The sequence below is a fragment of the Massilia sp. TSP1-1-2 genome (assembly GCF_049896185.1).
Taxonomy (GTDB): domain Bacteria; phylum Pseudomonadota; class Gammaproteobacteria; order Burkholderiales; family Burkholderiaceae_D; genus Telluria_A.
The window spans coordinates 110,709-168,379 of the sequence record NZ_JAFCTU010000003.1 but is presented as its reverse complement, the minus strand read 5'-3'; the positions used below and the strand labels follow the sequence as shown (position 1 = coordinate 168,379).

47 protein-coding genes and 1 riboswitch (2 of these 48 cut by a window edge) are annotated in these 57,671 nt (G+C 63.2%); of the genes, 26 read left to right on the top strand and 21 right to left on the bottom strand.

Annotated features, from left to right (window positions below; translation table 11 throughout):
• The 5 genes in view from gspD to ACP7BV_RS03890 are tightly spaced (at most 33 nt apart) and all read left to right on the top strand, a layout consistent with a single transcriptional unit that may run on beyond the window.
• Positions 1 to 1,505, top strand: partial view of a type II secretion system secretin GspD gene (gene gspD / locus ACP7BV_RS03910; protein WP_426101699.1) — the 3' portion only. 769 nt of this gene lie to the left of the window's left edge; only the last 1,505 of its 2,274 coding nucleotides appear in the window; its start codon lies off the left edge, out of view; it ends in the stop codon at positions 1,503 to 1,505.
• A gap of 10 nt (positions 1,506 to 1,515) precedes the next feature.
• Positions 1,516 to 2,937: a type II secretion system ATPase GspE gene (gene gspE, locus ACP7BV_RS03905; protein ID WP_426101697.1), complete on the top strand. Its 1,422-nt coding sequence runs from the start codon at positions 1,516 to 1,518 to the stop codon at positions 2,935 to 2,937.
• Between the two features lie 10 nt (positions 2,938 to 2,947).
• Entirely contained in the window at positions 2,948 to 4,168 is a 1,221-nt protein-coding gene (gene gspF / locus ACP7BV_RS03900; RefSeq protein ID WP_426101695.1) for a type II secretion system inner membrane protein GspF, read from the top strand.
• 33 nt (positions 4,169 to 4,201) lie between these two features.
• The gene (locus tag ACP7BV_RS03895; RefSeq protein ID WP_426101693.1) at positions 4,202 to 4,861 is read left to right on the top strand and encodes a type II secretion system protein N; all 660 of its coding nucleotides are present in this window, start codon (positions 4,202 to 4,204) and stop codon (positions 4,859 to 4,861) included.
• Positions 4,862 to 4,864: 3 nt separating this feature from the next.
• Positions 4,865 to 7,114, top strand: coding sequence for a patatin-like phospholipase family protein (locus ACP7BV_RS03890; protein WP_426101691.1), 2,250 nt, complete (start codon positions 4,865 to 4,867; stop codon positions 7,112 to 7,114).
• 222 nt (positions 7,115 to 7,336) lie between these two features.
• Here the strand turns inward: ACP7BV_RS03890 and ACP7BV_RS03885 are convergent, their stop codons facing one another.
• The 6 genes from ACP7BV_RS03885 to dksA form a co-directional block, all read right to left on the bottom strand.
• The gene (locus ACP7BV_RS03885) at positions 7,337 to 8,071 is read right to left on the bottom strand and encodes a helix-turn-helix domain-containing protein (protein ID WP_426101689.1); all 735 of its coding nucleotides are present in this window, start codon (positions 8,069 to 8,071) and stop codon (positions 7,337 to 7,339) included.
• Positions 8,072 to 8,507: 436 nt separating this feature from the next.
• On the bottom strand, positions 8,508 to 8,693 hold the full coding sequence (locus ACP7BV_RS03880) for a hypothetical protein (RefSeq protein ID WP_426101687.1): 186 nt from the start codon (positions 8,691 to 8,693) through the stop codon (positions 8,508 to 8,510).
• Positions 8,694 to 8,703: 10 nt separating this feature from the next.
• Positions 8,704 to 10,053 (bottom strand): ATP-dependent protease ATPase subunit HslU, encoded by a 1,350-nt coding sequence (hslU, locus tag ACP7BV_RS03875; RefSeq protein ID WP_426101891.1) that lies wholly within the window; start codon positions 10,051 to 10,053, stop codon positions 8,704 to 8,706.
• A 14-nt stretch (positions 10,054 to 10,067) separates the two neighbouring features.
• Entirely contained in the window at positions 10,068 to 10,613 is a 546-nt protein-coding gene (hslV, locus tag ACP7BV_RS03870) for an ATP-dependent protease subunit HslV (protein WP_426101686.1), read from the bottom strand.
• Positions 10,614 to 10,713: 100 nt separating this feature from the next.
• On the bottom strand, positions 10,714 to 12,033 hold the full coding sequence (locus ACP7BV_RS03865) for an STAS domain-containing protein (protein WP_426101684.1): 1,320 nt from the start codon (positions 12,031 to 12,033) through the stop codon (positions 10,714 to 10,716).
• Between the two features lie 241 nt (positions 12,034 to 12,274).
• Positions 12,275 to 12,727 (bottom strand): RNA polymerase-binding protein DksA, encoded by a 453-nt coding sequence (gene dksA / locus ACP7BV_RS03860; RefSeq protein ID WP_426101682.1) that lies wholly within the window; start codon positions 12,725 to 12,727, stop codon positions 12,275 to 12,277.
• Between dksA and ACP7BV_RS03855 the strand changes: the two genes are divergently transcribed.
• Positions 12,726 to 13,421, top strand: coding sequence for a hypothetical protein (locus ACP7BV_RS03855; protein WP_426101680.1), 696 nt, complete (start codon positions 12,726 to 12,728; stop codon positions 13,419 to 13,421). The two genes, dksA and ACP7BV_RS03855, sit on opposite strands and share 2 nt — an antisense overlap.
• A gap of 1 nt (position 13,422) precedes the next feature.
• On the opposite strand, the gene ACP7BV_RS03850 is transcribed toward ACP7BV_RS03855, so the two are convergent.
• The 5 genes from ACP7BV_RS03850 to ACP7BV_RS03830 form a co-directional block, all read right to left on the bottom strand.
• Positions 13,423 to 14,508 carry a CobW family GTP-binding protein gene (locus ACP7BV_RS03850; protein WP_426101678.1) on the bottom strand — a complete coding sequence of 362 codons (1,086 nt, stop codon included), beginning with the start codon at positions 14,506 to 14,508 and terminating at the stop codon, positions 13,423 to 13,425.
• Positions 14,509 to 14,674: 166 nt separating this feature from the next.
• Complete coding sequence (gene xerC / locus ACP7BV_RS03845; RefSeq protein WP_426101676.1) at positions 14,675 to 15,673, bottom strand: tyrosine recombinase XerC; 999 nt, start codon at positions 15,671 to 15,673, stop codon at positions 14,675 to 14,677.
• A gap of 5 nt (positions 15,674 to 15,678) precedes the next feature.
• Positions 15,679 to 16,341 (bottom strand): DUF484 family protein, encoded by a 663-nt coding sequence (locus tag ACP7BV_RS03840; protein ID WP_426101674.1) that lies wholly within the window; start codon positions 16,339 to 16,341, stop codon positions 15,679 to 15,681.
• 110 nt (positions 16,342 to 16,451) lie between these two features.
• On the bottom strand, positions 16,452 to 17,729 hold the full coding sequence (locus ACP7BV_RS03835) for a porin (RefSeq protein ID WP_426101672.1): 1,278 nt from the start codon (positions 17,727 to 17,729) through the stop codon (positions 16,452 to 16,454).
• Between the two features lie 248 nt (positions 17,730 to 17,977).
• Positions 17,978 to 19,039, bottom strand: coding sequence for a porin (locus ACP7BV_RS03830; RefSeq protein ID WP_426101670.1), 1,062 nt, complete (start codon positions 19,037 to 19,039; stop codon positions 17,978 to 17,980).
• A 446-nt stretch (positions 19,040 to 19,485) separates the two neighbouring features.
• Between ACP7BV_RS03830 and ACP7BV_RS03825 the strand changes: the two genes are divergently transcribed.
• The 4 genes from ACP7BV_RS03825 (at position 19,486) to ACP7BV_RS03810 (ending at position 27,586) form a co-directional block, all read left to right on the top strand.
• Entirely contained in the window at positions 19,486 to 21,069 is a 1,584-nt protein-coding gene (locus tag ACP7BV_RS03825; RefSeq protein ID WP_426101668.1) for a hypothetical protein, read from the top strand.
• 345 nt (positions 21,070 to 21,414) lie between these two features.
• A complete protein-coding gene (locus ACP7BV_RS03820) occupies positions 21,415 to 22,383 on the top strand; it encodes a hypothetical protein (protein ID WP_426101666.1) in 969 nt (322 codons plus the stop codon).
• 1,073 nt (positions 22,384 to 23,456) lie between these two features.
• Positions 23,457 to 27,053 (top strand): type VI secretion system Vgr family protein, encoded by a 3,597-nt coding sequence (locus tag ACP7BV_RS03815; protein WP_426101664.1) that lies wholly within the window; start codon positions 23,457 to 23,459, stop codon positions 27,051 to 27,053.
• A 2-nt stretch (positions 27,054 to 27,055) separates the two neighbouring features.
• Positions 27,056 to 27,586: a hypothetical protein gene (locus tag ACP7BV_RS03810; protein WP_426101662.1), complete on the top strand. Its 531-nt coding sequence runs from the start codon at positions 27,056 to 27,058 to the stop codon at positions 27,584 to 27,586.
• Between the two features lie 90 nt (positions 27,587 to 27,676).
• Here ACP7BV_RS03810 and dapF read toward each other — a convergent pair whose 3' ends face one another.
• The 3 genes from dapF to ACP7BV_RS03795 are packed head-to-tail and all read right to left on the bottom strand — an operon-like array spanning position 27,677 to position 30,277.
• A complete protein-coding gene (gene dapF, locus ACP7BV_RS03805) occupies positions 27,677 to 28,531 on the bottom strand; it encodes a diaminopimelate epimerase (RefSeq protein ID WP_426101660.1) in 855 nt (284 codons plus the stop codon).
• A 19-nt stretch (positions 28,532 to 28,550) separates the two neighbouring features.
• Positions 28,551 to 29,423 (bottom strand): lipid A biosynthesis acyltransferase, encoded by an 873-nt coding sequence (locus ACP7BV_RS03800; protein ID WP_426101658.1) that lies wholly within the window; start codon positions 29,421 to 29,423, stop codon positions 28,551 to 28,553.
• Positions 29,420 to 30,277 carry a lysophospholipid acyltransferase family protein gene (locus ACP7BV_RS03795; RefSeq protein WP_426101656.1) on the bottom strand — a complete coding sequence of 286 codons (858 nt, stop codon included), beginning with the start codon at positions 30,275 to 30,277 and terminating at the stop codon, positions 29,420 to 29,422. The genes ACP7BV_RS03800 and ACP7BV_RS03795 overlap by 4 nt, the downstream gene beginning before the upstream one ends.
• A gap of 218 nt (positions 30,278 to 30,495) precedes the next feature.
• Here ACP7BV_RS03795 and metK point away from each other — a divergent pair, with 218 nt between their 5' ends.
• The 4 genes from metK to metF all read left to right on the top strand — a co-directional run bounded on the left by metK (position 30,496) and on the right by metF (position 34,556).
• Complete coding sequence (gene metK / locus ACP7BV_RS03790) at positions 30,496 to 31,662, top strand: methionine adenosyltransferase (protein ID WP_426101654.1); 1,167 nt, start codon at positions 30,496 to 30,498, stop codon at positions 31,660 to 31,662.
• A gap of 108 nt (positions 31,663 to 31,770) precedes the next feature.
• Positions 31,771 to 31,847, top strand: a riboswitch (S-adenosyl-L-homocysteine riboswitch).
• A 26-nt stretch (positions 31,848 to 31,873) separates the two neighbouring features.
• Positions 31,874 to 33,298, top strand: coding sequence for an adenosylhomocysteinase (gene ahcY, locus ACP7BV_RS03785; RefSeq protein WP_426101652.1), 1,425 nt, complete (start codon positions 31,874 to 31,876; stop codon positions 33,296 to 33,298).
• Positions 33,299 to 33,375: 77 nt separating this feature from the next.
• A complete protein-coding gene (locus ACP7BV_RS03780) occupies positions 33,376 to 33,720 on the top strand; it encodes a phage holin family protein (protein WP_426101650.1) in 345 nt (114 codons plus the stop codon).
• A 2-nt stretch (positions 33,721 to 33,722) separates the two neighbouring features.
• Positions 33,723 to 34,556 (top strand): methylenetetrahydrofolate reductase [NAD(P)H], encoded by an 834-nt coding sequence (gene metF / locus ACP7BV_RS03775; protein ID WP_426101648.1) that lies wholly within the window; start codon positions 33,723 to 33,725, stop codon positions 34,554 to 34,556.
• Between the two features lie 219 nt (positions 34,557 to 34,775).
• Here the strand turns inward: metF and ACP7BV_RS03770 are convergent, their stop codons facing one another.
• On the bottom strand, positions 34,776 to 35,330 hold the full coding sequence (locus ACP7BV_RS03770) for a 5-formyltetrahydrofolate cyclo-ligase (RefSeq protein WP_426101646.1): 555 nt from the start codon (positions 35,328 to 35,330) through the stop codon (positions 34,776 to 34,778).
• A gap of 105 nt (positions 35,331 to 35,435) precedes the next feature.
• Here ACP7BV_RS03770 and ACP7BV_RS03765 point away from each other — a divergent pair, with 105 nt between their 5' ends.
• From ACP7BV_RS03765 to ACP7BV_RS03735, 7 genes are all read left to right on the top strand, one after another.
• A complete protein-coding gene (locus ACP7BV_RS03765) occupies positions 35,436 to 37,625 on the top strand; it encodes a transglycosylase SLT domain-containing protein (RefSeq protein WP_426101644.1) in 2,190 nt (729 codons plus the stop codon).
• Between the two features lie 43 nt (positions 37,626 to 37,668).
• Positions 37,669 to 38,631: a complex I NDUFA9 subunit family protein gene (locus ACP7BV_RS03760; protein ID WP_426101642.1), complete on the top strand. Its 963-nt coding sequence runs from the start codon at positions 37,669 to 37,671 to the stop codon at positions 38,629 to 38,631.
• A gap of 78 nt (positions 38,632 to 38,709) precedes the next feature.
• Positions 38,710 to 39,432 carry a glutathione S-transferase family protein gene (locus tag ACP7BV_RS03755; RefSeq protein ID WP_426101640.1) on the top strand — a complete coding sequence of 241 codons (723 nt, stop codon included), beginning with the start codon at positions 38,710 to 38,712 and terminating at the stop codon, positions 39,430 to 39,432.
• 35 nt (positions 39,433 to 39,467) lie between these two features.
• On the top strand, positions 39,468 to 40,712 hold the full coding sequence (locus ACP7BV_RS03750) for a multifunctional CCA addition/repair protein (protein WP_426101889.1): 1,245 nt from the start codon (positions 39,468 to 39,470) through the stop codon (positions 40,710 to 40,712).
• A gap of 133 nt (positions 40,713 to 40,845) precedes the next feature.
• The gene (locus tag ACP7BV_RS03745; protein WP_426101638.1) at positions 40,846 to 41,826 is read left to right on the top strand and encodes a cytochrome-c peroxidase; all 981 of its coding nucleotides are present in this window, start codon (positions 40,846 to 40,848) and stop codon (positions 41,824 to 41,826) included.
• Complete coding sequence (locus ACP7BV_RS03740; protein WP_426101636.1) at positions 41,823 to 43,343, top strand: DAHL domain-containing protein; 1,521 nt, start codon at positions 41,823 to 41,825, stop codon at positions 43,341 to 43,343. The genes ACP7BV_RS03745 and ACP7BV_RS03740 overlap by 4 nt, the downstream gene beginning before the upstream one ends.
• Before the next feature lie 125 nt (positions 43,344 to 43,468).
• Positions 43,469 to 44,104: a GNAT family N-acetyltransferase gene (locus tag ACP7BV_RS03735; protein WP_426101887.1), complete on the top strand. Its 636-nt coding sequence runs from the start codon at positions 43,469 to 43,471 to the stop codon at positions 44,102 to 44,104.
• A gap of 197 nt (positions 44,105 to 44,301) precedes the next feature.
• On the opposite strand, the gene ACP7BV_RS03730 is transcribed toward ACP7BV_RS03735, so the two are convergent.
• Positions 44,302 to 44,811: an Lrp/AsnC family transcriptional regulator gene (locus ACP7BV_RS03730; RefSeq protein ID WP_426101885.1), complete on the bottom strand. Its 510-nt coding sequence runs from the start codon at positions 44,809 to 44,811 to the stop codon at positions 44,302 to 44,304.
• 126 nt (positions 44,812 to 44,937) lie between these two features.
• Between ACP7BV_RS03730 and hppD the strand changes: the two genes are divergently transcribed.
• The 3 genes from hppD to ACP7BV_RS03715 all read left to right on the top strand — a co-directional run bounded on the left by hppD (position 44,938) and on the right by ACP7BV_RS03715 (position 50,160).
• Entirely contained in the window at positions 44,938 to 46,089 is a 1,152-nt protein-coding gene (gene hppD / locus ACP7BV_RS03725) for a 4-hydroxyphenylpyruvate dioxygenase (RefSeq protein WP_426101634.1), read from the top strand.
• A 22-nt stretch (positions 46,090 to 46,111) separates the two neighbouring features.
• Complete coding sequence (locus ACP7BV_RS03720) at positions 46,112 to 49,666, top strand: indolepyruvate ferredoxin oxidoreductase family protein (protein WP_426101632.1); 3,555 nt, start codon at positions 46,112 to 46,114, stop codon at positions 49,664 to 49,666.
• Between the two features lie 98 nt (positions 49,667 to 49,764).
• The gene (locus ACP7BV_RS03715) at positions 49,765 to 50,160 is read left to right on the top strand and encodes a DUF3224 domain-containing protein (RefSeq protein ID WP_426101630.1); all 396 of its coding nucleotides are present in this window, start codon (positions 49,765 to 49,767) and stop codon (positions 50,158 to 50,160) included.
• Positions 50,161 to 50,215: 55 nt separating this feature from the next.
• Here ACP7BV_RS03715 and ACP7BV_RS03710 read toward each other — a convergent pair whose 3' ends face one another.
• Positions 50,216 to 50,626: an MAPEG family protein gene (locus ACP7BV_RS03710; RefSeq protein WP_426101628.1), complete on the bottom strand. Its 411-nt coding sequence runs from the start codon at positions 50,624 to 50,626 to the stop codon at positions 50,216 to 50,218.
• Between the two features lie 150 nt (positions 50,627 to 50,776).
• Between ACP7BV_RS03710 and ACP7BV_RS03705 the strand changes: the two genes are divergently transcribed.
• The gene (locus ACP7BV_RS03705; RefSeq protein WP_426101626.1) at positions 50,777 to 52,537 is read left to right on the top strand and encodes a M14 family metallopeptidase; all 1,761 of its coding nucleotides are present in this window, start codon (positions 50,777 to 50,779) and stop codon (positions 52,535 to 52,537) included.
• A 147-nt stretch (positions 52,538 to 52,684) separates the two neighbouring features.
• The gene (locus ACP7BV_RS03700) at positions 52,685 to 53,179 is read left to right on the top strand and encodes an outer membrane beta-barrel protein (protein WP_426101624.1); all 495 of its coding nucleotides are present in this window, start codon (positions 52,685 to 52,687) and stop codon (positions 53,177 to 53,179) included.
• Between the two features lie 128 nt (positions 53,180 to 53,307).
• Here the strand turns inward: ACP7BV_RS03700 and katG are convergent, their stop codons facing one another.
• The 4 genes from katG to ACP7BV_RS03680 form a co-directional block, all read right to left on the bottom strand.
• The gene (gene katG / locus ACP7BV_RS03695) at positions 53,308 to 55,560 is read right to left on the bottom strand and encodes a catalase/peroxidase HPI (RefSeq protein WP_426101622.1); all 2,253 of its coding nucleotides are present in this window, start codon (positions 55,558 to 55,560) and stop codon (positions 53,308 to 53,310) included.
• Positions 55,561 to 55,888: 328 nt separating this feature from the next.
• On the bottom strand, positions 55,889 to 56,806 hold the full coding sequence (gene ttcA, locus ACP7BV_RS03690; RefSeq protein ID WP_426101620.1) for a tRNA 2-thiocytidine(32) synthetase TtcA: 918 nt from the start codon (positions 56,804 to 56,806) through the stop codon (positions 55,889 to 55,891).
• Positions 56,803 to 57,201 carry a dihydroneopterin aldolase gene (locus ACP7BV_RS03685; RefSeq protein WP_426101618.1) on the bottom strand — a complete coding sequence of 133 codons (399 nt, stop codon included), beginning with the start codon at positions 57,199 to 57,201 and terminating at the stop codon, positions 56,803 to 56,805. Before ACP7BV_RS03685 ends, ttcA begins: the two co-directional genes overlap by 4 nt.
• A gap of 19 nt (positions 57,202 to 57,220) precedes the next feature.
• Positions 57,221 to 57,671, bottom strand: partial view of an SDR family oxidoreductase gene (locus tag ACP7BV_RS03680; protein ID WP_426101616.1) — the 3' portion only. The gene runs 350 nt beyond the window's last position; the window shows 451 of its 801 coding nt (coding positions 351-801); the start codon falls outside the window, past its right edge; the stop codon is at positions 57,221 to 57,223.

Sequence of the window (57,671 nt, the reverse complement as noted above, 5' to 3'; positions counted from 1 at the left end):
CGCTGATCGCCAAGCTGGACCAGCCGACCTCGGAAGCGGGCAACGTGCACGTGGTGTACCTGAAAAACGCCGACGCCACCAAGCTGGCGGCCACGCTGCGGGCGGTGGTCTCGTCGGACTCGTCGGCGTTGCCGCAAACCCCGCAGGGCACAAGCGGGGGCAGCGTGCAGGCCACCGGCGGCGCCCAAGGCGGACAGGGCAACAATGGCAACCTGGGACCTGGCCCATCGACCATGAGCCAGCAGGGCAACGGCCAGCAGACGGGCGGCGGCGGCGGCGGCGGCGCCGGCTGGATCCAGGCCGACGCCTCCACCAATACCTTGATCATCACCGCGCCCGACGCCATTTACCGCAACATGCGCGGCGTGATCGACATGCTCGACGTGCGCCGCGCGCAGGTGTACATCGAGTCGCTGATTGTCGAAGTCAATTCCGACAACGCGGCCGCCTTCGGTGTGCAGTGGGCTGGTCTGTCGGGCACCAGCAACAGCAAGTACCGCGTCGGCGCACTGCAGAACTTCGCCGGCGCCGGCACCAGCAACCTGCTGACGCTGGTCGGTTCGGCCACGCCGGCGCCTGCGGCCGGACTGACCATCGGCCTGTTCAAGATGATCAACGGTGAGCTGGGCCTGGGCGCGGTCGCCTCGGCGCTGGAAACCGGCGGCAATGCCAACATCCTGTCGACACCCAACATGCTCACGCTCGACAATGAACTGTCGACCATCAAGGTGGGCCAGAACGTGCCGATCATTAGCGGCCAGTTCACCACGCCTTCGGGCGGCCAGACCGCCAATCCGTTCCAGACCATCGACCGCAAAGACGTCGGCCTGTTGCTGAGGGTGCGTCCGCAGATTTCCGAAGGCGGCACGATCAAGATGGCGATCTACAACGAGACCTCGAACGTCGACGAGAGCACCCGCGCCTCGCCGTCGGGCGTGACGACGAATATCCGCGTGATCGAAAACAACGTAATCGCCGACGACGGCCAGATCATCGTGATTGGCGGCCTGATTCGCGACGACACCAGCGACAGCGAAGAAAAAGTGCGTGGCCTGGGCGATATCCCGATCCTTGGCAACCTGTTCAAATACCGCAACCGGACCCGTAAAAAGACCAACCTGATGATCTTCCTGCGCCCGGTGATCGTGCGCAGCAAGGAAGACAGCAACAGCATTTCGACCGACCGCTACGAGTACATGCGTTCGACCGGCCATAAGGGTGCCGCGCCGCAGGATGCGATCGTGATGCCGGACTTCGGCACGCCGGTGCTGCCGCCGCTGGTGGGTGGCCAGCCGCCACGGGGCGGAGCCATGGCGCCGGTGCCGCCAAAACCGGTGCGCCCGGCTGTGCGTCCGGGCGCCGCGGTGCCGGTGGTGCCGGCGCCGGCCGCGGGTGCCCTTGCGCCGGGCGTCTACCGCGCCGTGCCCACAGCCACCGTGCCGACCACCACGCTCCCGCCGGGCGTTTACCGCTCGGTCACCCCGGACCCTGCAGTCAAGAAGTAAGGCTAGCATCATGAGTAATCTTTTACCTTACGCTTTCGCGCGCGATTTCGGCGTGCTGGCGCGCGCCAGCGACGAGGCCGAACACACCGTTGAAGTGTGGGTCTCGGGCGCCACGGCGCCGGCGGCGATCGCGGAAGTGTCGCGCCGTTTCGGGCGCATTGCGCTGCGCTCCATGGAGCGCGCCGACCTGGAAGCGGCGATTGCCACGGCCTACGCCGGCGCCGGCGGCGACGCCTCGCAGGTGGCCGACGAATTCGACGCCGACCTGGATCTCACCAAGCTGCTGCAGGACGTGCCGGCGATTGAAGACTTGCTCGAGTCGTCCGACGACGCGCCGGTGATCCGGATGATCAACGCGCTGCTCACGCAGGCGCTGCGCGAAGGCGCCTCCGACATTCACATCGAGCCGTTCGAGCAGACTTCCGTGGTGCGCTTCCGGATCGACGGTTCGCTGCGCGACGTGGTGCGCCCGCGCAAAGCCATCCACGCTTCCCTGATCTCGCGCATCAAGATCATGGCGCAGCTCGACATTGCCGAAAAACGCTTGCCGCAGGACGGGCGCATCACCTTGCGCGTGGGCGGCAAGGGCGTGGACGTGCGCGTCTCGACCCTGCCCACAGGGCATGGCGAGCGCGCCGTATTGCGTCTGCTCGACAAGGAAGCCGGGCGCCTGGACCTGTCGCACCTGGGCATGAGTCCGGACTTGCTGCCGCAGTTCGACACGCTGATCAAGCAGCCGCACGGCATCGTGCTGGTCACCGGCCCGACCGGCTCGGGCAAGACCACCACCCTGTATGCGGCGCTCTCGCGCCTGAATGCCTCGACCACGAACATCCTGACGGTCGAAGACCCGATCGAGTATGACTTGATCGGCGTGGGCCAGACCCAGGTCAACGCCCGCATCGACATGAGCTTTGCCAAGGCCCTGCGCGCCATTTTGCGCCAGGACCCGGACGTGATCATGATCGGCGAGATCCGCGACCTGGAAACGGCGCAGATCGCGGTCCAGGCGTCGCTCACCGGCCACCTGGTGCTCGCTACCTTACACACCAACGACGCCGCCGCCGCCGTCACCCGCTTGCTCGACATGGGCATCGAACCGTTCCTGCTCTCGTCCTCGCTGCTCGGCGTGATGGCCCAGCGCCTGGTGCGTAAGCTGTGCGTGCATTGCAAGACCAACGACGGCCACGTCTGGAATGCGGTGGGCTGCGACAAGTGCGGCTTTACCGGCTACCAGGGGCGGGTGGGGGTGTACGAGCTGCTCGAGACCACCGATGAGATCCGCGCCCAGATCCACAACCGCGCTTCCGAAGCGGACATCCGCCACGCGGCGCAACGGGTGGGCATGAAAACCATGCGCGAGGACGGCGAACGCTATCTGCGCGACGGCACCACCACGCAGGCCGAAGTGCTGCGCGTGACCAAGGACTAGGCCGACACCGATGCCAGCATTTCGCTACGAAGCCGTCGACAACGCCGGCGCCACCCACAAGGGGGTGGTCAATTCCGACAGCGCCCGGGCCGCGCGCGCCGACCTGCGCGTGCAAGGCCTCACGCCGCTGGCGGTGGAAGCCATCGCCGCCCAGGTTGACGAGAAGGGCGTGGCCAAGCGGCGCGGCTTTGGCGAGCGCCTCTCGCAAAACGAGCTGGCGCTGTTTACGCGCCAGCTGGCCAGCCTGCTCGAAGCCGGCCTGCCGCTCGAACAAGCTTTTACGGCATTGCTGGAACAGGCCGAGCGCCCGTATGTGCGCGACCTGATCGCCTCGATCCGGGCCGAAGTGATCGGCGGCGCGAGTTTCTCGGACGCCTTGTCGCGCTACCCGCGCGACTTTGCCGAGATCTTCCGCGCGCTGGTCGCGTCCGGCGAGCAGATCGGCCACCTGGCGCGCGTACTCACGCGCCTGGCCGACTATATCGAGCGGCGCAACGCGCTGGTGCAAAAGGTCAAGCTGGCGTTCACCTATCCGGCCATCGTGACGGTGGTGGCGTTTGCGATCGTGATTTTCCTGCTCACCTACGTGGTGCCGCAGATCGTCTCGGTGTTCACCAACACCAAGCAAAAACTGCCGCTGCTCACCATGATCATGCTGGGCGTGTCGAACTTCGTACGCGCCTACGGCATCGTGATGGGCATTGCTATCGTGGGCGCCTTTGTCGCCTGGCGGCGCGCACTGCGCAACCCGGCCTTGAAGCGCCGCTACCATACCTGGCTGTTGACGGCGCCCATCTACGGCAAGTTCGAGCGCAGCCTGAACACGGCGCGCTTTGCCAGCACGCTGGCCATTACCACCGGTTCTGGCGTGCCGATCTTGCGCGCGCTCGACACCAGCCGCGACACGCTTTCGAACGTCGCCATGCGCGAACTGGTCGAGCAGGCCAGCGCCAGCGTGCGCGAGGGCGTGAGCCTGGCGCGCGCGCTGTCGGCGCAAAAGCATTTTCCGCCCATGCTGATCCACATGATCCGCGCCGGCGAAATCACCGGCGAACTGCCGGCGATGCTGGAACGGGCTGCCAATTCGCAGCAGCAAGACCTGGAACGGCGCACGCTGACCATTGCCGGCCTGCTCGAACCGGTGCTGATCCTGGCCATGGGCGTGGTGGTGCTGCTGATCGTGCTCGCCGTGCTTATGCCAATTATCGAAATCAATCAGCTGGTGCGCTAGCGGCTTGCCGGACAAGAAGAACAAGGAATTTTAATGAAGCGTATGCCCCTCATTTTCAGCCTGCTTGCCGTAATCGCGCTGTCCGCGTCGATTGCCTACTGGGTCATGGAACTGTACAAACCCAAGCAGCGCCCGCTGGCCGCGCTGGTGGAAGCGAGCCTGCCCGACCCGGCGCCCGACGCCGCCGCCACGCTGTTCGGCGGCCAGGCCGTGGTGGCCACGGTCAGCAACTACCGCTTGACGGGCGTGGTGGCGGCCGGGCGCGACAGCGCCGCCATCCTGGTGGCCGACGGCCAGCCGCCCAAGGCGCTCAAGGTAGGCAGCGAAGTTGCTCCCGGCGTCACCGTGCGCGAAGTGCATGCGCGCTACGTGATGCTGGCCGAGGGCGGCGTCATGAAGCGGATCGACCTGGCCACCGACGACAAGGCCGCCGCCAGCATGGGCATGCCGGGGGGCGACCCGAGCCAGCAGCAACAACAGCAGCAGCAACAGCAGCAGCAACAGCAGCAGCAGCAGCCGCAACCAATGCCGCAGCCCGAAGTGCAGAACAGTAACCAGCCGATGGAAGTGCCGACCAACCTGCCGGGCCAGATGCCGGCCGGGGTTCCGCCACCGCCGGCGCCCGTGCAGATGCCGGTGCCGACGCGCAACTACAGCAATCCGAATGCGGGCGGCCAGCCGCAGACGCAGTAAGCCTTGAAGACGCCTGCCTACCTGCCGGCATTGGCCGCCGTGCTGGCGCTGCTGCTGCACGCGCACGCGGCGCTGGCCCAAGCCCCGATCGCCACCCAAGACAAAGGCGTCGTCGTTGTGGCGGCGCCGGTGCGTCCGCGCGTGGCGCTGGTGCTTTCGGGCGGGGGCGCGCGCGGCTTTGCCCATATCGGCGTGCTGCGCGCGCTGCGGGAGCAGCGCATTCCGGTCGACATGGTGGTCGGCACCAGCATGGGCAGCGTGGTGGGCGGCGCCTACGCGGCCGGCGCCTCGATCGCCGACCTTGAAAAGATGGCGCGCCAGACCGACTGGGACCGCGTCGTGGCCGACCGCCCGTCGCGCGAGGACCTTGAATTTCGGCGCCGCGAAGAAGATGTGCTGCTGCCTTCACGCATCGAATTCGGCCTGAACGGCGAGGGCCTCTCGCTGCCGCCGTCGGCGGCCGGCAACGCCGCGCTTGAGCGCACCATCGCGCGCCTGCTGCCGGCCGGCACGCGCGACCGCCCGGTGAGCCAGTTGACGCTGCCATTTCGCTCGGTGGCGTCGGACCTGGTGACCGGCGCGCTGGTCGACCTGGTCGACACGCCGCTGTTTTTGACGATGCGCGCCTCGCTCGCCGTGCCCGGCGTGTTCGCGCCGGTGCGCGTGAATGGACGTCTGGTCGTCGATGGCGGCCTGGTACGCAACCTGCCGGTCGACCTGGCCATCAGGATGGGGGCTGACGTCATCATTGCGGTCAACGTGGGCACGCCGCTGGCTCCCGAAAAAAACCTGGGCAGCGCCTTTGGCGTGGCGCAGCAGATGATCAACATCCTCACCGAGCAGAACGTGCAGCGCTCGATCCGCGAACTGCGCGCGCAGGACGTGCTGATCGCGCCGCCGCTGGCGGGCATCGGCTTTCTGGAGTTTCGCAGCGTCGGCAGCGCCATCAAGGCGGGCGAACTGGCCGCGCGCGCGATGGCGCCGCGCCTGGCGCCGCTGGCGCTGCCGGAAGCCGAGTACGCGCTGTTCGAAAACACGCGCCTGGCGCCGCCGGCGCTGGCCGATACGCCTGTGGCGCTGGCGCGGGTGAAGGTTGAAAGCAGCGGCAAGATCAATCCGCGCGTGCTGGAAGTGCAGTCCGGCCTTGCCGCCGGCCAGAAGCTCACGCGCGAACAGGTGCGCGACGCGGCCGACGCGCTGTACGGCCGGGGCGACCTGGAGCGGGTTGAAGTGCAGATCGACGACGAAGCCGGCAAGCGCCAGGTGACGCTGCGCGCGACCGAGGCGGCATGGGCCAGCAGCCGCTTGCGGGTGGGGCTGGAGCTGGCCAGCGACTTTGACGACACCAACCGTTTTGCGCTCAAGTTCATGCATGTCAAAACCTCGCTCAACGCCTGGGGCGCGGAGCTGCGCACGGTGATGCAGGTGGGCGACCAGCGCGCTTTCGGCATGCAGTTTTACCAGCCGCTCGGTCCCGGCTCGCAGTGGTACGCGGCGCCGTCGATCGGTTACGGCTCCACCTCGTTCGATAACTTCACCGAGGGTCGGCGCAGCGCGCGCGTGGCCTACTCCGGGCGCACCGCGGCCATGATCTTGGGGCGCGAGCTGGGCAACTGGGGCGACTTGCAACTGGGTGTGCGGCGCAGCAACGAGAGCGTGCGCGCCGTCATTCCCGAGCTGGAAGTTGCGCAGGAGTTGCGCGCATCCGGGCTGACCCAGTCGCTGGAGTACCGGGTGGACACGCTTGACTCGCTCGGCTTTCCCAGCCGCGGCTACCTGGTCGACGCGAGCGTCGAGCGCGTCTCCGGCGACGGCAGCGATCTGGGCGCGCAGGCGCGCACCTCGCTGGTGGGAATGGGCGCGATCAGCACGCAGAATTGGGCCGGACACGTGTATGGCGAGTATGCGCACGCAAAATATGGCTTTTCGCCCGTCAGCCTGGGCGGCTTTTTGCGCTTGTCGGGTACGGTGCCGGACTCGATCCAGGGACGCAGCATCGCATTTGCCCGCATGGTGCTGGCGCGCCGCGTCGGGGCCTTGCCGGTCACGCTGGGCGGCACGGTGCGGGCCGGGTTCTCGCTGGAGGCGGGCGGCGGCTTTGACACCGGAACGGCCGTCAAGGGCAGCGGGATCAAGCAGGCGGTCAGTGCTTTCCTGTCGGTCGAGACCAGGTTCGGGCCGGCCTATGTGGGCGCGGGCTTGACCAAGGATGGCAACAAGACGGCGTATTTGTTCCTGGGGCCGATCTGGTAAACAGGCCGGCTGCATTGCGCGCTCATCCTCGTGCCGGCGTGCGAAAGTGTTGCAGAGCATTGCGTGGCTGCGCGCGATTCCCCTCTGTCGGTGGCGCCTGTCGGAATGCGCTGCGCTTTTCCGACCTACGCGGTCGCCGGCCCTTTTACGGCAGCCGCGTGCGTGCCGGCACTGTGCCGTGGGGTACTGGCCATATCAACAATGCGCTTTTTTCCGGGCTGCCTACTTCCTGCGCAGTGCTGTAAAAGCTCCAAACTCCCATGACCTGAAGCCCAGCAGCAAGGTGACGCCTTCGCGTTCCGTGCTGTCGAGCCGCCGGTCGTTCTGGTGCAGCCGGGCCAGTTCGCCGGCCAGCTGCTGGATCTTCTGGATCAGCTCTTGCGCGCTGGACGCCGACAGCCGCGCCGGCAGGCACATGAGCATTTCGCCGGCGCCGTCGAAGCGTCCGCCGAAATAGTCGCCCACCACATGTTCGCGCACATACTGCTGCACCGGGCCGTCGGCGATCCAGCGGAACGCATTCGACACGCGCATGCTGTAGCGGTTGCCGGGTTTGAGTTCGATCAGGCCCAGCCGGTCCAGTTCCACCATCAGGCCGATGCATTCCGGCTCGCTCATGCTGTAGGTTTCGATGATCTGGTCCAGCGTCCAGTGGCCAAGGCAGCAGATGGCCACCAGCAGCAGGCGCGGATTGGCCATCAGCGACTTTTCCTGGGCCGCGGTGAGGGTGTCGGCGTGGGGCCTGGCGTCGGCCGCGCGGCGCAGGATGTCTTCCATCGGGATGCCGGCCGCCTTGCAGATCTGGGCCAGGCGCGACAAGGCCATGTCCTTTTGGCCGAACATGCGCTTGACGCTCGATTCGCTCATGCCGATGCGTTCGGCCAGCGCCTTGTAGGTAATGCTCGCGGCGCGCAATTCGGCGCGCAGCACGGTTAATACTTGCTCGGGTGAGCTCATGGAAGCCTTTTTGGTGGAATGTAGCGTGAGACAGTACCGAATGTACCGAATATCGGTGCTTGGCACAAGGTAGTAGCCGATTTTGGCTGAAACGGCGAGACTAGGCACTGATGGCCAGAAAGCGGGAGCCCGACAGGGCTTCCGCTGGCGGCCCGCCGATCGTCCAGGCGACATCCCCGCAGCAGCAACTGCTCAGTACTGAACAAACTTCCCACACATTCAAGCAAGCGCGAACACAGCGTCCTCGCGAACGCGAGTTTTGCGATGATGACGGCTACACCCACATCGTCCTCGCGCACGCGGGGACCCATGGAACGGTTCAACTGAGCAACTGTTCTATGGGTCCCCGCGTGCGCGAGGACGATGTAACTCTGCTGCGCTGCGACCCATTCTGCTACAGCCGCGTGCGCGAGTAAGACGTTTAGCGATGCGCTGCTTACTCTTCCGGCTCCAGCTTGGCCTTCTTGAGTGCGCGCTTGGCTGCGGCGCGTTCCGGCCCGGGGCCCTTGGCGTGCGGCCCCGCGGCGCGCAGCTTGGCCGCCACCGCCACCGGATTGCGCGGCTTCGATACCGGCGCCGTCAGCCGCATCTTCTGGCGCGTTGCCAGCGCCTTGTTCGCCATCGGCTTGCCCTTACAGCACGTAGCGCGACAGGTCTTCGTCCACGGCCAGCTTGTCGAGCCGCTCGTTGACGTAGGCGGCGTCGATCGTGACGACCTGGCCGCTGCTCTCGCTGGCCGTAAACGACACTTCCTCGAGCAGCTTTTCCATCACCGTGTACAGGCGCCGCGCGCCGATGTTTTCGGTGCGCTCGTTGACCGAAAATGCAATTTCGGCCAGCCGCGTGATGCCGCCCGGGACGAAGTCGACCTTCACGTTCTCGGTCGCCAGCAGCGCCTCGTACTGGGTCGTCAGGCAGGCGTCGGTACTGGTCAGGATGCGCTCGAAGTCGGCAATCGACAACGATTCGAGCTCGACCCGGATCGGAAAGCGCCCCTGCAATTCGGGGATCAGGTCGCTCGGCTTGGCCAGGTGAAACGCGCCCGACGCGATGAACAAAATATGGTCGGTGCGAATCATGCCGTACTTGGTGTTGACGGTGGTGCCTTCCACCAGCGGCAGCAAATCGCGCTGCACGCCGGCGCGTGAGACGTCGGCGCCGCCAACTTCCGAGCGCGAAGCGATCTTGTCGATTTCGTCGAGGAACACGATGCCGTTTTGCTCGACATTGGCGATCGCCTTTTGCTTCATCTCATCTTCATTGATCAGCTTGGCCGCTTCTTCGTCGACCAGGAACTTCATCGCGTCCTTGATCTTGATCTTGCGCGGTTTTTTGCGCGCCCCGCCCATGCCCGAAAACATGGACTTGATCTGCTCGGTCATTTCTTCCATGCCCGGCGGGGCCATGATTTCCATCTGCGGGCCCGTCTCGGCGATGTCGAGCTCGATCTCGCGCTCGTCCAGCGCGCCTTCGCGCAGGCGCTTGCGGAAGGTCTGGCGAGTGGAGTCGCCTTCCTTGCCTTCCTTGGCGTCTGCGGTGGGGGCCGGCGTGGAAAAGCCAAAGTCGCGCGCCGGCGGCACCAGGATGTCGATCACGCGCTCTTCGGCCGCGTCTTCGGCCCGCTGGCGCACTTTTTTCATTTCGCTCGCGCGCGTCTGCTTGACGCCGATGTCGATCAGGTCGCGGATGATGGTGTCGACGTCGCGCCCGACGTAACCGACCTCGGTGAACTTGGTCGCCTCGATCTTGATGAAAGGCGCGTCCGCCAGACGCGCCAGGCGGCGCGCGATCTCGGTCTTGCCCACGCCCGTGGGGCCGATCATCAGGATGTTCTTGGGCGTGATCTCGTGGCGCAACGGTTCTGCCACTTGCTGGCGGCGCCAGCGGTTGCGCAGCGCAATGGCGACGGCGCGCTTGGCCTTGCCCTGGCCGACCACGTGCTTGTCCAGTTCAGCGACGATTTCAAGGGGCGTCATGCTCATGTTGGTATTGGTGGTCATTTGGCGTCGTCCAGCGTTTCAATAATGTGGGACAGATTGGTATAGATGCACAGCTGGCCGGCGATGGTCAGTGATTTTTTGACGATATCGAAGGGCGACAGTTCGGTATTTTCGTGCAGTGCCTTGGCGGCCGACTGGGCGTAGATGCCGCCCGAGCCGATGGCGCCGATGCCGTCTTCGGGCTCGAGCACGTCGCCGTTGCCGGTGATCACCAGCGTCGATTCATGGTCGGCCACGAGCAGCATGGCCTCGAGGCGGCGCAGCACGCGGTCGGTGCGCCAATCTTTGGCCAGTTCGACCGAGGCGCGCAGCAGGTTGCCCTGGTGTTTTTCAAGCTTGCCTTCGAAGCGGTCGAGCAGCGTAAAGGCATCGGCGGTGCCGCCCGCGAAACCGCACAGGACCTTGCCCTGGTACAGTTTGCGCACTTTGCGCGCGGTGCCCTTCATGACGATGTTGCCCAGCGTGACTTGACCGTCGCCGCCGAGCGCAACTTGGGCGCCGCGCCGTACGCAAAGGATGGTGGTGCCGTGAAATTGTTCCATATCTGCCTCGTAGTTATCTCCCCCAAAGGTTGGGGGCTGTAACGCAAATTGCAAGATAGCGGTGAACGGCGGTGAGCGCCGCGGGGTGGAAACTAAGACTTTAATATTTGTGCGGGAACATCCGGGCGACTTCAGCGTAGCTCAAGAGTTTGAACAGTGCGGCGACCAGATGGTTCATGTCGCGAAACTCGATTTTTTTCTCGGCTGCGATCGGGCGCAGGCGGTTGAGCATGGCGCTGGCGGCGCCATAGTCGACCCGCGCCAGGCGCGAGCAATCGATCAGCAGCGTGGGCGCCTGCTCGGCATAGGCGTCGATGGCGTCGAACAGCGCATTGGCGCCGCTGTTGATCACGTTGGGCAACATGAAGCATTCGGTGCGGGTCGGCGCCGTGATGGTGCTGGTGGTGGCCACGTTCTGCGGCGTTTCAAACGAGGGCGGCGACACTTCAAAGGTGACGCAGTAATCCATCGCCATTTCTTCGAAATCTTTTTCGCGGTTCAACAGTTGCAGCAGCGCCAGCAGCAACAGCCATGGCGCTTCGCTGGCGTTGCGCTGGCCAATGGTGATGGTCGAGCGCACCAGGTCCGACAGTTCGGTGGCGCCGGCCACGATCAGCTCGCGCTCGCGCTTGCGCAGCGTGGTGAGGGCGTCGAGCATCAGCTGGCAGCCTTCGGGGGTGACGTCGGTGATGCGGCCAAATTCGAGGCGCAGCACATGGTTCTCGTCGGACAGAGTCAGCAGGCGCGCGAGGCGCGGCGCCACTTGCCCGTCGAGCACGCCGGCAAACACTTCGGTCGGGGTCACGCCGGCAAAACTGCTTTCCTCGACCCCGATCGGGGTCGGCGGCGCCCAGGTGGGGGGCGATGTTTCAAACTGGCTCGCGTAGTCGATGGCAACGTTGTCGAAATCGTCCTGGCGGCCCATGACCTGGTACAGGTCGAACAGCATCCACCACACGGTGCGGTCGGTACGGCCCACATCGCGCAGGCTTTCCTGCAGCATTTGTTCGGCCACGACCATCTGGTCATTGGCGAACATGATGGCAATTTCTTCGATGACGGGCGCGGTCTGGGCGAAGACCGGGGTGTCGAGCAGGCTGTTGTCGGACAGTAGTTCCGTGGTGGCCAGTTCCAGCATCGGCAGCGTGTCGCCGTCGTCTTCCTGGTTCTTGGCGCCGCGCGCGCGGCGCGGGCCGCTGCCCCAGGCCGGCTCGGGGGTGTTGAAAATGTCGTCGGCCATGGCCGATTCAATGGCGTCGATCTTGGCTGCAGTGGCGCGCGCGATTTCGCGCTGGCGCGCGCGTTCGGCGTCGCCGTCGAGAATCAGGCGTGACGGTTCGCCGCGCAGGCGCGACTCGGACGGTGTCACGACACCGTCCGGCTTGTTATTTTTTCCCTTGAAGATGGAGAAAATTCCCACGTCATTCCCTGTTTCAATCTGGTACAGCCACGCCAGTGCGGTGCGCCTGACTGCCGGCGCCAGGCCTTACCTTAGCACGGTAGCACGCCGGCGGCGCGCAGTCACGCGGTCACGGCACAAAGCCCATCTCGCTAGTGTAGCCGATGGGCAAGCTTTACGTTCGCACGACTGCATCTTTGCAAACGAAAAAAGCATGCGGCGCAGGCGGCATGCTTTTCCTGGTGAGCGTCACGCGCAGTGATCAATCGCCGTACAGCTTCTGTTTCAGTTCGCGGCGCTGCTGTGCTTCGAGCGACAGCGTGGCGGTGGGACGGGCGATCAGGCGCGGAATGCCGATCGGTTCGCCCGTTTCCTCGCACCAGCCGTAGTCGCCGCCGTCAATGGCGGCGATCGATTGCTGCACCTTTTTGAGCAGCTTGCGCTCGCGGTCGCGCGTGCGCAGTTCGAGTGCGTGCTCTTCTTCGATGGTGGCGCGGTCGGCCGGGTCGGGCACGAGCACGGTTTCGCGCAGGTGTTCGGTGGTTTCGCCGGCGTTCTTGAGCAGGTCTTTTTCAAGCTGCTGCAGGCGCGCCTTGAAAAACGCCAGCTGAGCCGGATTCATGTAATCCTTTTCGCCCATGGCCCGAATTTCATCTTCGGAAATGAGACGGCCTTCTGTGTTCACGGCGGGGGTCGATTTAGTTGTTTTGGTCATGACTTCACTTACCTTCGATACGACAGAGGTTTTCATTTTATCAGCTAACTCGGCCGTGACACCTCCAACTGCTCCGGTGCTCCCGCCTGTTTCGCCTGCCTTGACGGCTTGCTGTGCCACCGTCTTGTTCGCCTTCGCTTGCGCGGCCGCCGTTGCCGGCACCGCCTTCAATGCTGCTGCCTTCAGTGCTGGCGCAGGTACTGCCTTCGTTGTTGCCTCAGGTACTGCCTCAGGTACTGCCTCAGGTGCTGCCTTCGCCGCTGCCGGCGCTTTCGCCACCACCTTCGATGCCGCTTTTTTCGGAACTGCCTTTGCCGGCGCCGCCTTCGCGACCGGCTTGCTGCTTGTCGCCTTCGTTGCGTTTGGGGCCACTGCCTTGCTCGCCGACCGTGGTGCGGGCCGTGCTGCCGGCTTGGCTGGCGCCTTTGCGCTCGCCAGCGGCGCGGCCTTGATGGCCGGCGCCAGCACGGCGGCAATTTTCTTGGCCAATGCAGCCGCAACGGTTTTTACCACGCCCGGCTTGCGCGCGGCGCTCGCCATGCTGCCGCTGGCTGGTTTCTGTGCGGATTTCGCCACGGTTTCTTTCATGTTGCCATCCCGATGTCTTCCCCTCGCCACGATGGCGTGCCGGCAATTCAGTCGTCAAACAAGCGGCGCTGCACAGATTCAGGCGTGCATCACAAAACCGGGATAGTTTATACCAAACATTGCTCCAAACCTCGGATAAAGACGTCTTTCGGTAAATTTTTGCCAATAAAAACCATTTTGCTGCCACGTTCCTCGTTTTCGGCCCATTTGGCGCCGATGTCGGTGCCCATGATCTGGTGCACTCCCTGGAAGACGACCTTGCGGTCGGCGCCGTCCATCAGCAGCACGCCCTTGTAGCGCAGCATGCGCGGGCCAAACACCTGGACCACGCCACCGAGGAATTCATCGAGTTTGGCGGTGTCGAAAGGACGCGTGCTCTTGAACACGAAGGCGGCGATGTCGTCGCTGTGCTGGCTGGACGCCATGCCATCAGGGGCGTGCCCCGGCGTAGTGTGCTCGCCATGGACGTGCTCATGGCTGTGATCGCACGCGTCGGTATGCACGTGTTCGTGCTCGCCATGCGCGTGCGCTTCGTCGGCGGTCAGAAAGGCCGGGTCCAGTTCGAGCTTGTCGTTCAAGTTAAAGCCGCGGATGTCGAGCAGTTCGGACAGCGGCGCGCGGCCGAAGTCGACCTCGGTGATGGGCGCGCGCGGGTTCATGCGCTTCAAGCGCGTCTTGAGCGCGGCCAGCGCGGCGGCGTCGACCAGGTCGGTCTTGGAGATGAGCAGCTTGTCGGCAAAGCCGACCTGGCGCTGGGCTTCCTCGTATTCGTCAAGCTGGGCCATGGCGTGGCGCGCATCGACCACGGTCAGGATGGCGTCGAGCATGTAGTGGGCGCCCACTTCTTCATCGACAAAAAACGTTTGCGCGACCGGACCGGGATTGGCCAGGCCAGTCGTTTCGATCACGATGCGGTCGAACGCCAGTTCGCCGGCGGCGCGTTTTTGCGCCAGCGCCGACAGCGCCACGATCAGGTCGCCGCGCACGGTGCAGCAAATGCAGCCATTGTTCATTTCAACAATCTGCTCGCTGCTATCTTGCACCAGGATGTCGTTGTCGATGTTTTCCTGGCCGAATTCATTCTCGATGACGGCAATGCGCAAACCATGGTCCTCGCGCAGGATGCGGTTGAGGAGGGTGGTTTTGCCGGCGCCGAGAAAACCGGTCAGGATGGTGCTTGGGATCAATGCCATGGTGCTTTTCGTCTGTGGGCGTGAAATAACCGAGCGATTATGCCGCAATTTGGAAAATGCTTCCAATTGGCTGCTGATTGCTTGATACAGGTCAGGAGGGTGTTGTTAATTATGATGCCCGGGGAACGCTGAACCAGCGGGGGCGCGGTGCAAACGCTGGTCTTGACTATTTCGATTTTGCGCGCGGATGGGCTTGATCGTAGACGGCCGCCAAATGCTGGAAGTCGAGTGCCGTATAGACCTGCGTCGAGGTAATGCTCGCGTGCCCAAGCAAGTCTTGCACGGCCCGCAAATCGCCCGACGACTGCAGCAAGTGCGACGCGAACGAATGGCGCAGCACATGCGGATGCACATTGACGGGCGTGCCCACGCGCTGCGCATGCGCTTTCAGACGCAGCTGGATCACCCGCACCGACATGCGCGCCCCGCGCGCCGATACAAACAGCGCGGCGCTGCCGTCGGCCGGGGGCGGGCGCACCGCCAGCCAGGCCGCGATTGCCGCCAGCGCGTGGCTGCCCACGGGCACCTTGCGCATCTTGTTGCCCTTGCCCGTCACGATCACTTCGCGCTCGTCCAGGTCGATCCAGCCGAGCGAGGCGGACGCGCCGGGGAGCGCCTTGACATACGCTACATCGACCCCCGCCAGTTCCGACACCCGCAGCCCGCTCGAATAGAGCAGCTCGAACATGGCGCGATTGCACAGGTCGGCCGGCTCGGCGTTGGCGTGCGCATGCGCGTCGCTGGCGACCAGGTGCACCGCGTCGTCCACCGACAGCGCCTTGGGCAAGGTCTTGGGCCGCCTGGGCGCGCGCACCCCGTCGACCGGATTGGCGGCCAGCGCGGCGTGCTGCGCGAGCCAGTTGAAAAAGCCGCGCCAGCTCGACAGCTTGCGCGCGATCGAGCGCGCGCTCTGCGACTGGGCATGCAGCTTGGAAGTGATGCGGCGGATATCGGCGTGCTGCACGTCCTGCCAGGCCATGGGGCCGAGCAGCGCGGCCAGTTCGGCCAGGTCGCGCCCGTAGGCGGCCAGCGTGTGGGGCGAGAGCTGCCGCTGGGTGGCCAGCTGCGCCAGGTAGCACGCGCTCAGTTCCGGCTCGCTCTGGTCCGACGCGACCAGATCCGGCGCGACCAGGTTCCGGTCCGGCCCGGCGCTGTCGCCGTCCATGCCGCTTACGCGCGCAGGGCGGCCAGCGCCGCGCTGGCGGTCTCGCCAATGTGGATCAGGAAGTCAGTGGCCATGTGCGCGGTAAAGCGTTCCGGGTCGGACGAACCCATGATCAACAGGCCAAACGCACTGCCGTTGCTGCGCAGCGGCAAAATCACGGTCGAGACTACGCTGGCCGCGTCGTCCAGCCAGCGCACCGCTTCAAAGTCGTGGTTGCTGCCGCAGTAGGGCGCCAGCAGGCTGTTGGCGAACATGCGCGCATCGTCCGACACGCCCTCGACATACCAGCTGCCTTCGTGCCCGGGAGCCAAATCCCACAGGCGCAAGGTTGCTTGCGGCACGGAAAACTGCGTGCGCAGGCCGCCGGCCACCGCTTCCGGCATGCCGCCGCCGGCGTGCGCGGCCAGCAAACCCTGGGTCCAGGCGTGGAACTTGTTGGCGATCGCCGCGTTGTCCTGGGCCAGATGGATCAGTTCGGACATGCGCAGCTCGAGCGCCTTGTATTTGTCGCGCATCACTTCCATCTGGCGTTCCTGCAGCGAGACGGCCTTGCCGGTCAAGGGGCTGGACAGGCGAACCTGGCCCAGCAGTCCAACGTGTTCTTCAAAAAAAGCAGGATGGTCGGCCAGATAAGCGGCGACCGCGGTGGAGTCCAGTGTTGCTGTCATTGGTATTTTGGGTTCGGTCTGTAAAGTAAGCGCAATTCTAACCGAGAGCGATCCGCCGCCCATAAAAAAAGACGCCCGCGGGCGTCTTTTTGCTGCCGCAGCAGGAACGATCAGAAGCGGTGACGCATGCCGATCAGGATCGAGTGGCTGTCGTCGCCCTTGACCTTGGTAAAGCCGCCTGGCGCGCCAGCGATGCCCGGCGTGTACTGGCCATCGTTCTGGTTCGAGATGTGCGCGAACGTTGCGTACACGTCGGTGCGCTTGGACAGATTGTAGTCGTAACCGATGGCGGCCAAGGTCGCGTCGCTGTTCGAACGGGTACGGTCGTTCTGGCGTGCAACCGATGCCATCAGGCGGCCGGCGCCGATCTTGTAGTGCATGCCGATCTGGGCGCTGTTGGCGTCGATCTGGGTGTTTTCAGTGATGCGGGCCACGAAGATGCCGCGCAGGGTGGCCTTGGTGGTGGCGTCAAGGATGAGGTAATTCGGCTGGGTGGCGATGCTGGTATCGTAGGTGGCGAAATAATCATTCAGCAAGGCCGAATGCAGGTTCTTCTGGTCATGGTAACCGGCGAAGAACTTGAAGTCGCCCATCGTGTACGAACCGCCCATGGTGGTGGTGGTCAGGCTTTTCTGGTCAGCCAGGTCGTAGCCCTGGTTGTGTGCGACGCCGACGTCCAGGCCGTTAGCCTTGTAGGTCAGGGCAGCGCCGTAGAACTTGTTGTAACGGCCGAGGTAGCCCGAGTTCTTAAAGCCGTACATCAGCGAACCGCCAAAGCCGCCCGGGGTGGCGATACGGTACTGGATCGATTTTTGCGAACGGATGTCGGCGCCCAGTGCCGAGAAGCCGGCGGTGCCGCCGGTGATGCCGCCCCACGCGCCGCCGGTGCCGTTTTCAAACGTGTCGGCAGCAGCGAATACTTCGTAGCCAGGGGTGTACATGCGGCCCAGCAAGATCGCGCCCACTGGCGTAACCAGGCCGACCATCGCGGTGCGGTCGAACAGGGCTTTTTCGCGGTTGACAGCGGTTTCGCCGGTCGCCTTCAAGCCAGTGGCCAGGCCGCCATTGATGTTCGCGCCCAGGGCTTCCATGCCGCGGCGCAGGTAGAAGCCATCGTTGTTGGTGACCAGTGCAGGGGTCTGGGTGCCGGTGTCGAGTTCAACGCGCGCTTCGAGCTGGAAGATAGCCTTGAAACCGCCGCCGATGTCTTCGGTACCCTTGAAGCCCAGACGCGAACCGTCGGCGCCACCGCTAACGATCTTGGCTTTCTCGCCCTTGGTTTTCACAATGCCGGCATCGGCGATGCCGTAGATTTGAACGCTGGACTGAGCCAGCACGGGGGCGGCGAAACAGGTAGCGATGACACCAGCGATTAATTTTGTTTTCATTACGTCTCCAGGAGGAATTTGGGTAAAAACGAACGTGCGTACTAATTCGTTTGAATCAATATGCCATCGTTCATCGAGCTTGTACAGAAAGCCAAGACGATCATTGCGTGCGCGGTTGCGGAAATGACACAAACACTTGCAACAGTTGTCATTTTAGGAATGCGAGGTCCAGGTGTGGCAAAGGCGAAGCAGGGTGTCCCCTGGCTTCGCCCCGCCGGCCGTGCGAAAGGGGCGTGTGCCCCGTCCGCTTAGAACGAGTGGTTCACGCCCACTGCCAAGGTCGTGATGCTGGTCTTGGTGCTAGGCGCAACAGCTGGCGCACCTTTGCGTTTGGACGCGTCGGCGTACACGTAGGTGCGCTTGGACAGGCTGTACTCGTAACCGAGCGAGTACTGGCGAACCTTGTCGAGGCCGTCGGTGTGCTTGGAGCCGATACCGGCCAGGATCTTGCCTGCGCCGATGGTGTGGTTGGCGCCGACGACCCATGCCTTGGTGTTCTGGTTCAGGATGCGGGTGTGCTCCTGGTCCTGGCGCGTCATGGAGAACATCAGCTTGGTGACCGGGGCGATCATCACGTAGCCGGCGAACGACGACACGGTCGATTCGACAGCGTTGCGCTCGTTGGCCAGCATCAGGGCGCCAGGGCCGTTTTTGTAGGTGACCGAGATCGAGTACGGATTGGCCAGCGCGGCTGCGTTGGCGGCGTACTGCGGCAGCAGCGGGGTGCCGCGGCCGACGACGGCGACGGCGCCGTTCGATTCGCGCGAACCGATCGTGGTGTTCACCTGGAAGCCCATGTATTCAGGCGAGTTGTAGAACACGGCGTTCGAGAAACGGTTGGCCGAGTTGCCTGGCAGGCCGAGCGGGTCGGACGTGTAGCCGGCCACGTGGATGTCGGCCTGGAAGCCTTGTGGCGTCGGGATACCGTGGAACGGCTCGAAAGCGATGCTCGATTCCTGGTACGCGGTCAGGCCGCGGCCGATGCGGAAGGTCCCGAAACCGCCGGTCACGCCGACCCGGCTCTGGCCCTGGAATAAGGGACGCTGCACGCCGGCGGCATTGGTTTCGGTGGTGCCCGTGTCCGGCTCGTAGCGCATTTCCAGCTGAAAAATGGCTTTCAGGCCGTTGCCGAGGTCTTCGGTGCCTTTGAAGCCGAGCGTGTTGTTGGCGCGCTTGCCAATGGAGGAATCCTGGTCGGTGCGCTTGATGATGCCCGCATCGACGTTGCCGTAGATCTGAACCGACGATTGAGCCTGTGCAGAGCCAGCGATTGCGCCAAGGATTGCCAGAGCCAACAGTGATTTTTTCATGTAACTAATTCCTTAATAAGTAAATCGTTTAAATCCGCCGGCATTGAGTTCTTGAAAAGCCTGAATGCCCGGATAGGTAAAACTTTAAGTGCTTTGGTGTGCCAAAATTCACGAGTTGGTCAATTATGCGGGCTTGGATTGGTTGAAAGCCAATAAATCAACGTTGCGTGTTGTATTTTTGAAACTCTGAATCGGCCGCATTATTGGCTTTGCATCCGATGATTTACTTTCTTGCAAGCAAATTTCTGGAACGGCATTGCTGACGGGTTTGTGCAATATCAAGGAAAAGCCCATTTCACCTAATCAGCTTAGCTGTGTGACGTAGACTTTCAGACATAGTTCCGCCCGCTTCCATATTCCGGGTGCTGGTTTGATAAATACTCAGGCGCGGCGGACTGATCGTGTTACCCGGAAGTGTCTTTTTAGAATCAGGTGGTCGAACCAAGATGGCAAACCGTGAAGAACTAGGAATCATCCGCGGCGCCCGCGGTGGCCAGCCGGAAGCCCAGCTCGAACTGGGACGGCTGTATCTATATGGCAGCGCCGGCCTGCCCAAGAGCTTGCCGACCGCGCTGCACTGGCTGGACCGCGCCGCGCAGCAGGGTAGCGCGCAGGCTTGCGAGCTGATCGGCGCCCACATTCCTCTCGAACTGGCACTGCAAAGCGAGCGGCCGCTGGCGCAGTGGTACGAGCGCGCCTTCGACGCCGGCGTGGTGCGCGCCGGCATGGTGCTGGCCCAGCTGACGCTCGAGCAACAGGCCGGCGTGGCCGACCAGGCCCGGCGCGACAAGGCGCTGCGCGCGCTCGAAGCGGCCGCCCGCGCCGGCGTGCCCGACGCCAAATGGCTGTACGCGCGCTATCAAAATGGCGCCGAGTCGGCCCGCGCGACGGCCGCAGGCGCGCCCTGCGCTGGGGTGACGCTGGCCGTCACCGCGCCCCCCGAGCAGTGGCGCGCGCGCGCGCCGGCCGCCGCGGCGCCGCTTGCCACCGTCAGCCTCGCCCCGCTCGACGCGCTGTGGCTCGAGGGCGACCACGCCCGCTTTCTGGCGCGCGCCTTGCCGCTGGCGCGCGCCTTGCTGCGCACCGAGCACGGCACGCTGCGCCCGGCCGGTTGCCTGAGCCGCGCCGATGTCAGCCTGCTGTCGCGCTGCGCGCAGGCGCTCAGCCAAAGCGCTGGCGACACGCTGGCCAGCGTCGACGAAATCCGCCGTTTCTGGGAGCTGGCCGCCAACGAGCACGACCCGCAGGCGCAAATGGCGCTCGGGCTGTGGCATGCGCGCATGCTGGTCGACGGGCGGCGCGTGGCCGCCGGGTCAGGCTCGGCCAATTTCAAAAAAGCCATCCGCTGGCTGCTGCTGGCCGGCGAACAAGGTTTGGCCGAAGCCTGGTACGCGCTGTCGCGTATCTATATCAAGCCGGAATTCTCCCAGCGCAACGTGGCCGATGCCCAGGTGTATCTGGAGCGGGCGGCCGGCATGGGCTATCGCGACGCCCAGCTCGAATGCGGCAACAACGCCTGGCGCGCCCGGCGCGAGCACGAAGGCAACGACGTGCGCGCCGTGTACTGGCTGCAAAAAGCGGCGGCCCAGGGCTGCGAGCAGGCCGCCGCCGCGCTGGTCAAGATCGCCCCGCGCGAGGCCAACGAGCCGTTTGCCGCCATCAGCGCCAGGGCGCCGGCGGCGCTGGCCACAACCTATCCGCTGCTGGCGGCGCGGCTGCGGCTGGCCGCGCTGTTTGGCCTGACGCGGGCCGAGGCGCTGCTGCTCGACGTGCGCGCGGCCGACCAGGGCCATTGCCTGGTGATCGATATTCGCGGCAGTTACGGGCGCAGCAAGCGGCGCCTGATCGCGATCGCTTGCGCGCAGGAGCGGCGCGCGCTCGACGAGATCGTGCAGCAGTTTGGCGGCCCCGATGGCGCGGCGGCGGGGGGCGAGGGCAATTACCGGCAGCGGCTGTACCGGCTCAAGACCGTGCTGCCCGAGGCGGCGTGCGAGGAAGGGGAGCATCAGGCTTACGATATGGCCGCGTAAAGGGTGTGCCTGGCCTCACGCAATAGCGCGCGCAGCGAAGGGCGGGCGCAATTGCATGACCGGGCCCGCCCTCCTTTGGCGCAGACCTTTCGACCGCCGTCGTCGCGTGCCGCCCCTCGCAGGCACGCGCCTGCTGGAGCGGCGTATTTTTCCCACACCTGCATCTGGCCATCTTGGAACACTTAAGATTAAATCAACGCAATGTCGCATGTAATTTATCTTTTGCATTTCCCTCAAGGTAATTCTAAGCATAGCGTTCCCAATACAGCTTGCTGCCGAGCCTTCTCCGTACGCCGCGACTTACGGCTGCCCGGATTTCGGACCCGTAATTGAAAAGGAAATAGTATGGTGCCGCCGCCATTTCGTTGTTCCGGAGACTCCTTCCTGAGCCCGGTGTGCAATAAGACACGCAAGGAGATTTTCGTCACCCCGATGTTCGACGAGCAGCTTGAGTTCGTCCATTCGAACGGCCAGATTCTGGGCGATGTGAAGTACTTGCTGATGTTGGAAGATGGTAGTACGGTCGAGGGAACGACAGACAAGAAGGGGCGGACCAAGCGCGTCCGAACGAAGAAGCCCGTAGCGATCAAGAAAGTCCAGCTCAGCGCTTCCGCGCCAAGGATCCCTTCGCGCACCGCGGCCGAGGCGTCAGCTGGAATACTTCATTCTTGTACAGTCCATTCTCCGGACGTGTTGCCGGCCTTCCTGACCTTCGAGCTGAATGGCATCAAGACCAATAGGTTCGAGATCGGCAAATCCGTGGTCCCTGTCAAAACGCCCGATGACGAGACACGACCGCTGACTGCGGGTGAGATCGCCATGGCGAAAGTGCTGTTCAAGGACTCGATTAACTACAAAAATGTAACAGTCCACAACGGGGACTTCATCCCGTTTGGCAAGCAGGATCAGGATACTGCGATTACGCCTTTCGGGTCCATCTATTTCCCCAAAAAGCATTTTGTAGAAGATTTTTCCGTGTCGGACGATCAAGATCGCCACTGGCTCATCCACGAATTGGTGCACGTTTGGCAGTTCCAGCATTTGTATCCCGTCTTTCACCGAGGAGTCATGCACTACGGCCTGGATTACAAATATAAGCTGGACGAAAAGAATCACCTGGGGGACTACAATATGGAAGCGCAAGGCGACCTGTTGGCGGACTATTGGGCATTGCTCGATGCCAAGGTCCGAGGAATACGCGTTACCTACATGGCCATGGGAATTTATGCAAATGATATTAAAATTTATGAAGCGGTCTTGCGGCATTTTCTCAAGAATCGTGACAGCTGGAGAAATTGGCCCGCTTTTTATTAGCTTACGCTATCTTTTTTGCTTGATGGGTGCTGCTCTGGCACTGACTTCCGCTTCGTGCGCAGCCACTTCAAGAGTCGGCAGCGCGGTGATTACCGAGGTGAATGGCCTGCCTTGCTTCAGTGTCCCGAACGATGCGGAGACCCGCAATGGGGTGCCTCTATTCACCGTGAGCGTTACGAAGCGCAACGCCCCTGGCGCTACGACGCTTCCAGCGCGAGTCTGGTTTTCCTGGATCGAGCCGAGGGGAAAATCAATCATCTTGAAACCTCCGAATTGCATTCGTTACGGCGTGGTGCCACCATTCGCGCAGCAAGAACTTTCGGTCCCCTTGCAGCCCTACAGCATTTACACTGCCGTGCTCCAGGCCGTGCCCGAGGGGTCTAACTTGCGGGGATATAAAGGGGAATTTTGCATGATTCCCGGTGCGGCAGACAAACTACGGGTGCAAGTAGTTCCTTGGGACGAAAAGGCCTCGAAATGGCGATACGATCTGTGCGCGCCAGGGGCAAAGTAGGGTCCTCCACTGCATGTACCGCTTCCTCGAGAACAGGCAGCGTCATCATCACTCAGGTCAATGGAACACCCTGCTTCGGCATCCCAAACAACGCGGAAACCCGCAACGGGTTGCCGCTATCGAGAAGCTCCGGGTTCAGGTGATTCCTTGGGATGAAAAAACATCCACATGGCGATATGACCTTTGTACGCCCAGCTCCAGGTAGGTGCACCATGGCGGGTAGGCGTGGAGCAAGATTTTTGATGGCAGGCACGGGGGCGAACAATTTCTGGTCGCCAAACTAGGCGCAAGGCACTTGGGGATGCACAGCACAGCCGGGTTAATCGGCTGCCCATATTGATGAACGTGCTTTGTGTTGCTATTTAAGTACTATTGAGAGCTATAAAAACTTGTTAATATAGGAAGTATGGTCCTGAGGAAAGCGAAGTCTGTTAACGCCAGACGAAGCAATCCTCGCGAATTGAACCCCTGCGATCCTGTCCACTTTGCCACGCGAAAATCCTCACATGACAGTTATGCGCACGACAACATCCCGCCGCCGCCAAATGGCGCCCACCTAATGGAAGCCCTGGCAAAACTCTCTTCACTCAGCTTGTTCGGCACCGGTCTGAGCCAGCATGCGCGGCTCGTCACCCTTGCCAGCTCGCAAGACCGTGCCTTGCCTGAATCTCTGATCGCGGAAAAGTTCAGCGGCCGCGAAGCCGTTAATGAATTGTTCGCGTTCGACCTCGACGCGCTCAGCGTGTCCACCGATCTGGACCTGAATCTGTTTATCGGCGAAGAACTGAGCATCGCACTGCTGCAGCCCGACGGCAGTCGCCGCGCGTGGCATGGCCTGTGCACGCAGGCTTCGTGGCTGGGCGCTGACGGCGGCGTGGCGCGCTATCGGTTGCATCTGGAGCCCGCACTGGCCCTGCTGCGGCATCGCCGCGACAGCTATATTTTCCAGGATAGGAACGCGCAAGAAATCGTCACTGAGCTGTTGACGGACTATCCGCAGGTGCGCTTTGAATTTGACGTAACGCAGCAATTGACGCAACGCGCGGTTTGCACCCAGTATCGCGAGAGTGACTTCGAATTCCTCACGCGACTGCTGGCATCCGAGGGTTTGAGCTGGCGCTTCGAACATGACCAAGCCGCAGGCGATGAGACCGGCAGCGATGGCCAAGCCAAGCATCGGGTCGTCATTTTCGACAGCAAGGCGAAAGCGCCTGCCACGCCCGGCGGCGACGTGATCCGCTTTCACGGCGTGCGCGCTACCGATACTGACGACGCCATCGATGAATTTCGTGCGCGGCGCCAAGTGCAGGCCAACGCGGTCAGCATCAGCAGCTGGGACCCGCTGCAACTGTTGGCGCCAGCGGCCGAACACGCATCCAACCTGGACGCGGGCGAGCTGCCCGCACTGGCGCTCTACGACGGCAGCGGCGAACGGATCGCCACCAGCTCCGGCGTTGCCGATCCGCACAGCGCCTTGATGCTGCAGGCGCTGGAACTGGAGAACAAGCAGTTTGCGGGCGCCGGCGCGGTCAGGCGTCTGGCCGCCGGCCACACATTCGCGCTCACGCAGCACGAGCGCTATCCGGACGGCGCTTTCACCGTGCTGTCGGTCGAACATGAAGCGCGCAACAATTTCCAGTCGCAGATTGCCACCACCAGCGACGCCTTGCAAGGCGGCACCTACCGCAACACATTCACCTGCGTGCGCGATGTGGTGGCGATCCTGCCGCCCGCGATGGCGGCGCGGCAGGCCAGTACCGCGCTTGGGCCGCAGGCCGCGCTGGTCGTGGGGACGGGCGATGCGATTTCCACGACCACGCGCGATCACCAAGTGAAGGTGCAGTTTGCGTGGCAGCGTGGACAGGACGCCAACGCCGGCGGCATGGCGCACAACACCGATGCCAAGGGCGATGCCCCAGGCGACGAAACGTCGGGCACCTGGGTGCGCGTGGCCGAGGCGCTGGCGGGCCCGAACTGGGGATCGCAGTTCACGCCGCGCCTCGGCACCGAAGTATTGGTCGATTTCATTGAAGGCGACATGGACCGCCCGGTCGTGGTGGCCCAACTTTACTCAGGACAGGATGGGCCGCCGTTTGCCGCCGGTGTGAACGCAGGCGTGAACCACGCCGGTGTGCTGTCCGGCATTCACAGCCATAATTTTGATGGCGGCGGTTTCAATCAATGGCAGCTGGACGATACTCCGGGCCAGCTACGTACCCGCCTTGCCACCAGCACTGCGGCAACCCAGCTCAATCTCGGCTACCTGATTGCGCAGGCGCCCGCGTCTGCCCACCGTGGCGCCTATCGCGGCAGCGGCTTCGAACTGCGCACCGACGCCTGGGGCGTGGTGCGCGGCGGCGAAGGTGTGCTGCTGTCGACCACGGGTCGCTACCAGAACGGCAGCGGCGTGGTTTCGACCCAGCTCGACGTGGCCGAGGCGGTGTCGCGGACGAAAGGCGCGCAGGACTTGGGCGCGTGCCTGGGCGAGGCCGCCGCGCAGCAGCGGGCGCTGTTCAGCAAGGACGCGGCCAAGGCCCAGGCAGCGTTTATCGATCAGATCGATCCGGAAGCGCAGGGCAAGCATGGCGTTGCGGTTAACGGCCAGGAGGCGAGCAAAGCGAAGGATGGCGAACGTGAGCTCGACCCCGCCAAGCCCGTTGAAAAATTCGCCAAGCCAATCGTGCTAATGGAAGCGCCGTCCAATATCAACTGGGCCACGCCTGCATCGACCGTGATTTTCGCGGGCGAACACGTAAACTGGAGCAGCCAGTCCGACTTGCACTTGGCGGCGGCGCATACCGTGTCGTCCGTGGCGGCGAATGCGGTCAGCCTGTTCACCCATGCGGGCGGAATCCAGGCCATTGCCGGCAACGGCCCGGTCTCGCTGCAAGCGCATACCGATCAACTTGAAATTTTGGCCGATAAGGCGATCACGGTCATCTCGGTCAATGACAGTATCCAGATCAATGCCAGGGAAAAGATCGTGCTGCAGGCCGGGCAATCGTCAATCACGCTTGAGGGTGGCAATATCACGTTTGCGTGTACGGGGAACTTTACCGTCAAGGGTGGCCAGCACCTGTTCGATGCCGGCGCCAGGCAAGCTGCGGTGTTGGGGAAACTCCCTGATTCGCGTCTCAAACTGTTCGACGAAGCGTTCATCTTGAAGGACAAGCTTACCGGCGCGGTGCTGGCCTACCAGGTTTATCGCATCAAGCGCGCCGATGGGTCGTTCGAAGATGGCGTAACCGACGAAGCAGGGCACACTCACGTGGTCAGGGGGGCCGAGGCTGAGAGAATCGAGATCGACCTGGAACCGCAGGGCGCCTTGCCTCCAGCCTTCGACGAGCAAATCCAGTTCAAGAATGCGAACGCGGCGCTGCTGGCCAACGTGAAGTATCAACTCAAGCTGGGGGATGGCACCGTCGTGGACGGCGTCACGGACGCTCAGGGCATGACGAGCCGGATCCCTGCGGACAAGCAACAGGCAATCGTGGAAGCGACGCTGCAGGCATCGGCTTTTGGAAGCTGCTGTGGCGGTGCAAAACAGGCACCGGACATGCTGACGGTGGACTTGCAAGGGGTGACGGTCAACGACGTGAAAGTAGGCAGCTCGGTTGCGGTGGTGCAAACGCCGGAAGGCAAGTCGCGCGGGCTGACGCCTGGCGAAATTAGCATGGCGCAAAGCATCTTTGGCATGTCGATCGACTACGCCAAGGTCAAAGTGCACAACGGCGAATACCTGTGGTTCGGTCTGCAGCCCGACGACACCGCAATGACGCCAAACGGAGAAATATATTTCAATCCCGCGCGCTACCTGACCGACTTTTCGGAGACCGAATATGAGGGCATGATTTGGTTTATTCACGAAATGGCTCATGTGTGGCAGTATCAACTGGGCTATCCGGTCAAACTACGGGGCGCGCTGCGCCTCGGGCTCAGTTACAAATACGCGCTGGACGGGGACACCACGCTCGCCGATTTCAATATGGAAGCGCAAGGCAATGTGCTGGCCGACTACTGGGCCATGAAAAAATACGGCGCCAACGTACCATGGATTCATGAAGAGCAATACAAAGACGATTTCGTGCTGTTTGAAAAAGTATTGAAAACATTTATTGCCAACCCCGGCGACAAAACTAATCTTCCAGGCGGTTGATCATGATGCCAAGCTCGACAAGTACAAAAAACCGTTGGCGCTTTCTGGCAGTGGCCGCGCTGAGCGCGGGCTGCACGTCATCAATGGCCACGTCACGCATGGGCTCGGCCGTGGTGACGGAGTCGAACGGCGTTCCGTGCTTCTCCATTCCGGTCAATGACGAAACCAGGCAAGGGCTGCCGCTGCGCGGTATTGCCGTTACTGAAATTCAGACGGGGGACTGGAACACATTGCCGGCCGAGCTGTGGCACTTCACGGCTGCCGATCCTGCATCACGTTTGCAGCTGCGCCCGACTGCATGCGTGCGCTATGGCGAGGCGCCAACGGCCAGCATCCAGCGTACTTTTAAACCGCTGATGCCCTATCGGGTGTACTACGTCATGGTCAATGCCCGCACTGATGACTCGAGCATGATCGCCTACGTGGCGAAGTTCTGCGTCAAACCGGCAGCTGCGGGAAAAAATATCGTGCAAACCATCTCGCCCGACGAGCGTGGCGGCGACCAGCGCTACGAGCTGTGTGCGCGGCCGTAATGCTTGCCAGCCCCTGCCGCCGGCATTGCCTTTGCGCTAACACCCGCTTGGGGCGGGGTACTGCCAGCGATTGGAAAAGCTCAGGCCCGGCTAGATCGTGATTTCGCCTTCAAACACCGTCACCGCCGGCCCGCTCAGGAACACGGCTGCATCGCCGCCGGCCCAGGCCACCGCCAATTCTCCCCCACGGGCAGTGACGCGCACGGGCGAATCGAGCAGGCCGCGCCGGATCCCGGCCACCACCGCCGCGCAGGAACCCGTGCCGCAGGCCAGCGTTTCGCCGGCGCCGCGCTCGTAGACGCGCAGCTTGATATGGCCGCGGTCGACTACCTGCATGAAGCCCGCATTGACCTTGCGCGCAAAGCGCGCATGCTGCTCGATGAGCGGTCCCACCGTCTCCACCGGCGCCAGGTCGACGTCGGCCACCACTTGCACCGCATGCGGATTGCCCATCGAAACGAGCGAAACGAAGGCCGTCCCTGCGCCCGCCAGCGCCAGCGCATACACGGTATCGATCCCCTCGGCCCGGCTTTCAATGGCGACATCATCGAACGGCAGATCGGCGGGAGCGAAATGGGGCGAACCCATCTCGACGGTGATCGCCCCATCGGCCTCGATGCGCGGGGTAATGATGCCCTTCATGGTCTGGACCCGGATGGCCGACTTGGTCGTCAATCCCTTGTCGGTGACGAACTTGACGAACGCGCGCGAGCCATTGCCGCACTGTTCGACTTCGCCGCCATCCTGGTTGAAAATGCGGTAGCGGAAATCGCAGTCGGCGCTGTCCGCCTTTTGCACCACCAAAATCTGGTCGGCGCCGATGCCGAAACGGCGGTCGCCCAACAACTTCCACTGGGCCGGAGAAAAATCGATCTGCTGGCTGATGGCGTCGATGACGATGAAGTCATTGCCGGCGCCGTGCATCTTGGTAAATTTAAGGTTCATCCGCTAAGTATAGCGAGATTTACGAACGGATATAAGGCGACGGCTCGCCGGGCGGGCGCGTCTTGAAGCGCTTGTGGGTCCAGAAATATTCTGCCGGCGCTTCGCGCACCCGCTCCTCGATAAAGGCATTCATGCGGCGTGCCGAGGCGACCATGTCCTCGCCCGGGAAGTCGTCCCAGGCCGGGTAAAACGTCACTTTCCAGCCGGCGTAACCAGGCAAGAAGGTGGCCACTACGGGAATGACGGCAGCGCCGGTGGCCGCCGCGATGCGTCCGGGCGCGGTCAGCGTGGCGGCGGGGATACCAAAAAACGGCACGAATTCGGCATCTTTGGCGCCGAAGTCCATATCGGGCAGCATAAAGTAGGGCAAGTGCTCGCGCATGGCCCGGATAATCGGCTTGACGCCTTCCTTGCGCGAAAACAGTTGCACCGGACGAAAGCGCGAGCGGCCCTGGCGCAGCACGTCGTCAAAGGCCTTGTTTTTTTGCGCCACATAAATCGAGCACAGGCTCGATTCGAGCATCACCGCCACGCCCGCCACGTCGAGCGAGACGAAATGCGGACACAGCAAAATGACGGGGCCGGCCTGCAGCTGCGCCAGCGGCACGCCCGGCTCGATGCGGATCAGGCGGCGCAGGCGCGCTTCGGGCGCCCACCACAAAATGGCGCGCTCCCACACGCTGCGCGAATAGGACTGGAAATGCTGGCGCGCCAGATTCACGCGCGCTTGTTCCGACAGTTCAGGCATGCACAGGCGCAAATTGGTCAGCGCAATGTGGCGCCGTTTCTTGAGCAGCATGAAGAGCAGGCTGCCGATGCCCGCGCCAAAGCGGCCCAGCACCGGCAGGGGCAACCAGTGCAGCAGCCACATCAGGCCAAGCAGCAGCCTCACGCGTTCACCTGTGGCGCGTCCTGCGGGCCGTCCACGCCGTCCGGCTGCTTGTAGCGGTTGTAGCTCCAGAAATACTGGGCCGGGCAGCGCGCGATCAATTGTTCCATGGCGCGGTTGATGATGGCGGCTTGCTCGGCGCCGCTGCCTTCGAGCTGGCCGTCGAACGGCACAAAGCGCACCGTGAAACCTTCGCCGCGGGGGAGGCGCTCGGCGTAGACCAGGATCACGGCGGCGTGACCTAACTGGGCCAGCTTGGCCGGCAGCGTCATCGTGTAGGCGCTGCGGCCAAAGTAAGGTGCCCATACGCCTTCGCCTTCCTGCGGCACCTGGTCCGGCAGCACGCCCACCGGTTCGCCGCGGCGCAGGCACTTGGCCAGAATGCGCACCCCGGCCAGCGTGGCCGGCGCCAGGTGCAGGTTGTGGCGCGCCCGTGCGCCTTCAATCAGCGGCTTCAAGGCAGCCTTTTTAGGCGGGCGGTACATGACGGTGAGCGGGGTGCGCAGTGCAATTTGCTGGGCCGTGATTTCAAAGCAGCCCAGGTGCGGGGTCAGGAACACGATGCCGCGCCCGCTGTCCAAGACCGACTGGACATGCTCCCAGTTCTCGTCGGTGGCATAGCGCGCCACCCGCTGCGGGTCGGCGCACCAGACGAACGGCAGCTCCACGATCGCCTTGCCCGATTCGGCAATCGCGCTGTGCAGGTGGAGGCCGAAGCCGGCGCCTTCCAGGTTGCTGCGCAGGCGCTTGCGGTAGGACGGCGAGGCCAGGTACACCAACCAGCCGAGCGCGGCGCCAAGAGCATGGAGGGCGCGCAAGGGCAGCTTTGACAACAAGCGGAACAGGAGTACTAGCATAAACAATCAGGTGTCGAATGGTCGGGAACAGGCGAGAAAGTAGTGGCGGGCAAATTCGTCACTTGCCTAACCAAAATTTCTCAAGGAGCGTAAAATACCACGTATGCAGGATCCGCCGAGTTAATAGACAACTTGCGAAGCGGAATATAAATGTCGCTAAAGCGTCGCAGGCAACCCGGTTACTGCGACTTCAATCTGACCAGTAACAGGAGCATTGCATGTCCAACGATTACCTTTTTACGTCCGAATCCGTCTCTGAAGGCCACCCCGACAAAGTCGCGGACCAGATTTCCGACGCCATCCTCGACGCCATCCTCACGCAAGACCCGACCGCCCGCGTGGCCGCCGAAACGCTGTGCAACACCGGCCTGGTGGTGCTGGCGGGCGAAATCACGACCCACGCCAACGTCGACTACATTCAAGTAGCGCGCGAAACCATCAAGCGCATCGGTTACGACAACACGGAATACGGCATCGACTACCGCGGCTGCGCCGTGATGGTGTGCTACGACAAGCAGTCGCCCGACATTGCCCAGGGCGTGGACGAAGGCGCCGGCATCGACCTTGACCAAGGCGCGGGCGACCAGGGCTTGATGTTCGGCTATGCCTGCGACGAGACGGCCGAGCTGATGCCCGCCGCCATCCACTACGCGCACCGGCTGGTCGAGCGCCAGTCGCAGCTGCGCAAGGATGGGCGCCTGCCGTGGCTGCGTCCGGACGCCAAGTCGCAAGTTACGCTGCGCTATGTGGACGGGCGCCCGGTTGGCGTCGACACTGTGGTGCTCTCGACACAGCACGCGCCGGAAGTGTCGCATGCCCAGATTGAAGAAGCGGTGATTGAAGAAATCATCAAGAAAGTACTGCCGCACGAGTGGCTCAAGGGCACGCGCTACCTGGTCAACCCGACCGGGCGCTTCGTCATTGGCGGCCCGCAGGGCGACTGCGGCCTGACCGGGCGCAAGATCATCGTCGACACCTACGGCGGCGCGGCGCCGCACGGCGGCGGTGCATTTTCGGGCAAGGACCCGTCCAAAGTGGACCGTTCGGCCGCCTACGCGGCCCGCTACGTGGCCAAGAACATCGTCGCCGCCGGCCTTGCGCGCCAGTGCCAGGTACAGGTGAGCTATGCGATCGGCGTGGCCAAGCCGATCAACATTACCGTCTACACGGAAGGCACGGGCGTCATCTCCGACGACAAGATCGCCGCCTTGGTCATGGAGCATTTCGACTTGCGTCCGAAAGGCATCGTCCAGATGCTCGACCTGCTGCGTCCGATATACCAAAAGACTGCGGCCTACGGCCACTTCGGCCGCGAAGAACCCGAGTTCACCTGGGAGCGCACCGACAAGGTCGCGCTGCTGCGCGCCGAAGCTGGCCTGTCGTAACAAGCAAGTAGTTTCCTATGAACCGGGGTCAGACCACTGTTAAATGTGGTCTGACCCCGGTTTTTGTCGGGGTTGGTGCAACTGTTGCGGGAAGCTGGTATAGTTGTCAGTTCCGAGGAGCGTTGCGACGAAAATACATTTTTTCGCCAGGCTCGGAAATTCATCCGCAACTGCGCTCACGTTACTTTTTTCTAACTGAAAGGAGGGCGTGATGAACGCCGTACTCAAACCTCTGCAAGACTATCTGATCGCCGATATCTCCCTGGCCGCCTGGGGCGACAAGGAAATCAAGATCGCTGAAACCGAAATGCCCGGCCTGATGGCCATCCGCGAGGAATTCGCCGCCGCCCAGCCCTTGAAGGGCGCGCGCATCACCGGTTCGCTGCACATGACCATCCAGACCGCCGTGTTGATCCAGACCCTGGAAGCACTCGGCGCGCGCGTGCGCTGGGCGTCGTGCAATATCTACTCGACCCAGGACCACGCAGCAGCAGCCATTGCCGCCGCCGGCACTCCGGTGTTCGCCGTCAAGGGCGAAACGCTCGAGCAATACTGGGACTACACCCACCGCATTTTCGAGTGGCCAAGCGAGAACGGCCAGCCGGTCTACTCGAACATGATTCTCGACGACGGCGGCGACGCCACGCTGCTGCTGCACCTGGGCACGCGCGCGGAAACCGACATCTCCGTGCTCAACAGTCCGGGCTCGGAAGAGGAAATCTGCCTGTTCAATTCGATCAAGGCGCACCTGGCCAAGGATGCCACCTGGTATTCCAAGCGCTTGCCCCAGATCCTGGGCGTGACCGAGGAAACCACCACCGGCGTGCACCGCCTGTACCAGATGCACAAGGATGGCAAGCTGGCTTTCCCGGCAATTAATGTCAACGATTCCGTGACCAAGTCGAAATTCGACAACCTGTACGGTTGCCGCGAATCGCTGGTCGACGGCATCAAGCGCGCCACCGACGTCATGATCGCCGGCAAAGTGGCCGTCATCGCCGGCTATGGCGACGTGGGCAAGGGCTCGGCCCAGGCCATGCGCGCCTTGTCGGCCCAGGTCTGGGTCACGGAAATCGATCCGATCTGCGCACTGCAGGCGGCCATGGAAGGCTATCGCGTCGTGACCATGGATTACGCGGCCGAACACGGCGACATTTTCGTCACCTGCACCGGCAACTATCACATCCTGACCGAGCAGCACATGCTGGCCATGAAAGACCAGGCCATCGTCTGCAACATCGGCCACTTCGACAACGAGATCGATGTCGCTTCGCTCAAGAAATATGAGTGGGACAATATCAAGCCGCAAGTCGACCATGTGATTTTCCCTAGCGGCAAGCGCATCATCTTGCTGGCCGAAGGCCGCCTGGTGAACCTGGGCTGCGGCACGGGTCACCCGTCGTACGTGATGAGCTCCTCGTTCGCGAACCAGACGATCGCCCAGATCGAACTGTTCTCGCACATCGAGAAGTACCCGGTCGGCGTGTACGTGCTGCCCAAGCACCTGGACGAGAAAGTCGCGCGCCTGCAGCTCAAAAAGCTCAACGCCCAGCTGACCGTCCTCACCGACGAACAGGCCGCCTACATCACGGTCAACAAAGAAGGCCCTTACAAGCCCGACCACTACCGCTATTGATGCGAAAGCGGCCCTGGTCTTCCAAGACCCGGGCCGTTTTTTTATCGACCCACACTTACAAGAACAGGCCAGCCACCATGAACTTACTCTTTACCCTCTTGATCAACGCCGCAGCGCTGTTTGCCCTGCCATTTCTGATGAGCTCCGTGCATGTCAACAATTTCGGTACCGCCATCGTCGCGGCCATCGTGCTGGCCATCGTCAATACCCTGATCAAGCCCATTCTGGTGCTGCTGACCTTGCCCGTCACCGTCCTCACGCTTGGCTTGTTCATCCTGGTGATCAATGCCTTGCTGTTCTGGGCCGTTGCATCGTTCGTTGACGGCATCCACGTCGACGGCTTTGTCTCCGCCTTCATCGCTTCTATTATTTACAGCATTATTTCGTGGGCCTTGTCCGCACTGCTGTTGAACAAAGACTGACCATGGCCAGTAATAATTTCAGTATCGAATTCTATCCGCCCAAGACCCCGGAAGGCGCCGACAAGCTGCGCATCGCGCGCGCCAAGCTGGCGCAGCTCGAGCCGAAGTATTTCTCGGTGACCTTCGGCGCGGGCGGCAGCACCCAGCAGGGCACGCTCGATACCGTGCTCGACATCATGAGCGAGGGCCACGAGGCGGCGCCGCACCTGTCGTGCGTGGGCGGTTCGCGCGAATCGATTCGGGCCATCTTGCACCAATTCAAGGGGCACGGCATCAAGCGCCTGGTGGCCTTGCGCGGCGACTTGCCCAGCGGTTATGGCGGCGGCAGCGAACTGCGCTACGCCAGCGAACTGGTGGAATTCATCCGCGCCGAAACCGGCGACTGGTTCCACATCGAGGTAGCGGCCTATCCCGAGGTGCATCCGCAGGCGCGCTCGCCGCAAGACGACCTGCTTGCCTTCGAGCGCAAGGTCAAGGCGGGCGCGAACGCGGCCATCACCCAGTATTTCTACAATGCCGATGCGTATTTCGCCTTCATGGACCAGGTTACTAAACTGGGCATCGACGTGCCGGTCGTGGCGGGCATCATGCCGATCACGAACTACACGCAGCTGATGCGTTTTTCCGACATGTGCGGCGCCGAGATTCCACGCTGGGTGCGCCTGAAACTGGCCAGTTTTGGCGACGACAGCGTTTCCATCAAGGCCTTTGGCCTGGACGTGGTCAGCCAGCTGTGCGAGCGCTTGTTGGCCGGGGGCGCGCCCGGACTGCACTTTTACAGCATGAACCAGGCGGCGGCCACTACCGCACTGTGGCAGCGGCTGGTCAAAACCTAGCTGGAGCAGGCGGCATCAGGTTGTTATAAAAGTGTTGACAACCGCGTAGGTCGGGAAAGGCCGAAGGCCGCATCCCGACAAGCGCCGTCGAGGCCTATGGTGGAACCCAGGGCCCGGCCCTTTTCCGCCCGGCCGCCGAGCCACGACAGTGTGACGGGATCGTGCGCAGCCCCACAAAGGTTCTGCAATACGTTCATTGGCGAGGACGTTGGCTTGCAACTAGCCTTCAGTAATGATCATATCCAGCGCAACATCATGCGGCGCACCCGCAAACTCGGCCCGCAGGCAGGCATATGCCACGCCCACCGTTTGCGGACGCGGCGGCGCCTCCAGCGTGCGGTCGTAAAACCCGCCGCCGTAGCCGAGCCGGTAGCCTTGCCCATTGAAGCCCAGGCAGGGAATGAGCAGCACCGGCGGACGCGGCACCATGCGCAGCTGCGCTGGCACCGCCACCCCCATCCGGTCCTTGACCATGGCTTCGCCCGGCGTCCACTCGGCAAAGCCGAGCGCCGCGTCGCGCGCCAGCACCACGGGCAGCGCCAGGCGCACGCCGGCGGCGGCCAGGTCGGCGTACGCACCCGACAAGTCCGGTTCGCCGCGCAACGGCCAGTAGACGCCGAACGGCCCGGCCCGGCCTGCTTGGGCCGCACCCCACCAGGCCAGCACGCGCGCGCCGATGGCAGCGTCCCACAGCGCCCTTTGCGGCGCCGGGACGCCGGCGCGCAGCTGCGCGAGCGACTTGCGCAGCGCGGCCTTGTCGCCCAATGTTTCCATTGTTGTTTTGTGTACGCTGGGCGACAGTGGCGCCGTCTCGTCGCATGGTATTCTTGGTTCGCCTGTCATGGTTTTAATGATGCATAAATAGAGAGTTGGACACTGATGTATTTGCCGAAACTGATCACCGGCGCGACGCTCGCCGCAGCCTCCATCATGCCAGCTTCGGCGCAAGTGCCGCCGGCGGCGCCTGCAACGGTCCCTGCCACAGTCCCTGCCACCACTGCGCCCACCGCCGCGCCGGTCCAGCTCCAGGCGCCGCTTCAGCCGCGCGCTGCAGCGCCGGCAGGGCCAACGCATGGGCCTGCCGTCAATGCGGCGCCGCCGGCCGCCCCGCCAAGCTTTGACAGAGCACGGGCCGAGGTACACGCGCTCGCCATCGTCAGGGCGCAAGCTGAGCTGGCGGCGGCCCAGCTCCCCGACAACCGCGCCGACGACGACACCTTCATCGCCCTGCGCGAGGCCGCGCGCGCCGGCGACGCCGCCAAGGCCGATTCGCTCGCCGTGCGCCTGCCGCAGTACATGATTCCGTCCTACGTCGAGTACTACCGGCTCAAGCCGCGCCTGGCCACGGCCTCGCCCGATGAATTGCGCGCCTTTCTCGCGCGCTACCAGGGCACGGCCGTCGCCGACCGCCTGCGCAACGACTGGCTGCTGGAACTGGGCCGCGCGCGCGACTGGGCCAATTTCAGCCAGCAGTATCCGCTGTTCGTGCTTAATGACGACGTCCAGGTCAAATGCTATTGGCTCATGGCGCGCGTGGCGCGCGGCGAAAAAGTCGCCGACGAAGCGCGCGCCGCCTTGGCCTCGCCGCCGGCCTACGGCGAAGCCTGCAACGCGCTGATGGTGTCGCTGGCGCAGGCCGGCCAGTTCGACGCCAACGACTTGCTCGTCCAACTGCGCCTGGCCGGCGAAACCGGCTCCACCGGCCCGGCCAAGCGCGCCGCCGAGCTGCTGGGCGCCTCCGACACGCGCGCCGCCCAGGCGGTCGACTTCCCGGCGCTGGCCATGGCGCGCGGCATCGGCAGCACGCGCGCCGAGCACGAAATCTACCTGGTGGCGATCAGCCGCATGGCCCGTTCCAGCCTGAAGCTGGCGCTGATCGCCTTTGAAAAAAACCTGCCCAGTTTTACGCCCCAGGAGCAGGGCATCGGCTGGGCCGTGATTGCCCACGCGGCTTCGCTCAAGCATGATCCTGACGCCCACACTTACTGGAGCAAGAGCGCCGCAGCCCCCCTCACGCCCGAACAGATGCAGTGGAAAACCCGCATCGCCCTGCGCCGCCTGGACTGGAAAGCGGTCAAGGCCAGCATTGAAGCGATGCCCGGCTTTCTCAGCGCGCAGCCGGCCTGGACGTACTGGCTGGCGCGCGCGCTGCAGGCCGAAGGCGGCGCCGCGCGCAATGAGAGCGCTACTGCCAACGCCACCGCGATGTACCGCGGCATCGCCGACCAGCACAATTTCTACGGCCAGCTGGCGCTGGAAGAACTGGGCCAGCTGATCACCATCCCGCCACCGGGCGCGCCGCTCACCGCCGACGAAATCGCGCCCATGGCGGCCAATCCGGCGCTCAAGCGCGCACTGAAGTTTTTCAGCCTGCGCATGCGCGCCGAAGGCATGCGCGAGTGGAACTGGGAAGCGCGCAAGTTCACCGAGCGCGAGCTGCTGGCCGCGGCCGAATTCGCGCGCCGCAACGATGTGCTCGACCGCATGGTCTACACCTCCGAGCGCACCCGCACCCAGTTCGACTACACGCAGCGCTTTCCGGCGCCGCACAGCGACATCCTCAGCCCCACCACGCGCCAGCTGGGCCTGGACAAGGCCTGGGTCTATGGCCTGATCCGCCAGGAGTCGCGCTTTGTCATGGATGCCCGCTCCAGCGTGGGCGCATCGGGGCTGATGCAGGTGATGCCGGCCACCGCGCAATTCGTCGCCCGCAAGATCGGGCTCGATTTTGCCAAGGACAAGCTGACCGACCTGCGCACCAACCTGGTTCTGGGCTCGAACTACCTGAACATGGTGCTTGAAAACGCGAGCGGCTCGCAGCCGCTGGCCACCGCCGCTTACAACGCGGGCCCGGGGCGCATGCGCACCTGGCGCGCCTCGCTCGAGGCGCCAATGGAAGGCGCCATCTGGGCCGAGTCGATTCCGTTTCTCGAAACGCGCGTCTACGTCAAGAACGTGATGGCCAATGCGACCAATTACGCCGCCCTGTTCGACAACAAGCCGCAGTCGCTCAAGGCGCGGCTCGGGACCATTGCGCCACGCGGCGCCCAGGGCGCCGATCTCCCCTAACTTATTTTCCCTAACTTATCTCACCTAACTTTTTTGGAAAAAAATGGACATGCTGACGGTGGTGGTTTTCGGGGGTTCCGGTTTTATCGGCACCCACCTGGTGGCGCTTCTGTCGCAGTTGGGCGCGCGCGTGATCGTGCCGACCCGGCGCCTTGAACGCGCCAAGCACCTGATTTTTTTGCCGCGCGTTGAAGTGGTCGAAGTGAACATCGGCGACGACGCCGCGCTGCGCCGCCTGTTGCAGGGCAAGGATGCGGCCATCAACCTGGTGGGCCTGCTGCATTCGCGCCGCGGCACGCCCTACGGGGACGACTTCAAGCGCGCCCACGTGGTGCTGCCGCGCCGCATCGTGGCCGCCTGCGCCGCGCAAGGCGTGCCGCGCTACCTGCACATGAGCGCCCTAGGCGCGGCCGTGGACGGCCCGTCGATGTACCTGCGCTCCAAGGCGGACGGCGAAGTCGCCGCGCGCGCCGAGCCGGCGGTGGCCGCCACCATCTTCCGCCCGTCGGTGGTGTTTGGCGAAGGCGACCAGTTCCTCACCACCTTCGCGCGCTTGCAGCGCTTTTTGCCTTTTGTGCCGCTGGCCGGTGCCGAGACCGACTTCCAGCCGGTGTATGTGGGCGACGTTGCGCAGGCGTTCGCCAATGCCTTGTTGGAGCCGCGCACGCGCCATCAGGTCTACGAGCTGGGCGGCCCGCAGATTTATGCGCTGGCCGACCTGGTGCGCCTGGCCGGAAAATACGCGCACCACGAGCGGCCCGTGTTCGGCATTCCCGACGCGCTGGCCCGCTGCCAGGCCGCGTTTTTCGAACTGCTCTCTAGCGAGCCGATGATCAGCCGCGACAATCTGGACTCCATGAAGGTGGATAATGTTGTCGATCCGGCTATTCAAGCCACCACTGCCGCCGCTTTAGGGATTAAACTAACGCCACTTGAGGCGATCGCGCCGCGTTACTTGTTCTCGGCGGAGCGCTTCGATGACTTCCGCACCCGCGCCGGGAGGTGAATAAGCAGCCTGCGTTGGAAGGCAGGCTACGTCGCGCGTTATCATTTGCAAACCATCTTCGCGACTGACCGATCACACATGCAAACAACCCAACTTGACCCCACCCTGACCCAGACGCTCGACGACGCCAAAAAATCCGGCCTGACCCTCGTCATCGGCAACAAGAACTATTCATCCTGGTCGATGCGGCCGTGGGTGGCCATGACCGCTTTCGGCATCCCCTTCCACGAAGTGCGCCTGCTGCTCGACCAGCCCGACACCTCCAGCCGCATCGCCGAATATTCGGCGGCCGGCCGGGTGCCGGTGCTGATCGCCGGCGACATCACGGTCTGGGACAGCCTGGCCATCTGCGAATACCTGGCCGAGCAGTTCCAGGAAAAGCACATGTGGCCGCAGGACGTGGCCGCGCGCGCGTTGGCGCGCTCGGTCACGGCCGAAATGCACTCCGGCTTTACGGGCCTGCGCAGCGCCATGTCGATGAACATCCGCATGCACCTGCCCGGGCGCGGGCGCACGCCGGACGCGCAGGGCGACATCGGGCGCATCAGCGAGATCTGGGAAGAGTGCCTGTCGCGCTTTGGCCACCACCAGTTCCTGTTCGGCGACTTTTCGATCGCGGACGCGTTTTTCGCGCCGGTCGTGATGCGTTTTCGCACCTACGGCGTGGCGCTCGCGCCCGCGCTGCAGGCTTACTGCGACCGCATGCAGGCCCATCCCGCCGTGGCGCGCTGGGTCAGCGAAGCGCTGGCCGAAACCGAAACGGCGCCCCGGCACGACGACGAAATCCGCGGCAAGCCGTGACGCCAAGGTCAGGCAAGGTGAAGTGAGATGACATGATGAAGTCCTACATCGTGGGCGGCGCGGTGCGTGACGCGCTGCTCGGCATGCCGGTCCAGGACCGCGACTGGGTGGTGGTGGGCGCCACGCCCGAGGATATGCTGGCGCAGGGCTTTCGCCCGGTAGGCAAGGACTTTCCCGTCTTTTTGCATCCCGAAACGCAGGAAGAATACGCGCTGGCGCGCACCGAGCGCAAGACCGCGCCCGGCTACCGCGGCTTTGTGTTCCACACTTCGCCCGACGTCAAGCTCGAGGACGACCTGGTGCGGCGCGACCTGACCATCAATGCCATGGCGCGCGGGGCCGACGGCAGCATCGTCGACCCCTTCGGCGGCCAGCGCGATATCGCCGACAAGGTGTTTCGCCACGTCTCGGACGCCTTTCTCGAAGACCCGGTGCGCATCTTGCGCCTGGCGCGCTTTGCCGCGCGCTTCCCCGATTTTTCGGTCGCGCCCGAGACCAATGCTTTGATGCGCAAGATGGTCGAGCAGGGCGAAGTCGACGCGCTGGTGCCCGAACGCGTGTGGCAGGAAGTGGCGCGCGGCCTGATGGAGCAGCAACCGTCGCGCATGCTGACCGTGCTGCGCGACTGCGGCGCGCTGGCGCGCATCATGCCCGAACTGGACGTGCTGTGGGGCGTGCCGCAGCCGCCGGCGCACCATCCGGAAGTGGACACGGGCGTCCACATGGAGCTGGTGATCGACTACGCCGCCGAGCGCCGCTTCGAGCTGTGCGTGCGCTTTGCCGCGCTGATGCACGACCTGGGCAAGGGCGCCACCCCTCCCGCGACGTGGCCGCGCCACCACGGGCACGAACAACTTGGGCTGGCGCTGATCGACGCCCTGTGCGCGCGCCTGAAAGTGCCCAATGAATGCCGCGAGCTGGCCATCATGACGGCGCGCGAGCACGGCAACGTCAGCCGCGCCGAAGTTTTGCGCGCCAATACGCTCGTCACCCTGTTCGAACGCTGCGACGCGTTTCGCAAACCGCAGCGCTTCGCGCAAATGCTGCTGGCGGCCGAATGCGATTCACGCGGGCGCGGCGGCGAGGCAGACGACTTTCGCACCCGGCCCTGGCCGCACGGACCGTATCTGCAGGGTGCGCTGGACGCGGCGCGCGCAGTCAACGCCGGCGAGGTGGCGGCGCGCTGCGGCGATAACAAGGGCAATATCGCGCAGGCAGTGCACGTGGCGCGCGTCTCGGCGGTCAAGGCCTTGCTGCGCGAGAGCGATGCCGGGCAATGAGGGGCGCATCAACCAAAACGACAACTGAGTTGTCGCACTGACCACGCGCTCTGGCGTATTTTTGTTCCGCGCGGCAATAAAATCCGCAAGCTGCTATCCTGAGCGCTGACTGTTTGCCATGGAAGGCGATTGCATGTCGTCCACCTTGCGTTTCGCACTATGCATTCTGGGCAGGCTCGGGTTGTTCGGTATGCTGGCCACCGGCGAGGCGCTCGCCCAGCCCCTGCTGGGCGAACCGATCCGGCCGTTGCCGCAGGCGAGCGGCGCCAATCCGGCCCGCGCCGCGCTCGGGCGCGCGCTGTTTTACGACCTGCGCCTTTCGCGCGACAATAACCAGAGCTGCGCCAGTTGCCACCAGCTTCATCGGGGCGGTGCCGATACGCGCGCGCTGTCGCTGGGCGCCGGGGGCGTGGCCAACCGCTTCAATACGCCCACCGTCTACAACAGCACCTTCAACTTCCGCCAGACCTGGACCGGGCGCCATAACACCATCGATGGCTTGCTCGAGCACGTGATCAGCCGGCCCACCGGGCTGGCCTCGAGCTGGGTCATGGTCGCCTCGCGCCTGACCGGCGACGAGGCGATGACGAAGCAGTTCCAGGCCGTGTACGGGGCCGAGGCGAAGGCCGAAAACCTCAAGGACGCGCTCGGGCACTACCTCAAGTCCTTGAACACGCCGTCGCGCTTTGACCGCTACCTGCGTGGCGAGCGGGCCGCCATCTCGGTCGACGAAAAGAACGGCTACGCGAAATTCAAGAGTTTTGGCTGCGTCAGCTGCCACCAGGGCATCAACGTGGGCGGCAATATGTACCAGCGTTTCGGCGCCATGCGCGAGCCGGCCGCGGGCGCGCTCATCGCCGCCGACCAGGGACGGTTCGAACTGACCGGGCGCGAGGCGGACCGCCGCATGCTGCGCGTACCCAGCCTGCGCAACGTGGCGCTGACGGCACCGTACTTCCACAACGGTTCGGTGGCCACGCTCGACGAAGCGGTCGACGCCATGTTCAAGTACCAGCTCGGGCGCGATGCCTCAAGCGCCGACAAGGCGCTGATCGTCGCCTTCCTGAAAACGCTGAACGGCGAAGTTCTGCCCCCGCGTGGAGCTGCGCCGTGAGAACCGGCCGGCGCATCGCCGTCATTGCCCTTTTGGTGACACTGTCGGTTACGCTGGGCTACCTGTTCAACCGCACCCGGGCCATCGACATCGACGCCCAGAATCGCGTGACGCTCGAATTGCGCGAGCTTGAAAAACTCGACGCCGGCTGGAACGTCGACATTTTGCGCTCGCACATCGGTCTTAATTCCGACTACGATCCCTTGACCGCACCGCTGGCGCGCATGCACCAGTTGCAGGAGCAGATCGCGCAAGCGCTGCCGATGACGCATGGCGCCGAGGCGGGCGTGGTCTACCAGGAGCTGGTGCGCGCGATGCAGGAAAAGGAGGACCTGGTCGAGCAGTTCAAGAGCCAGAACGCGGTGCTGCGCAATTCGCTGGTCTTCGTGCCGCCCGCGATCACCATTCTCAAGACTGAAATAAGCGGCTTCGAGTCGGCGCTGGTGCCGGCACGCACGGTGCTGGCATTGGACGCCGCGCTCAATACGCTGTTGACCGACGTGCTGCGCTTTAACCTGGTGCCCGACCCGCCGCTCGGCCAGCGCATCGATCGCAATATCGGCGCCATGCTGGTGCTGCGCGCCTGGTTTTCGCCCACGGTGCGCGAGCGGGTCGACGAACTGGCCGGCCATGCGCGCGCCATCCTGCGCTACCGCGAGCTCGAGAATAACCTGGAACGCCAGATCGACAACACCGCCAGCGCCGAAACCATGGAACGCCTGGCGACGCTGTTCGACAAGTCGTTCGACCAGGTGCAGCTGGAACGCCAGCGCTACCGCGGCTACCTGTTCGCCTATTCGGGCCTGCTGCTGTTGCTGCTGGTTTTTTTTGCGCGCCGGCTGCGGCGCAGCTACGTGATCATCAACAGCGTGAACCGCGACTTGAAAAAGGCGAATGAAACGCTGGAGCTGCGCGTGGCCGAGCGCACCGCCGCGCTGGAAAGCAAGACCGAGCAACTGGAAAAGCTGGCCATGTACGACACGCTCACGGGCTTGATCAACTATGGCCAGTTCACGCAACTGCTGGACCGGGCGCTGCTGCGGGCGGCGCGCCGCAACGGCAGCGTGGTCGTCATGTTCATCGACCTCGATGGCTTCAAGGCCGTCAACGACACCTTCGGCCACGCCACCGGCAACGTGGTGCTGCAGGAAGTGGCGCGCCGGGTGCAGGACAAGCTGCGCAAGGAAGACGTGCTGGCGCGCCTGGGCGGCGACGAATTCGTGATCCTGCTTGAAGAAGTGCGCGACCGCGACGGCGCCGAGCGCGTGGGCCAGCTGGCGCTGGACCAGATCCGCGGCATTGGCAACGCCGCCGGGCACCCGGTGACCATTTCGGCCAGCATCGGCATCTCCAGCGCGCACGGGCCGCGTGGCCTGGCGCGCGGCGCGCAAGCTTTGCTGGCCGACGCCGACCAGGCCATGTACCTGGCCAAGCAGGAAGGAAAAAACCGGATGTGCGTGAGCGTGCAGGCGCGCTGGAACGAACGGCTGGCCGACACCGACGCCTTGCCAAGCTGAATTCACTAGAGCCCGTATTCCAAAACGTCCCTGCTATTACGCTACAATGAATCAATTGGTGCGATGCACAATAGCAGGAGGGTAACATGTTCAAAATGTCATTGCCGGTGCAAGTGAACCGCTTCATGGGCAGGCCGGACGGCGGGGGTAAGCGGCGCGCGGTGCTGGTCAAGCAGCTTGAAGAACGCGACCGGCGCCGCATGTCGAAGCACTTTCTGGGTCTGGCCGACAGTGACCGCTTACTGCGTTTTGGCAGTCAGTTGCCTGACGAGCTGGTGCAGTCGTACGTGGATCGCATCGATTTCGCGCGCGACACGGTCTACGGCGTGTACAACCGCGTGTTCAAGCTGGTGGCCGTCGGGCACTTGGCATTTGCCCCCAAGGAACAAGTGCTGGCCGGCGGCGCCCACACGAGCAAGGCCCGGATTGCCGAGTTTGGCGTGTCGGTGTCGGCCTCGGCGCGCGGGATGGGGATCGGGTCCAAGCTGTTCCAGCGGGCGGCGATTCATTGCCGCAATTCGGATGTGGATACCTTGTATATGCATTGTTTGTCGTCGAACCAGACGATGATGCATATCGCCAAGAAAGCCGGAATGGAAATCCAGCGCGACCGGGGCGAGGCGGATGCCTACCTGCGTTTGCTGCCGGCCAATCCGGGTACCATGCTGCAGGAAGCGATCGAGGAGCAGGTGGCCACGATTGATTACAACCTGAAGGCGAACAAGCGCTTTGCGCTGAAGTTTTTCGGGATGGGGCGGTAACCATTACATCGCCCTCGCGCACGCGGGGGCGGTGTGACGGATTGATGGAGCGATGGAACGTAGGTCGGATAAGCGTCAGCGCAATCCGACATGCGTCAACGTGACGCCTGTCGGATTGCGCTGACGCTTATCCGACCTACATTTCGACGTCCTCACGCTTATCCGACCTACGTTTCGACGTCCTCACGGCAGCACTGTCACATCAGCGGCAGCGCCGTCGTATCCTTGATCCTTTGCAGCGCAAAACTCGACTTCACATCGGCCACCGCCGGATGGCTCAGCAAGGTCTGCATCATGAACCGCGAAAAGTGGTCCATGTCTTCCACGTGCACCCTGAGCAGATAATCCATTTCGCCCGTCATCGCATAACAGGCCACCACTTCCGGCCAGTTCGCCACTGACGAGGCAAAGTCCGCATGCGGCGAACTGGTGGCGCGGCGCGCGCCGGCCGCATTGCTCGACGCTTCGCTGTGCTTTTCCAGCCGAACGTTCACATACGCCAGCAGCCCGAGCCCGATCTGCGCCGGATCGAGCAGCGCCACGTACTGGCGAATCACGCCCGCTTCTTCAAGCCGCTTGATGCGCCGTAGGCACGGCGACGGCGACAGGCTCACCCGGTCCGCCACGTCCTGGTTCGACAGCCGGCCGTCCTGCTGCAAAATTGCAAGAATTTTGCGATCTGTTTTATCCAGCTCAATTTTTGACATCATCTCTCCAAATTCTCATTTCTGACGCAATTATATTGCTCAAATTGCGCCGGCGTGGGCATGGTTTGAAATTTAATGCCGGGGCCTCCAGACTATACTGTGCCCTAATAAAATGAGGAGACTGTGATGCAATTTACGCCTTGGGACAACCCGATGGGGACCGATGGATTCGAGTTTGTCGAGTACGCCGCGCCCGATCCAAAAGCGCTTGGCGCGCTGTTCGAACAGATGGGTTTTACCGCCATCGCCCGCCACCGTCACAAGGACGTGACCCTGTACCGCCAGGGAGACATCAACTTCATCATCAACGCAGAAAAAGACTCGTTCGCGCAGCGCTTCGCGCGCACGCACGGCCCGTCGGTGTGCGCCATTGCGATCCGCGTCGAAGACGCCGCCTTTGCCTACCAGCGCGCGCTGGAACTGGGCGCCTGGGGCTTTGACAACAAGACCGGCCCGATGGAGCTGAACATCCCGGCCATCAAGGGCGTAGGCGACTCGCTGCTGTATTTCGTGGACCGCTGGCGCGGCAAGGGCGCCAACCCGGGCGCGGGTTCCGCAACCATCGGCACCATCGGCGACATCTCCATCTATGACGTCGACTTTGTCGCCATTCCGGGCGCAGTCGCCAACCCGGTCGGCAACGGCCTGACCTACATCGACCATTTGACCCACAATGTGCACCGCGGGCGCATGAAGGAATGGGCCGAGTTCTACGAGAACCTGTTCAACTTCCGCGAAGTGCGCTACTTCGATATCGAAGGCAAGCTGACGGGCCTCAAATCGAAGGCGATGACGTCCCCATGCGGCAAAATCCGCATCCCGATCAACGAGTCGTCCGACGACAAGTCGCAGATCGCCGAATACCTCGACGAGTACCACGGCGAAGGCATCCAGCACATTGCGCTCGGTACCGACAACATCTACCAGTCGGTCCAGCAGCTGCGCGACACCGGCATCGTGTTCCAGGATACGATCGAAACCTACTATGAGTTGATCAACCGCCGCCTGCCCGGTCACGGCGAAAACCTCGACGAGCTGCGCCGCCTGCGCATCCTGGTCGATGGCCACAGCAGCGACACCGAACGCGAACTGCTGCTGCAGATCTTTACCCAGACCGTGATTGGACCGATCTTCTACGAGATCATCCAGCGCAAGGGTGACCAGGGTTTCGGCGAAGGCAATTTCCGCGCACTGTTCGAGTCGATTGAACTGGACCAGATCAAGCGCGGCGTGCTGGTAGACACTGCAACAGAGAACACCACAAAAACAGCTGCCTGAGCGGCAGCACCGGAGACAAGACATGAACGCACCTCTCGACCCGTCCAAGCTGCAAGCCGAGCCTGAACACGCCATTTCGCTCGACGACAAATGGACCCTGGAGCGCGGCCGCGCCTTCATGACCGGCACCCAGGCGCTGATCCGCCTGCCGATGATGCAGCGCGAACGCGACCTGGCCGCCGGCCTGAATACCGCCGGCTACATCACCGGCTACCGCGGCTCGCCTGTCACGTCGGTCGACATGACGGCGGTGAAGGCGAAAAAATTCCTGGACGCGCACCACGTCAAGTTCCATCCCGGGATCAACGAAGACCTGGCCGCCACCGCCGTCTGGGGCACCCAGCAAACCAACCTGTTTGAAGACGCCAAATACGATGGCGTGTTCGGCATGTGGTACGGTAAAGGCCCGGGCGTGGACCGGTGCGGCGACGTCTTCAAGCACGCCAACAATGCCGGCAGCGCCAAGTTCGGTGGCGTGCTGGTGCTGGCTGGCGACGACCATGCCGCGAAGTCCTCGTCCACCGCGCACCAGTCCGACCATATCCTGAACGCCTGCGGCATTCCCGTGCTGTACCCGGCGTCGGTGCAGGAATACATCGACTATGGTCTGCACGCGTGGGCCATGAGCCGCTACACGGGATTGTGGGTCTCGATGAAGTGCGTGACCGACATCATCGAGTCCGGCGCCGTGGTCGACTTTGACCCGGACCGCGTCAAGATCGAACTGCCGACCGACTTCGTGCTGCCGGAAGGGGGCCTGAATATCCGCTGGCCCGACACCGTGCTCGATATGGAAGTGCGGATGAACAGCTTCAAGTGGTACGCCGCCCTGGCGTATGCGCGCGTGAACAAGCTGAACAAAATCATCTGGGACAGCCCGAAGCCGAAGATCGGCATCATCACCGCCGGCAAGTCCTACCTGGACACGCGCCAGGCGCTGGCCGACCTTGGCATCGACGAGCAGGACGCGGCCGACATCGGCATCCGCCTGTACAAGATCGGCATGACCTGGCCGCTGGAATCGGAAGGCGTGCACGAATTTGCCAAGGGCCTGGACGAAATCCTGGTGGTCGAAGAAAAGCGCCAGATCCTCGAATACGCGCTCAAGGAAGAGCTGTACAACCTGCCGGACGGGCAGCGTCCGCGTGTGGTTGGCAAGTTTGACGACACGGGCGAATGGGCCAACAAGGGCGGCACCGGCCACGGCGACTGGCTGCTGCCGGCCACCTATGAATTGAACCCGGCCCTGATCGCGCGCGCAATTGCCAGCCGCATCTCGCACTACTGCGCCGGCCACCCGGTCGAGCAGCGCGTGAAAGAACGCATCGCGTTTTTGGAAGCCAAGGAGCTGGTGCTGAAAAGTTCGAGCCTCAAGCCGAACCCCGAGACCGACCGCACGCCGTACTTTTGCTCCGGCTGCCCGCACAATTCGTCGACCAAGGTGCCGGAAGGCTCGCGCGCGCTGGCCGGCATCGGCTGCCACTACATGGTGCTGTGGATGGACCGCGAAACGTCGACCTTCACCCACATGGGCGCCGAAGGCGTCACCTGGGTCGGCCAGGCCCCGTTCACCGACGAAAAACACGTGTTCACCAACCTGGGGGATGGCACTTACTTCCACTCGGGTTTGCTGGCGATCCGCGCGGCGGTGGCGGCCAAGGTCAACATCACCTACAAGATTTTGTTTAACGACGCTGTCGCCATGACCGGCGGCCAGGTGTTCGACGGTCCGCTTGACCCGGGCATGATCAGCCGCCAGATCGCCGCCGAAAACGTGGGTCCGATCATCGTCGTCACCGACGAACCGGACAAATACCCGGACGACTATAACTGGGCGCCGGGCGTGACGGTGCGTCACCGCTCCGAACTGATGGAAGTGCAGCGCGAACTGCGCGAATGCCCGGGCGTGTCGGCGATGATCTACGACCAGACCTGCGCGTCTGAAAAACGGCGCCGCCGGAAGCGCAAGGAATACCCGGACCCAGCCAAGCGCGCCGTCATCAACGAGGCCGTGTGCGAAGGCTGCGGCGACTGCTCGGTGCAATCGAACTGCCTCTCGGTGGAGCCGCTGGAAACGGAACTGGGGCGCAAGCGCCAGATCAACCAGTCGTCCTGCAACAAGGACTTTTCGTGCGTGACCGGTTTTTGCCCGTCGTTCGTGACGGTTGAAGGCGGGGCGCTCAAGAAGCCGAAAAAGGCTGCGAATACCGAGGCTGCGCCGCCGGTGCTGCCAACGCCTGCGCTCAAGAGCACGGCTGAGCCGTACGGCATCCTGATCACCGGTATCGGCGGCACCGGTGTGGTCACCGTCGGCCAGATCCTGGCGATGGCCGCCCACGTCGAAGGCAAGGGCGCGATCGTGCTCGACATGAGCGGTCTGGCCCAAAAGGGCGGCCCGGTCATGTCGCACGTGCGCCTGGCCGACAAGCAGTCGGACCTGCATTCGACCCGCGTGGGCACCGGCAGCGCCAACCTGGTCATCGGCTGCGACCTGATCGTCACCGCCAGCCGCGACGCCTTGTCGCGCATGGGCGACGGGCGCACCTACGCGGCCATCAATTCCACCGGTTCCTCGACCGCTGCTTTTGTGAAGAACCCGAACTGGCAGTTCCCGGGCGCCTCGTCGCAAGCGGAAATCGTCAAGGCCTGCGGTGCTGAACTGGTGGACTTTGTCGACGCCGGCCAGATTGCCACCGCGCTGATGGGCGACTCGATCGCCACCAATATGTTCATGCTCGGGTATGCGTGGCAAAAAGGGCAGGTGCCGTTGACGGAAGCGTCGATCCTGCGCGCCATTGAGCTCAACAACGTGTCGGTCGCCTTCAACAAGACGGCGTTCAACTGGGGCCGTACGGCCGCGCACGACCTGGCGTCGCTGGTCAAGATGACGACGCCGGCCAAGGTGATCGAATTCAAGCGCACGCAGACGCTGGACGACATCATCAAAAAGCGCGTGGAACTGCTCACTGCATTCCAGGACGGCGCTTACGCCAACCAGTACAAGGTGTTTGTCGACCAGGTGCGCGCCAAGGAAGCCACGTTGGGCGGCGGCACGCGCCTGACCGAAGCGGTGGCGCGTTACTACTACAAGCTGATGGCGTACAAGGACGAATATGAAGTTGCGCGCCTGTACACCACCGGCGCGTTTGCCGAAAAGATTGCCAACATGTTCGAAGGCGACTACACTATAAAGTTCCATCTTGCGCCGCCGATGTTCTCCAAAACCGACGCCGAAGGGCATTTGGTCAAGAAGGAGTTCGGACCGTGGATGATGAAGGCGTTCGGCGTGCTGGCCAAGTTCAAGGGTCTGCGCGGCGGCGTGTTCGACGTGTTTGGCTACACGGCCGAGCGCAAGATGGAGCGTGCGCTGATCAAGGAGTATCAGGCGACCGTGGGTGCTTTGCTGGCTAAACTGAATGCGGACAATTTGTCGCAGGCTGTGGCCATTGCCAGCATTCCGGAAGATATCCGCGGTTACGGGCACGTGAAGGAGCGTCATCTGAAGGCGGCCAAGTCGAAGGAAGCGAGCTTGCTGGCCAATTTTGGCGCACCAAGCGGAGAACACCGGGCCGCGTAAGTAGTAACGTAGGGCGCGTAAGTAGTAACGTAGGGCGGAAAAGCGTTAGCGCATTCCCGCCCTACGTTTTTTGTGGCGCTAACTTTTACGGAGACAATATGAATCAAGTTGCCAAGGGCACGTTCGACCTCGTCATGGTCCCGCCCCCAGCAGGCGAGGGGGCAGGCCGCCTTGCGGTCGGGCGCATGCTGATGGACAAGCAGTACAGCGGCGACTTTACCGGCACCGGCCAGGGCGAGATGCTCTCGGCCGGCAACCCAGCCGCCGGCTCGGCCGGCTACGTGGCCATCGAACACGTCACCGGCAGCCTGCACGGGCGCAGCGGCAGTTTCGCACTACAGCACAACGGCACCATGCACAACGGCGCCAGCCACCTGGCCATCGCCATCGTTCCCGGCTCCGGCACGGGCGACCTGTTCGGCATCGAGGGCAAGCTCAAGATCGAAATCGTCGAACGCAAGCATTTCTACGAGATCGACTACACGCTCGATTGAATGTTCGATTGACTGTTCGATTGATGGCTCGATTGATTGCTCGATTAAGCAGCGCTCACTTCAAAATCGCGGCCAGCACCATCACCAGCCCGGCCAGCGACACGCCCCACGCCAGGGAGCGCACCACCGGCACGCCAAACGCGTACAGCGGCACATACAGTACGCGCGCGCCCAGGTAAGCGTAGCAGCCCCACAAGGTCAGCTCGCCTTCGCGCCCGCCCACATGCGCGATCAGTACCGCCGCGGCAAACAGCGGCAGCGTTTCAAACAGGTTGGCCTGGGCGCGCTGCATGCGCGCCGTGACCGGGCGCGGTGGCGGGGCCGCCGCGTCGCGCGGTCCCATGTTGTAAGTCAGGCCTGTTTCGGCCGTGCGCAGCGTCGCCACCAGCATAATCTGCACCAGCGCCAGCACCAGGGTCCATCCCAGGATCATCAGTTCGGTTGTCAGCGTCATTGTCGTCATCATTGTCATCCTCGTTGTCATGTCAGGCATTGCGTCCGGCGGACCGGCACAGGATAGCAAAGATGTCGCAATATTCACGGTAAAAGCCGACTATAATTTCTGGTCAGCTGTGCGTACCGCGCATGGCGATCCTTTCTTGCCGGAGCCTTACCGATGATCCGTTCTGCGTTGCTGCTTGCCCTGCTGGGCGCCGTTCCCCTTTCCCATGCCGCGCCCGACCTCAAGACGGTCGCCGAGCGTTCCGCGTTCGTGCAGACCGGCCGCTACGACGAAGTCATCAAGCTGTGCGCCGCGTTCCAGGTGGCCTATCCCAAGGCCGTGCGCTGTATCGACTTTGGCACCACGCCCGAAGGGCGACCCATGAAGGCGCTGGTGGTCACCCGCACCGGCGCCATGACGGCGCAGGCGGCGGCCAAACGAGCCTTGCCGGTGGTGCTGGTGCAAGGCGGCATTCACGCCGGCGAGATCGACGGCAAGGATGCCGGCTTTCTGGCGCTGCGCGAAGTGCTCGAAAACCGCGCCGCGCCCGGCGCGCTGGACAAGCAGGTGCTGCTTTTTGTCCCGGTCTTTAACATCGACGGCCACGAGCGCTTCAAGAAGTGGAATCGCCCTAACCAGCGCGGCCCTGTCGAAATTGGCTGGCGCACCACGGCCCAGAACTTCAACCTGAACCGCGACTACGCCAAGGCCGACTCACCCGAGATGCAAGCGATGCTCAACCTGGTCAACGCCTGGGACCCGCTGGCCTACATCGACCTGCACGTGACCGACGGCGCCAAGTTCGAGCACGACGTCTCGATCCAGGTCGAGCCCGTGCATTCGGCCGACAGCGAGCTGCGCCAGATCGGACTGGCCCTGCGCAGCGGCGTGCTGGCCGATATTACGGCGCAAGGCTCGATGCCGCAGCCGTTTTACATGTCCTTTGTCGACACCGACAATCCAGCGTCGGGCTTTGCCGACGGCGTGTCGGACCCGCGTTTTTCGACCGGCTACTTCCCATTGCGCAACCGATTGGCCATGCTGGTTGAGACCCACTCCTGGAAGGATTACGCCACGCGCGTGCGCGTCACGCGCAACGCGGTGGTGGCTATCCTGGCGCAGGTGGCCGAGCACGGCACCGCATGGCGCCAAGCCACGCTGCAGGCCGACGCGCGCGCGGCGAAGCTGGCCGGGGCCGACCTGCCGCTGACCTACAAGACGACCGACAAGGTGCGCATGATCGACTTTCGCGGCTATGCCTACAGCCGCACCCCGTCCGAAGTATCGGGCCAGCTGATGACGCGCTACGACGAGACGCGCCCGCAAATCTGGCGCGTGCCGGTGCGCGACGAGATCGTGCCTGACGCGATGGCGCGCGCGCCCCTGGCCGGTTACGTGGTGCCGCCGGCGCAGGCGGCGATGGTGGCCGCCAAGCTCAAGCTGCACGGCATCAGCTTTCGCACGCTGGCCGCAAGCAAGGACAGTTTCGCCGTCGAGACCTTCCGCGCCGAGAAAGCCACCTTTGGCGCCGGCTCGGTCGAATCGCACCAGCGCCTGGCCCTGGCGGGCCAATGGAAGGCCGAACCGCGCACGCTGGCCAAAGGCTCGCTGTTTGTACCGATCGGCCAGCCCAAGGCACGCCTGGTGCTGGCGCTGTTCGAACCGCTGGCGCCCGATTCAATGGTGGCGTGGGGCAACTTTAACAATGCCTTCGAGCGCAAGGAATACATGGAAGATTATGTGGCCGAGGACGTCGCGCGCGCGATGCTGGCGGCCGACCCGGCGCTGGCGGCGCGCTTTCAGTCCCGGCTCGATACCGACCCGGCGTTTGCAAAAAGCGCTGCGGCGCGGCTGGAATTTTTTGCCAAACTTCACGAATCGTGGGATGAACGCTACAGTTTATATCCGGTCATGCGCACCGCCGTGGCGCCTTGACGCCCCGCAATAGTGCAAAAATCGAGGTAAACCTCTACCGGAATTAACTCAAGGCAATATTTCTTTGTATGGTATCTGTGTAATAATGTGGACCCTCGGTCGATGCGTGGCATTGACCAGTCCATTTAATTATTCAAAAGGAACATCATGTTCAAGAAAATCGTTATCGCTTCGGCGCTGGCACTGATGGCTTCGGCGTCGTTTGCTCAAACCGCTCCTTCGGTCTACGCTGGCGGCCAGATCAATAGCACCAAGGTCGACGGTTACGACCGTGAAACCGGCGCTGGCCTGTTTCTTGGTTATCAGTTCAACGAAACCTACGGTCTGGAAGTGGGCTATGCCCGCCTGGCCGACTTTGATGCCGCTCCTGGTGTCAACGTCAAGCTGAACCAGATGTCCTTGTCGGGTATTGCTACTCTGCCACTGAGCAACGGTTTCAACGTGTTCGGCCGTCTGGGCTACAACCGCATCGACGCCAAGGCTAGTGGAAGCAGCCGCAGCGCTACGGAAGATACCTCCGGCGCGCTGTATGGCATCGGTCTGGGCTACAACTTCAGCCCAACCATTGCTGGTCGCGTTGAATTCCAGAAAGCAAGCAGCGATTCGACCAGCGCAGTTGCTGCGATCGTGTTCAAGTTCTAATTGCTTGATGCCTGTAAAAAAACCCGCTTCGGCGGGTTTTTTTACGTCAGTAACAAGCGGTGTAAGGGCTACCTGGCCGACCCAGCTTAACGCACGCCGACCGGCCAAGTGGCAAACGCCAGCGCGCCCTACGCGATGTCGAAACGGTCGAGATTCATCACCTTTGTCCACGCAGCGGCAAAGTCATGGACGAACTTTTTCTCGGCATTGCTAGCTGCGTACACTTCCGCGATGGCGCGCAACTGCGCGTTCGAGCCAAAAACCAGGTCGATCCGCGTTGCCGTCCAGCGCGCTTCGCCCGTCTTGCGGTCGCGCCCTGCGAACTGCTCGCCTGCGGCCGAGACAGCGCTCCACTCGGTGCGCATGTCCAGCAGGTTGACAAAGAAGTCATTGCTCAAGGTGCCCGGCCGGTTGGTGAACACGCCCTCGGTTTTGTGGCCGACATTGGCGCCCAGCACCCGTAGACCGCCGACAAGGACCGTCATTTCCGGACCCGTCAAGGTCAGCAGTTGGGCGCGGTCAATCAACAAGGCTTCCGCCGGTACGCTATAGCGCGTCTTTTGGTAATTCCGGAAACCATCGGCGATCGGTTCGAGTGGATTGAACGAGGCAACATCGGTCTGCTCCTGCGAGGCGTCCATCCGGCCGGGAGCGAACGCGATGCCAAGCACGTGGCCGGCATGCTGCGCTGCCAGCTCCACGCCTGCGTTACCGGCCAGTACGATCAAGTCTGCCAACGACAGCTTCTTGCCACCCGTCTGTGCGGCGTTGAAATCGGCGCGGATCTGCTCCAGCCCCTGCAATACGGTGGCCAGTTGTTCTGGCTGGTTGACGGCCCAGTCTTTTTGGGGCGCCAGGCGAAGCCGCGCGCCGTTCGCGCCACCGCGTTTGTCCGAGCCCCGGAAGGTGGACGCCGACGCCCATGCCGTCGAAACCAACTGGGACACCGTCAAGCCCGATGCCAGCACGGTTTGCTTCAAGGCCGCGATGTCGGCTTCGTCGACGAGCGCGTGGTCGAGTGCAGGGATCAGGTCCTGCCAGATGAGTTCTTCCGCCGGCACCTCGGGGCCGAGATAGCGCGTGCGTGGCCCCATGTCGCGGTGGGTCAGCTTGAACCAGGCGCGCGCAAAGGCGTCGGCAAACTGGTCGGGGTTGTCCAGAAAGCGGCGCGAAATCAATGCATAGGCCGGGTCCACGCGCAAAGCGAGGTCGGTGGTGAGCATCGTCGGGCGGTGCCGCTTGGTCGGGTCATGTGCATCCGGGATCAGGCCTTCGCCGCCGATAGCTACCCACTGGTGCGCGCCAGCGGGGCTCTTGGTCAGTTCCCACTCGAAGCCAAACAGGTTTTCAAAAAAGTTGTTGCTCCACTGCGTAGGCGTCTTGGTCCAGGTTACTTCCAAACCGCTGGTGATGGTGTCGCCGCCCTTGCCGCTGCCAAAGCTGTTGCTCCAGCCAAAACCCTGGGCCGCGAGACCGGCTGCCTCAGGCTCATGCGAAACGTGCTCGGCGGGAGCCGCGCCATGGGTCTTGCCGAAGCTGTGTCCGCCGGCGATGAGGGCCACGGTCTCTTCATCATTCATGGCCATGCGCGCAAAGGTGTCACGAATGTCGAATGCCGACGCAAGCGGGTCCGGCTTGCCGTCCGGGCCTTCGGGGTTCACGTAGATTAAGCCCATCTGTACTGCAGCCAGTGGATTTTCCAGGTCGCGCGTGTGGGGCACTTCGCTGTCATCGTCCTTGACGAGTACGCCGTGCGCGTCCGCGCTTCCCGGGGAACCAGTCGCATAGCGTACGTCGCCGCCCAGCCATTTTGTCTCGCGACCCCAATAGACATCATGGTCCGGCTCCCACACATCCTGGCGCCCGCCGGCGAAGCCGAAGGTGGTAAAGCCCATGCTTTCCAAGGCGACGTTGCCGGTAAGTACAATCAAGTCTGCCCATGAAATCTTGTCACCGTATTGCTGCTTGATCGGCCACAGCAGGCGGCGTGCCTTGTCCAGGCTCACATTGTCCGGCCAGCTGTTCAGTGGCGCAAAGCGTTGCTGCCCGCGGCCAGCGCCACCCCGGCCATCGCCGATGCGGTAGGTGCCGGCACTGTGCCAGGCCATGCGCACGAACAGGCCGCCGTAGTGCCCGAAGTCCGCCGGCCACCAATCCTGGGAGTCGGTCATCAAGGCGGTGAGGTCTTTTTTCAGCGCCGCCAGGTCGAGGCTCTTGAACGCCTCGGCATAGTTGAATTGCCCGCCCATGGGGTCGGACTTGGCGGAGTGTTGATGCAGCAGATCAAGGCGCAATTGCTGCGGCCACCAGTCACGGTTGGTCGTTCCAACACCCGCTGCTGCACTGAAGGGGCATTTCGCTTGGGTCGTTTCGGTACTCATGTCGGACTCCGGTTTTCGCAATAAATTGCTAATGTAAATGGCAGGGGAAATCAGGTTGACTACACGCTCGTCTGGCGCGATCGATCACGATAAGAACTCATGCCCTGCTGGTTTTCGTGCATGGAAAAGTATGTGTGCTTGGCACAGCCTTTGGAGCATAGCGACATCCTCCCAATTGGCATAATTGATCATTCAAATATGCGGCATAGGTAATCGCTATCGTTGGGCGAAAGTCAGCGTGGTGTGCGCAAGCGGGTACCGCAAGTGGCGCAATTGCGGTACCTGCGATTGCGGCAACTTGAAGTGGCGGTGGCTTGAAATTGCTGGCTTAAACCTGCTGCAGCGAAATGGTTCCCATCACCGGCGTCGAGCATGGCTCTTCATCGAAGGCGATGTCGCCCAGCGGGCTGGCCACGCCATCGGCCTTCATATCCTTGAAGCCGAACATGTCGCGGTCCATCAGGTGCGACGGCACCACCGTCGACAGCGACGAGAAAATGCTCTCCACGCGGCCCGGGTGCTCGTTTTCCCACTTGCGCATCAAGGCCTTGATCTGCTTGCGCTGCAAATTTTCCTGGGAGCCGCACAGGTCGCACGGAATGATGGGGAACTGCTTGACCTCGGCGTAGCGGGTCGAATCTTCTTCCTTTACATACGCCATCGGGCGGATCACCATGTGCTTGCCATCGTCCGAGACCAGTTTGGCCGGCATGCCCTTGAGCTTGCCGCCGAAGAACATATTCAGGAAGAAGGTTTCAAGGATGTCGTCGCGGTGGTGGCCCAGCGCAATCTTGTTGCAGCCGAGCTCATCAGCCACGCGGTACAGGATGCCGCGCCGCAGGCGCGAGCACAGCGAACAGGTCGTCTTGCCTTCCGGGATCAGGCGCTTGACGATGCTGTAGGTATCCTGGTTTTCGATATGGAAAGGCACGCCCAGGCGGGTCAGGTAGGCCGGCAAGATATCGGCCGGGAAGTTCGGCTGCTTCTGGTCCAGGTTGACCGCGATCAGCTGGAAATTGATCGGCGCGCGCTCGCGCAGCGTCATCAAGATGTCGAGCAGCGCGTAGCTATCCTTGCCGCCGGACAGGCACACCATGATCTTGTCGCCGTCTTCGATCATGTTGAAGTCGCCGATCGCCTGGCCGACCAGGCGGCACAGGCGCTTGTGCAGCTTGTTGTTTTCGTAGGCGAGCTTGTCGTCGCTACGCTGCACTGCGCCCTGTGCCATCACAGCCGCCTCGCTCATGCTGCTTCCTTGATCTGGAATACTTCCACGCCCACGCCTTCGCAGTCCGGATAGACGTCCGGCTTCATGGTCGAGACCCGCACCGCGCGCACGTTCGGGTGGGCCAGCATCGCGCGCACCACGTCGTCACACAGCGTCTCTTGCAAATGCACGTGGCCTTGCGCCATGCGGTTGGCGATTGTCACGCGCATGAAGTCGTAATCGACCACTTCGTCCAGGTGGTCATCCTTGGGCGTGGACAGCGCCAGCGGGATGTACAGATCGACGTTGATCAGGACGCGCTGCTCGCCCTTTTTCTCAAAATCGTGCACGCCGATGTTGACCATCACTTCGTAGTTGCGCAAAAAGAGGCGGCGGCAGTCTTGCAGGCTTGGGTGGGTCAGTGCGGATAACATAATTTTCTTTCGTGTTGGTTTATTTGGTCAGGAACATCACGTCGCGCGGCAGCGGCATCAGGTGCTGGCCGCCGTCGACAAGGAGGGTGGTGCCGGTCACGGCGCGCGCGCCGGCCAGGTAGCAGACCGCGTCGACGATGTCTTGCGGATTGCTTGATTGGCCCAGCGGCGTGGCCTGGTGCGCCTTGTCAAAGCCGCCTTCGGTCTGCTCGCCCGACACCAGCGTCAGGCCGGGCGCCACGCCCACCACGCGTACGGTGGGCGCCAGTGCTTGCGCCAGCATCGTGGTGGCCGTGTGCAGCGCGGCCTTGGACAGGGTGTACGACAAAAAGTCGGGATTCATGTTGTACAGCTTTTGGTCGAGCAGGTTGATGACCACGGCCTGGCCGCCGCTTGGTGTGGCCGCGTGCAGCGCCTGCGCCAGCAAAATGGGCGCGCTGACGTTGGCCTGCATGTGCGCGGCCAGCAGC

Excerpts from the sequence above, each read along its gene's own strand:
- gspE (WP_426101697.1), top strand. The coding sequence starts at position 1,516 with ATGAGTAATCTTTTACCTTACGCTTTCGCGCGCGATTTCGGCGTGCTG.
- ACP7BV_RS03715 (WP_426101630.1), top strand. The coding sequence starts at position 49,765 with ATGAATCAAGTTGCCAAGGGCACGTTCGACCTCGTCATGGTCCCGCCC.
- hslV (WP_426101686.1), bottom strand. The coding sequence starts at position 10,613 with ATGGAACAATTTCACGGCACCACCATCCTTTGCGTACGGCGCGGCGCC.
- ACP7BV_RS03720 (WP_426101632.1), top strand. The coding sequence starts at position 46,112 with ATGAACGCACCTCTCGACCCGTCCAAGCTGCAAGCCGAGCCTGAACAC.
- ACP7BV_RS03885 (WP_426101689.1), bottom strand. The coding sequence starts at position 8,071 with ATGAGCTCACCCGAGCAAGTATTAACCGTGCTGCGCGCCGAATTGCGC.
- ACP7BV_RS03880 (WP_426101687.1), bottom strand. The coding sequence starts at position 8,693 with ATGGCGAACAAGGCGCTGGCAACGCGCCAGAAGATGCGGCTGACGGCG.
- ACP7BV_RS03755 (WP_426101640.1), top strand. The coding sequence starts at position 38,710 with ATGCAAACAACCCAACTTGACCCCACCCTGACCCAGACGCTCGACGAC.
- ahcY (WP_426101652.1), top strand. The coding sequence starts at position 31,874 with ATGAACGCCGTACTCAAACCTCTGCAAGACTATCTGATCGCCGATATC.
- ACP7BV_RS03840 (WP_426101674.1), bottom strand. The coding sequence starts at position 16,341 with ATGACAGCAACACTGGACTCCACCGCGGTCGCCGCTTATCTGGCCGAC.
- ACP7BV_RS03780 (WP_426101650.1), top strand. The coding sequence starts at position 33,376 with ATGAACTTACTCTTTACCCTCTTGATCAACGCCGCAGCGCTGTTTGCC.
- hslU (WP_426101891.1), bottom strand. The coding sequence starts at position 10,053 with ATGAGCATGACGCCCCTTGAAATCGTCGCTGAACTGGACAAGCACGTG.
- ACP7BV_RS03795 (WP_426101656.1), bottom strand. The coding sequence starts at position 30,277 with ATGCTAGTACTCCTGTTCCGCTTGTTGTCAAAGCTGCCCTTGCGCGCC.
- ACP7BV_RS03820 (WP_426101666.1), top strand. The coding sequence starts at position 21,415 with ATGGTGCCGCCGCCATTTCGTTGTTCCGGAGACTCCTTCCTGAGCCCG.
- ACP7BV_RS03855 (WP_426101680.1), top strand. The coding sequence starts at position 12,726 with ATGACTTCACTTACCTTCGATACGACAGAGGTTTTCATTTTATCAGCT.
- ACP7BV_RS03830 (WP_426101670.1), bottom strand. The coding sequence starts at position 19,039 with ATGAAAAAATCACTGTTGGCTCTGGCAATCCTTGGCGCAATCGCTGGC.
- ACP7BV_RS03735 (WP_426101887.1), top strand. The coding sequence starts at position 43,469 with ATGGGCAGGCCGGACGGCGGGGGTAAGCGGCGCGCGGTGCTGGTCAAG.
- gspF (WP_426101695.1), top strand. The coding sequence starts at position 2,948 with ATGCCAGCATTTCGCTACGAAGCCGTCGACAACGCCGGCGCCACCCAC.
- ACP7BV_RS03745 (WP_426101638.1), top strand. The coding sequence starts at position 40,846 with ATGTCGTCCACCTTGCGTTTCGCACTATGCATTCTGGGCAGGCTCGGG.
- katG (WP_426101622.1), bottom strand. The coding sequence starts at position 55,560 with ATGAGTACCGAAACGACCCAAGCGAAATGCCCCTTCAGTGCAGCAGCG.
- metF (WP_426101648.1), top strand. The coding sequence starts at position 33,723 with ATGGCCAGTAATAATTTCAGTATCGAATTCTATCCGCCCAAGACCCCG.
- ACP7BV_RS03850 (WP_426101678.1), bottom strand. The coding sequence starts at position 14,508 with ATGGCATTGATCCCAAGCACCATCCTGACCGGTTTTCTCGGCGCCGGC.
- ACP7BV_RS03815 (WP_426101664.1), top strand. The coding sequence starts at position 23,457 with ATGGAAGCCCTGGCAAAACTCTCTTCACTCAGCTTGTTCGGCACCGGT.
- metK (WP_426101654.1), top strand. The coding sequence starts at position 30,496 with ATGTCCAACGATTACCTTTTTACGTCCGAATCCGTCTCTGAAGGCCAC.
- ACP7BV_RS03760 (WP_426101642.1), top strand. The coding sequence starts at position 37,669 with ATGGACATGCTGACGGTGGTGGTTTTCGGGGGTTCCGGTTTTATCGGC.
- ACP7BV_RS03705 (WP_426101626.1), top strand. The coding sequence starts at position 50,777 with ATGATCCGTTCTGCGTTGCTGCTTGCCCTGCTGGGCGCCGTTCCCCTT.
- xerC (WP_426101676.1), bottom strand. The coding sequence starts at position 15,673 with ATGGACGGCGACAGCGCCGGGCCGGACCGGAACCTGGTCGCGCCGGAT.
- hppD (WP_426101634.1), top strand. The coding sequence starts at position 44,938 with ATGCAATTTACGCCTTGGGACAACCCGATGGGGACCGATGGATTCGAG.
- ttcA (WP_426101620.1), bottom strand. The coding sequence starts at position 56,806 with ATGAGCGAGGCGGCTGTGATGGCACAGGGCGCAGTGCAGCGTAGCGAC.
- ACP7BV_RS03685 (WP_426101618.1), bottom strand. The coding sequence starts at position 57,201 with ATGTTATCCGCACTGACCCACCCAAGCCTGCAAGACTGCCGCCGCCTC.
- ACP7BV_RS03710 (WP_426101628.1), bottom strand. The coding sequence starts at position 50,626 with ATGATGACGACAATGACGCTGACAACCGAACTGATGATCCTGGGATGG.
- ACP7BV_RS03770 (WP_426101646.1), bottom strand. The coding sequence starts at position 35,330 with ATGGAAACATTGGGCGACAAGGCCGCGCTGCGCAAGTCGCTCGCGCAG.
- ACP7BV_RS03810 (WP_426101662.1), top strand. The coding sequence starts at position 27,056 with ATGATGCCAAGCTCGACAAGTACAAAAAACCGTTGGCGCTTTCTGGCA.
- ACP7BV_RS03750 (WP_426101889.1), top strand. The coding sequence starts at position 39,468 with ATGAAGTCCTACATCGTGGGCGGCGCGGTGCGTGACGCGCTGCTCGGC.
- ACP7BV_RS03730 (WP_426101885.1), bottom strand. The coding sequence starts at position 44,811 with ATGTCAAAAATTGAGCTGGATAAAACAGATCGCAAAATTCTTGCAATT.
- ACP7BV_RS03835 (WP_426101672.1), bottom strand. The coding sequence starts at position 17,729 with ATGAAAACAAAATTAATCGCTGGTGTCATCGCTACCTGTTTCGCCGCC.
- ACP7BV_RS03700 (WP_426101624.1), top strand. The coding sequence starts at position 52,685 with ATGTTCAAGAAAATCGTTATCGCTTCGGCGCTGGCACTGATGGCTTCG.
- dapF (WP_426101660.1), bottom strand. The coding sequence starts at position 28,531 with ATGAACCTTAAATTTACCAAGATGCACGGCGCCGGCAATGACTTCATC.
- ACP7BV_RS03765 (WP_426101644.1), top strand. The coding sequence starts at position 35,436 with ATGTATTTGCCGAAACTGATCACCGGCGCGACGCTCGCCGCAGCCTCC.
- ACP7BV_RS03895 (WP_426101693.1), top strand. The coding sequence starts at position 4,202 with ATGAAGCGTATGCCCCTCATTTTCAGCCTGCTTGCCGTAATCGCGCTG.
- ACP7BV_RS03825 (WP_426101668.1), top strand. The coding sequence starts at position 19,486 with ATGGCAAACCGTGAAGAACTAGGAATCATCCGCGGCGCCCGCGGTGGC.
- dksA (WP_426101682.1), bottom strand. The coding sequence starts at position 12,727 with ATGACCAAAACAACTAAATCGACCCCCGCCGTGAACACAGAAGGCCGT.